Source organism: Kosakonia sp. MUSA4 (assembly GCF_013085925.1).
Lineage (GTDB): Bacteria > Pseudomonadota > Gammaproteobacteria > Enterobacterales > Enterobacteriaceae > Kosakonia > Kosakonia sacchari_B.
On sequence record NZ_CP025697.1, the window covers coordinates 3,064,623 to 3,121,641 of the forward strand.

At 54.9% G+C, this 57,019-nt stretch carries 57 protein-coding genes (2 of these 57 only partly in view); 16 read left to right on the top strand and 41 right to left on the bottom strand.

Translation table 11 applies throughout. The features are described from left to right. Both C0557_RS14515 and C0557_RS14520 read right to left on the bottom strand, forming a co-directional pair. Positions 1-773: the 5' portion of a cell wall metabolism sensor histidine kinase WalK gene (locus tag C0557_RS14515; RefSeq protein WP_208659053.1), read on the bottom strand. It extends 406 nt beyond the left edge of the window; 773 of the gene's 1,179 nt are visible here — the first part of the coding sequence; it begins with the start codon at positions 771-773; its stop codon lies off the left edge, out of view. After that, positions 770-1,465: a response regulator gene (locus C0557_RS14520; protein WP_208659055.1), complete on the bottom strand. Its 696-nt coding sequence runs from the start codon at positions 1,463-1,465 to the stop codon at positions 770-772. Before C0557_RS14520 ends, C0557_RS14515 begins: the two co-directional genes overlap by 4 nt. Positions 1,466-1,592: 127 nt before the next feature. Here C0557_RS14520 and C0557_RS14525 point away from each other — a divergent pair, with 127 nt between their 5' ends. Continuing rightward, entirely contained in the window at positions 1,593-2,381 is a 789-nt protein-coding gene (locus tag C0557_RS14525) for a MipA/OmpV family protein (RefSeq protein WP_208662958.1), read from the top strand. 106 nt (positions 2,382-2,487) lie between these two features. Here the strand turns inward: C0557_RS14525 and blc are convergent, their stop codons facing one another. The 4 genes from blc to yobA all read right to left on the bottom strand — a co-directional run bounded on the left by blc (position 2,488) and on the right by yobA (position 5,385). After that, positions 2,488-3,018, bottom strand: coding sequence for an outer membrane lipoprotein Blc (gene blc / locus C0557_RS14530; protein WP_074777637.1), 531 nt, complete (start codon positions 3,016-3,018; stop codon positions 2,488-2,490). A 762-nt stretch (positions 3,019-3,780) separates the two neighbouring features. After that, on the bottom strand, positions 3,781-4,119 hold the full coding sequence (locus C0557_RS14535) for a YebY family protein (protein ID WP_208659057.1): 339 nt from the start codon (positions 4,117-4,119) through the stop codon (positions 3,781-3,783). Positions 4,120-4,137: 18 nt separating this feature from the next. Next, on the bottom strand, positions 4,138-5,007 hold the full coding sequence (gene copD / locus C0557_RS14540; RefSeq protein ID WP_208659059.1) for a copper homeostasis membrane protein CopD: 870 nt from the start codon (positions 5,005-5,007) through the stop codon (positions 4,138-4,140). 3 nt (positions 5,008-5,010) lie between these two features. Further along, positions 5,011-5,385: a CopC domain-containing protein YobA gene (yobA, locus tag C0557_RS14545; RefSeq protein WP_074777643.1), complete on the bottom strand. Its 375-nt coding sequence runs from the start codon at positions 5,383-5,385 to the stop codon at positions 5,011-5,013. Between the two features lie 137 nt (positions 5,386-5,522). On the opposite strand from yobA, the gene C0557_RS14550 reads away from it, so the two are divergent. Then, entirely contained in the window at positions 5,523-5,753 is a 231-nt protein-coding gene (locus C0557_RS14550) for a DNA polymerase III subunit theta (RefSeq protein WP_007371603.1), read from the top strand. A gap of 11 nt (positions 5,754-5,764) precedes the next feature. After that, positions 5,765-6,427 (top strand): exodeoxyribonuclease X, encoded by a 663-nt coding sequence (exoX, locus tag C0557_RS14555; protein ID WP_208659061.1) that lies wholly within the window; start codon positions 5,765-5,767, stop codon positions 6,425-6,427. On the opposite strand, the gene ptrB is transcribed toward exoX, so the two are convergent. The 4 genes from ptrB to C0557_RS14575 form a co-directional block, all read right to left on the bottom strand. After that, positions 6,424-8,484: an oligopeptidase B gene (gene ptrB / locus C0557_RS14560; protein ID WP_074777647.1), complete on the bottom strand. Its 2,061-nt coding sequence runs from the start codon at positions 8,482-8,484 to the stop codon at positions 6,424-6,426. The two genes, exoX and ptrB, sit on opposite strands and share 4 nt — an antisense overlap. Before the next feature lie 83 nt (positions 8,485-8,567). Continuing rightward, entirely contained in the window at positions 8,568-9,224 is a 657-nt protein-coding gene (locus tag C0557_RS14565) for a tellurite resistance TerB family protein (RefSeq protein WP_208662960.1), read from the bottom strand. A gap of 90 nt (positions 9,225-9,314) precedes the next feature. Then, complete coding sequence (gene yebF / locus C0557_RS14570; RefSeq protein WP_208659063.1) at positions 9,315-9,665, bottom strand: protein YebF; 351 nt, start codon at positions 9,663-9,665, stop codon at positions 9,315-9,317. Between the two features lie 63 nt (positions 9,666-9,728). Further along, entirely contained in the window at positions 9,729-10,067 is a 339-nt protein-coding gene (locus tag C0557_RS14575) for a YebG family protein (protein WP_074777650.1), read from the bottom strand. A 132-nt stretch (positions 10,068-10,199) separates the two neighbouring features. Between C0557_RS14575 and purT the strand changes: the two genes are divergently transcribed. Continuing rightward, the gene (gene purT / locus C0557_RS14580) at positions 10,200-11,378 is read left to right on the top strand and encodes a formate-dependent phosphoribosylglycinamide formyltransferase (protein WP_208659065.1); all 1,179 of its coding nucleotides are present in this window, start codon (positions 10,200-10,202) and stop codon (positions 11,376-11,378) included. Between the two features lie 71 nt (positions 11,379-11,449). On the opposite strand, the gene kdgA is transcribed toward purT, so the two are convergent. From kdgA to zwf, 3 genes are all read right to left on the bottom strand, one after another. Next, positions 11,450-12,091, bottom strand: coding sequence for a bifunctional 4-hydroxy-2-oxoglutarate aldolase/2-dehydro-3-deoxy-phosphogluconate aldolase (gene kdgA / locus C0557_RS14585; RefSeq protein WP_064565642.1), 642 nt, complete (start codon positions 12,089-12,091; stop codon positions 11,450-11,452). A 37-nt stretch (positions 12,092-12,128) separates the two neighbouring features. Further along, positions 12,129-13,940 (bottom strand): phosphogluconate dehydratase, encoded by a 1,812-nt coding sequence (gene edd / locus C0557_RS14590; RefSeq protein ID WP_074777654.1) that lies wholly within the window; start codon positions 13,938-13,940, stop codon positions 12,129-12,131. A 232-nt stretch (positions 13,941-14,172) separates the two neighbouring features. Then, positions 14,173-15,648: a glucose-6-phosphate dehydrogenase gene (gene zwf, locus C0557_RS14595; RefSeq protein WP_074777655.1), complete on the bottom strand. Its 1,476-nt coding sequence runs from the start codon at positions 15,646-15,648 to the stop codon at positions 14,173-14,175. A 343-nt stretch (positions 15,649-15,991) separates the two neighbouring features. Between zwf and C0557_RS14600 the strand changes: the two genes are divergently transcribed. Beyond that, positions 15,992-16,861: a MurR/RpiR family transcriptional regulator gene (locus tag C0557_RS14600; protein ID WP_208659067.1), complete on the top strand. Its 870-nt coding sequence runs from the start codon at positions 15,992-15,994 to the stop codon at positions 16,859-16,861. A gap of 126 nt (positions 16,862-16,987) precedes the next feature. Next, entirely contained in the window at positions 16,988-18,430 is a 1,443-nt protein-coding gene (gene pyk / locus C0557_RS14605; protein ID WP_007371591.1) for a pyruvate kinase, read from the top strand. A gap of 46 nt (positions 18,431-18,476) precedes the next feature. On the opposite strand, the gene lpxM is transcribed toward pyk, so the two are convergent. From lpxM to znuA, 3 genes are all read right to left on the bottom strand, one after another. Beyond that, positions 18,477-19,448, bottom strand: coding sequence for a lauroyl-Kdo(2)-lipid IV(A) myristoyltransferase (gene lpxM, locus C0557_RS14610; RefSeq protein WP_208659069.1), 972 nt, complete (start codon positions 19,446-19,448; stop codon positions 18,477-18,479). Positions 19,449-19,578: 130 nt separating this feature from the next. Next, entirely contained in the window at positions 19,579-20,904 is a 1,326-nt protein-coding gene (mepM, locus tag C0557_RS14615; protein ID WP_208659071.1) for a murein DD-endopeptidase MepM, read from the bottom strand. Between the two features lie 15 nt (positions 20,905-20,919). Then, a complete protein-coding gene (gene znuA / locus C0557_RS14620) occupies positions 20,920-21,864 on the bottom strand; it encodes a zinc ABC transporter substrate-binding protein ZnuA (RefSeq protein ID WP_208659073.1) in 945 nt (314 codons plus the stop codon). A 78-nt stretch (positions 21,865-21,942) separates the two neighbouring features. Between znuA and znuC the strand changes: the two genes are divergently transcribed. Both znuC and znuB read left to right on the top strand, forming a co-directional pair. Beyond that, the gene (gene znuC / locus C0557_RS14625; RefSeq protein ID WP_035887496.1) at positions 21,943-22,698 is read left to right on the top strand and encodes a zinc ABC transporter ATP-binding protein ZnuC; all 756 of its coding nucleotides are present in this window, start codon (positions 21,943-21,945) and stop codon (positions 22,696-22,698) included. Then, a complete protein-coding gene (gene znuB, locus C0557_RS14630; RefSeq protein ID WP_208659075.1) occupies positions 22,695-23,480 on the top strand; it encodes a zinc ABC transporter permease subunit ZnuB in 786 nt (261 codons plus the stop codon). The genes znuC and znuB overlap by 4 nt, the downstream gene beginning before the upstream one ends. Positions 23,481-23,565: 85 nt before the next feature. Here znuB and ruvB read toward each other — a convergent pair whose 3' ends face one another. The 3 genes from ruvB to C0557_RS14645 form a co-directional block, all read right to left on the bottom strand. Then, entirely contained in the window at positions 23,566-24,576 is a 1,011-nt protein-coding gene (gene ruvB / locus C0557_RS14635) for a Holliday junction branch migration DNA helicase RuvB (RefSeq protein WP_074777662.1), read from the bottom strand. An 8-nt stretch (positions 24,577-24,584) separates the two neighbouring features. Then, positions 24,585-25,196 carry a Holliday junction branch migration protein RuvA gene (gene ruvA / locus C0557_RS14640; protein ID WP_208659077.1) on the bottom strand — a complete coding sequence of 204 codons (612 nt, stop codon included), beginning with the start codon at positions 25,194-25,196 and terminating at the stop codon, positions 24,585-24,587. Positions 25,197-25,295: 99 nt separating this feature from the next. Beyond that, a complete protein-coding gene (locus C0557_RS14645) occupies positions 25,296-26,177 on the bottom strand; it encodes an SDR family oxidoreductase (protein ID WP_208659079.1) in 882 nt (293 codons plus the stop codon). A gap of 95 nt (positions 26,178-26,272) precedes the next feature. On the opposite strand from C0557_RS14645, the gene C0557_RS14650 reads away from it, so the two are divergent. Next, positions 26,273-27,091 carry a helix-turn-helix transcriptional regulator gene (locus C0557_RS14650; RefSeq protein WP_208659081.1) on the top strand — a complete coding sequence of 273 codons (819 nt, stop codon included), beginning with the start codon at positions 26,273-26,275 and terminating at the stop codon, positions 27,089-27,091. A 25-nt stretch (positions 27,092-27,116) separates the two neighbouring features. Here C0557_RS14650 and ruvC read toward each other — a convergent pair whose 3' ends face one another. From ruvC to aspS, 4 genes are all read right to left on the bottom strand, one after another. After that, positions 27,117-27,638: a crossover junction endodeoxyribonuclease RuvC gene (ruvC, locus tag C0557_RS14655; RefSeq protein ID WP_007371581.1), complete on the bottom strand. Its 522-nt coding sequence runs from the start codon at positions 27,636-27,638 to the stop codon at positions 27,117-27,119. 37 nt (positions 27,639-27,675) lie between these two features. After that, entirely contained in the window at positions 27,676-28,416 is a 741-nt protein-coding gene (locus C0557_RS14660; protein WP_007371580.1) for a YebC/PmpR family DNA-binding transcriptional regulator, read from the bottom strand. A 145-nt stretch (positions 28,417-28,561) separates the two neighbouring features. Next, complete coding sequence (gene nudB / locus C0557_RS14665; RefSeq protein WP_074777669.1) at positions 28,562-29,005, bottom strand: dihydroneopterin triphosphate diphosphatase; 444 nt, start codon at positions 29,003-29,005, stop codon at positions 28,562-28,564. A gap of 1 nt (position 29,006) precedes the next feature. Continuing rightward, complete coding sequence (aspS, locus tag C0557_RS14670) at positions 29,007-30,785, bottom strand: aspartate--tRNA ligase (RefSeq protein WP_208659084.1); 1,779 nt, start codon at positions 30,783-30,785, stop codon at positions 29,007-29,009. Positions 30,786-31,052: 267 nt separating this feature from the next. On the opposite strand from aspS, the gene C0557_RS14675 reads away from it, so the two are divergent. From C0557_RS14675 to cmoB, 5 genes are read left to right on the top strand one after another with little or no spacing between them, the layout of a single operon-like run. After that, positions 31,053-31,619 (top strand): hydrolase, encoded by a 567-nt coding sequence (locus C0557_RS14675; protein ID WP_208659086.1) that lies wholly within the window; start codon positions 31,053-31,055, stop codon positions 31,617-31,619. Then, positions 31,616-32,434 (top strand): DUF72 domain-containing protein, encoded by an 819-nt coding sequence (locus tag C0557_RS14680; protein WP_208659088.1) that lies wholly within the window; start codon positions 31,616-31,618, stop codon positions 32,432-32,434. Before C0557_RS14675 ends, C0557_RS14680 begins: the two co-directional genes overlap by 4 nt. Positions 32,435-32,486: 52 nt before the next feature. Then, positions 32,487-32,882 carry an MAPEG family protein gene (locus C0557_RS14685; protein ID WP_074777676.1) on the top strand — a complete coding sequence of 132 codons (396 nt, stop codon included), beginning with the start codon at positions 32,487-32,489 and terminating at the stop codon, positions 32,880-32,882. Positions 32,883-32,921: 39 nt separating this feature from the next. Further along, positions 32,922-33,662: a carboxy-S-adenosyl-L-methionine synthase CmoA gene (gene cmoA / locus C0557_RS14690; protein ID WP_007371573.1), complete on the top strand. Its 741-nt coding sequence runs from the start codon at positions 32,922-32,924 to the stop codon at positions 33,660-33,662. Then, a complete protein-coding gene (gene cmoB / locus C0557_RS14695) occupies positions 33,659-34,630 on the top strand; it encodes a tRNA 5-methoxyuridine(34)/uridine 5-oxyacetic acid(34) synthase CmoB (protein ID WP_074777678.1) in 972 nt (323 codons plus the stop codon). Before cmoA ends, cmoB begins: the two co-directional genes overlap by 4 nt. A gap of 82 nt (positions 34,631-34,712) precedes the next feature. Here cmoB and cutC read toward each other — a convergent pair whose 3' ends face one another. Together cutC and C0557_RS14705 are read right to left on the bottom strand one after the other, a co-directional pair. Then, the gene (cutC, locus tag C0557_RS14700; protein ID WP_208659090.1) at positions 34,713-35,456 is read right to left on the bottom strand and encodes a copper homeostasis protein CutC; all 744 of its coding nucleotides are present in this window, start codon (positions 35,454-35,456) and stop codon (positions 34,713-34,715) included. 70 nt (positions 35,457-35,526) lie between these two features. After that, positions 35,527-36,087, bottom strand: coding sequence for a VOC family protein (locus tag C0557_RS14705; protein WP_072440771.1), 561 nt, complete (start codon positions 36,085-36,087; stop codon positions 35,527-35,529). 214 nt (positions 36,088-36,301) lie between these two features. Here C0557_RS14705 and argS point away from each other — a divergent pair, with 214 nt between their 5' ends. Continuing rightward, positions 36,302-38,035 (top strand): arginine--tRNA ligase, encoded by a 1,734-nt coding sequence (argS, locus tag C0557_RS14710; protein WP_208659092.1) that lies wholly within the window; start codon positions 36,302-36,304, stop codon positions 38,033-38,035. Positions 38,036-38,179: 144 nt separating this feature from the next. Here argS and C0557_RS14715 read toward each other — a convergent pair whose 3' ends face one another. The 6 genes from C0557_RS14715 to flhB all read right to left on the bottom strand — a co-directional run bounded on the left by C0557_RS14715 (position 38,180) and on the right by flhB (position 45,392). Then, on the bottom strand, positions 38,180-38,470 hold the full coding sequence (locus C0557_RS14715; protein WP_074777686.1) for a hypothetical protein: 291 nt from the start codon (positions 38,468-38,470) through the stop codon (positions 38,180-38,182). Positions 38,471-38,723: 253 nt separating this feature from the next. Then, positions 38,724-39,863, bottom strand: a complete 1,140-nt coding sequence (locus C0557_RS14720) for a glycoside hydrolase family 105 protein (RefSeq protein WP_208659094.1) — start codon at positions 39,861-39,863, stop codon at positions 38,724-38,726. A gap of 10 nt (positions 39,864-39,873) precedes the next feature. Next, positions 39,874-41,448: an MFS transporter gene (locus C0557_RS14725; RefSeq protein ID WP_208659096.1), complete on the bottom strand. Its 1,575-nt coding sequence runs from the start codon at positions 41,446-41,448 to the stop codon at positions 39,874-39,876. Positions 41,449-41,750: 302 nt separating this feature from the next. After that, the gene (locus C0557_RS14730) at positions 41,751-42,161 is read right to left on the bottom strand and encodes a flagellar protein FlhE (RefSeq protein ID WP_208659098.1); all 411 of its coding nucleotides are present in this window, start codon (positions 42,159-42,161) and stop codon (positions 41,751-41,753) included. Further along, positions 42,161-44,239, bottom strand: a complete 2,079-nt coding sequence (gene flhA, locus C0557_RS14735; RefSeq protein ID WP_208659100.1) for a flagellar biosynthesis protein FlhA — start codon at positions 44,237-44,239, stop codon at positions 42,161-42,163. Before flhA ends, C0557_RS14730 begins: the two co-directional genes overlap by 1 nt. Next, positions 44,232-45,392: a flagellar biosynthesis protein FlhB gene (flhB, locus tag C0557_RS14740; RefSeq protein WP_371813142.1), complete on the bottom strand. Its 1,161-nt coding sequence runs from the start codon at positions 45,390-45,392 to the stop codon at positions 44,232-44,234. The genes flhA and flhB overlap by 8 nt, the downstream gene beginning before the upstream one ends. Before the next feature lie 276 nt (positions 45,393-45,668). Between flhB and C0557_RS14745 the strand changes: the two genes are divergently transcribed. Then, complete coding sequence (locus C0557_RS14745) at positions 45,669-46,319, top strand: CPBP family intramembrane glutamic endopeptidase (RefSeq protein WP_208659102.1); 651 nt, start codon at positions 45,669-45,671, stop codon at positions 46,317-46,319. Between the two features lie 80 nt (positions 46,320-46,399). Here C0557_RS14745 and cheZ read toward each other — a convergent pair whose 3' ends face one another. The 10 genes from cheZ to C0557_RS14795 all read right to left on the bottom strand — a co-directional run. Next, positions 46,400-47,044, bottom strand: a complete 645-nt coding sequence (gene cheZ / locus C0557_RS14750; RefSeq protein WP_074777709.1) for a protein phosphatase CheZ — start codon at positions 47,042-47,044, stop codon at positions 46,400-46,402. Positions 47,045-47,054: 10 nt separating this feature from the next. Then, entirely contained in the window at positions 47,055-47,444 is a 390-nt protein-coding gene (cheY, locus tag C0557_RS14755; RefSeq protein ID WP_007371559.1) for a chemotaxis response regulator CheY, read from the bottom strand. A 17-nt stretch (positions 47,445-47,461) separates the two neighbouring features. Then, on the bottom strand, positions 47,462-48,511 hold the full coding sequence (locus tag C0557_RS14760; RefSeq protein WP_043953192.1) for a chemotaxis response regulator protein-glutamate methylesterase: 1,050 nt from the start codon (positions 48,509-48,511) through the stop codon (positions 47,462-47,464). Further along, positions 48,508-49,377 (bottom strand): protein-glutamate O-methyltransferase CheR, encoded by an 870-nt coding sequence (gene cheR / locus C0557_RS14765; protein WP_208659105.1) that lies wholly within the window; start codon positions 49,375-49,377, stop codon positions 48,508-48,510. Before cheR ends, C0557_RS14760 begins: the two co-directional genes overlap by 4 nt. Positions 49,378-49,401: 24 nt before the next feature. Next, positions 49,402-51,000 carry a methyl-accepting chemotaxis protein IV gene (tap, locus tag C0557_RS14770; RefSeq protein WP_208659107.1) on the bottom strand — a complete coding sequence of 533 codons (1,599 nt, stop codon included), beginning with the start codon at positions 50,998-51,000 and terminating at the stop codon, positions 49,402-49,404. Between the two features lie 42 nt (positions 51,001-51,042). Next, positions 51,043-52,707, bottom strand: coding sequence for a methyl-accepting chemotaxis protein II (gene tar, locus C0557_RS14775; protein ID WP_208659109.1), 1,665 nt, complete (start codon positions 52,705-52,707; stop codon positions 51,043-51,045). A gap of 86 nt (positions 52,708-52,793) precedes the next feature. Next, entirely contained in the window at positions 52,794-53,756 is a 963-nt protein-coding gene (locus C0557_RS14780) for a spore coat U domain-containing protein (RefSeq protein WP_208659111.1), read from the bottom strand. Next, positions 53,756-56,152, bottom strand: a complete 2,397-nt coding sequence (locus C0557_RS14785) for a fimbria/pilus outer membrane usher protein (RefSeq protein WP_208659113.1) — start codon at positions 56,150-56,152, stop codon at positions 53,756-53,758. The genes C0557_RS14780 and C0557_RS14785 overlap by 1 nt, the downstream gene beginning before the upstream one ends. Then, positions 56,128-56,892 (bottom strand): molecular chaperone, encoded by a 765-nt coding sequence (locus C0557_RS14790; protein WP_208659115.1) that lies wholly within the window; start codon positions 56,890-56,892, stop codon positions 56,128-56,130. The genes C0557_RS14785 and C0557_RS14790 overlap by 25 nt, the downstream gene beginning before the upstream one ends. 13 nt (positions 56,893-56,905) lie before the next feature. After that, positions 56,906-57,019 carry the 3' portion of a spore coat U domain-containing protein gene (locus tag C0557_RS14795; RefSeq protein WP_208659117.1) on the bottom strand. Its footprint extends 423 nt past the window's final position, so 114 of the gene's 537 nt are visible here — the last part of the coding sequence; its start codon lies beyond the right edge, outside the window; it ends in the stop codon at positions 56,906-56,908.

Genomic DNA, 57,019 nt, shown 5'->3' on the forward strand with positions numbered 1-57,019 from the left:
AGCGGTTTCAGCCATGCTGCGCGCTCATTTAACAGTTCCGCCAGAGACACCGGCTGGAGCGTAAGCGTAAGCTGCCCGGCATCAGCCAGTGATAACAGGTGGAGTTCATCCGTCAGCCGACTGAGATATTGCAACTGCTTCATCACCATTCCCAGTTGCGCTTCGCTGGGTTCAAACACCCCATCCAGCATGCCCTGCAAACGACCAATGGCGGCCGTCAGCGGCGAGCGCAGTTCATGCGCCATTGCCACATGCGACGCCCGAAGCTCGCGATCATATCTCGCCAGTTGGCGCGTCATGCTGTTGAAGTCGCTGGCGAATCGCACCATTTCCTCAGGCGCTTCTTTTACCAGCTCCGCCTGGCTGCCGAACTGGCCGTGCGTGACTTCATCGGCCGCATCCCGCAGTCGGCTGAATTGCAGCGCCAGCGGCCGCGCATAGCGAAGCCCCATAATGACAATAAAGGGAATCATCACCAGCACCAACACGGCGACCATTATCCAGTCCGCTGAGGCAATGGAGGGCGTGGAATAGCTCAGCCCCCACCATGTATCGACAATATCGTGGAAGCGCGACGGATTGAGCTGCGGGTTCTCTTTCAGGGCAAGAAACTCGGCGCGCACCGGGGCGGGCATATGGCGTAGCGCCCAGAAATTCTGCACGGCGTAACGCAACCACATACATAACGCGATGATAATGACAGAACCGATCGCCAGCGCGAGGATGCGCCCGCAAATCCAGCGCCAGAGCGATTGATGCACCGATTTTTTCATGGCTGGCGGAACCTGTAGCCGATCCCGCGCACATTGGCTAAAACGCCCGTTACGCCCGCACTTTCAAGTTTTTTGCGTAAATTATAAACGTGGGTATCGACGACCCTTTCCAGCGCTTCGCTTTCCGGCAGGCACTGCTCGAGCAGGAACTGGCGTGAAAAAGGTCGAGTGGGATGGCGCAGCAAGGTGGTTAAAATCGAAAACTCGGCTGGCGTCAGTTCGAGAAAACGCTCGCTGTTATCCGGCTGGATGACCGCCGCCGTAATGGCGGTGGTGTTCACTTCCAGATGGTGCCAGCGCAGGATCTCTTCACGCGTTTCTGTGCGGCCAGCGCGCCGCAGCACCGCCTGAACGCGCGCCACCACTTCGCCGGGATGGTAGGGTTTCACAACATAATCATCCGCACCGTAACGCAATGCGCCAATGCGATCGGGAGCATCTCCCATCGCCGTTACCATAATCACCGGCACATCGCTTTTACGCCGTAGAGCCGCCAGCACTTCCGTGCCATTCATTCCCGGCAACATCACGTCCAGCAGGATAAGATCGGGCTTCCAGCGTTGCGCCAGCTCAAGCCCGCTAAGGCCATCGACGGTCAACGATACATCATAATTTTCACGACGCAGGTAGGCTTCCAGCACGTTTGCCGCATCGACATCGTCTTCGATCACAAGAATTTTTCGGGACAGCATTTGCTCACCTTGACCGTTTCTTAACACTTTCCTGACCGTTTATTGATATGAGCCGGATATCTTCCGCACTCAGAAGATGGTAAAACCCTGCCGAAACAGCATGTTCCCCAATAAGCGAGATGTGATGATGATATCGATAAAAACCGCCTTGTACAGGAGCAGCCCATTACTGGCCGCCTTCGTATTTTCAGCCCATGCTGATGACGATGCTGCCGCGCAAAATGCGTTCACCGTTGGCATCGGGGGGCAATATGCCCCTCGCTACAGTGGCTCAGACAAACAACGCCTGCAAATGGTTCCTGTGATACAGGCACGCTGGAATGCGCTCTTTTTTGATTCGCAAAAAGGGCTGGGCTACGACTTACAGGCCGATAACGGACTCTATTTCGAACATACGCTCGGTTATGGGCTGGGACGTGCCGATAGCAACTCCGGCTGGCGCGATGGCGCAAACAATTTAAAAGGGATGGGTAACATTGATGCCACCCTCAATACGGCAATGGCTGTCGGCTGGAGCATTACCCCATGGTTTAACATCGAAGGCAAAGCCACCCTTCCCCTGACCGACGGCCAGGGCGTGCAATACCAGACATCGCTGGCGTTAATTCCGCTGCAAACCGCCAGCGATACGTTGGCTTTTCAGTCTGCCGCGCTGTTTGGCGATAGCCGTTACATGAACACCTTTTATGGCGTCAGCAGAGAGCAAAGTCTGCGTAGTGGATACGCTCGCTACGCGGCAGCGGCGGGTTTCTATGGGGTGAACAGTGACCTGACGTGGAATCATCAATTTGATGAACACTGGGGAGCAATGATCAGCGTCGGTTATAGCTGGTTGAGCGACCATGCTGCAGACAGCCCGCTGGTGCAGCGCCGTAACGAAGGGAATGGCGTGCTGGCCATTCTTTATACGTTCTAGACGGTTCAGACAGGCAAACCTGCCCGCTTTGCTCTGATGCCGCGATCATTATGGACATAAACCGCTCTCCGGCTTTTCTGCAACCTGCGGAGAGCGGGTTCCTGCGCTAGTCGCTTTGCACAACCCAATGGAGTTGATTGACCTGGAAACCCAGACGCTGCGCAATCGCGAGATAATTTTGCTTCACCGCGTCCGGAATGGTCGGCGTGCGTGAAAGGATCCACAGGTAATCGCGGTTTGGCCCACTCACCAGCGCGTAGTGATAGTCGTCATCGAGAGCAATAACGTTATAGCCGCCATAGAACGGGCCAAAGAACGAGACCTTCAGCGCGGCGGTTGTCGGTGACCCGGTAAACAGCGCTTTGCCTTCGCTCTCACGCCATTTTTGCTTTTGCGGATCGTAACCTCGGTTCAGCACGCTGATTGCCCCGTCGCGGCGCTGGCCATAGGTCGCGGTGACCTGCTCCAGGCCGCGCTCAAAGCGGTTTTCCAGCCGTGCGATTTCATACCATTTGCCAAGATAGCGGCTGGCATCAAAGCCGGTCACGGGCTGTACGCCTTTCGGCGGAGTGGGCGACTTACAAGCCACCAGCGTCAGCGCAATCGCTACGCCAGTCAAAACAGGCCAGAATTTCATGGGCGCTCCTTTTCTCTGCAGCATCAAGTGTGCGTGGATACCGGGCTTCTGTTGCGTCTGTTTTATCTCTTCTCGCTAATAAATCGCTTAAGAAAGCAACCGATAACCAATTGAAATAAAATAGTAATCAAAATAATTTTTGTCAAAATTTGGACAAGATTTTGTGATTGTACAGATTTTAACTCTACCCCGAGAGGCTGTTGTCCATCATAGAGGTACGCATAGACAATCCGTCATTGATCGGTTTGTGGCTGACTATGAGCAGGAGATTGAAAATCTGGGTATACACACGCCTTACCGGCTGAAAAATATCAGTATTTCCCCTCTTTTCCTGGGTTGTAAATCCGCAAAATCGGGAGAAATGTTACGTTGAAAGATTTTCGATAAACTGGGCAAAAAGGAATTTATTCTGGTATAAAGTTGAAAAGTCCGAACATGAAACTTCTGACCAGCATGGGTCGTTTTCGGGCTTTGTGCTGTAACTGCCTGTAAGAAGGGCAGATAAAAAAAGACCGAATACGATTCCTGTATTCGGTCCAGGGAAATGGCTCTTGGGAGAGAGCCGTGCGCTAAAAGTTGGCATTAATGCAGGCTAAGTCGCCTGGCACTTTAAGAATAGATGACGGCGTCAGCTTTTCCAGTCCGCGACAAAAGTGGTCAGAAAAATTCGCTAACCGTCACGTTAAAAAATGCAAAAACCGCAAGACTTGCTCGGACAGGCTTGCGGTTTTTTATTGAATATTAGTCAGTTAATGTTGCCAGTTAACAAAGTTTCTCTGCCCGGGCAATAAACGGTTCAAGGCTCATCTTTTCACCGGGTTTTGCGGGATCATTAACCTGAATAATGCCGATCGGCTGCCCACTGGCTTTGCCGCTGGCAACCTGCTTTTCCGCCACATCGTTCAGCGGGTATTGCACCAGCGTGCTGGGATTGATGGCATAAAGCGCATGTCCGGGACGGCAGGTCAGCATGATCTCTTCGCGATCAAATGCCCATTTGTCTTTGCCCATTTCAAAGCGGCTGACGGTGATCACCTGCGGTGCAGCGATCGCCACACCTGAACATGTCAGCATTAACAGCCCTAATAAGTTCTTTTTCATTCTTTCCGCCAGGTTCAGTCAAAAAGGTTCCCATGTCGCAAAAAGGCTCACTGCGGCAAGCACCAGCGCACCCAACCCCAATTCGACCCAGGTCAGGATGATAAATCGCTGCCGCGCAGCATCATGATGCCGATTCAGACGCGGCACCAGAACATACCGATTCACAAGGGCAATTACCACCATCAGGGCCACAAGCGCACATTTCAGCAACAGCATCCGCCCCCAGTCATTTTGCCATGGGCGCGCTACGCCTTCGATCAATAGCGTATTGACCACACCCGTTGCCAGCACGCCCGCAACCGCAAAATGGCCATAGTGGGAAAAACGCAGCATGGCCGAGATGGCCGCCGGGCGTGACTGCCCATGGGCCAGGCGCATGCAAAACAGTACCGGCAGCAATCCGCCGATCCACATCGCCGCGCAAAGCAGATGCAGCGCATGATTGCCACGCTGGAGAACGCCCATCGCCCCTTCGCGCATTGCAGCGTGTCCGACTCCCGCCGCCAGCAGAAACTGGATCGCCAGCAGCACGAAGATGCGCCGCTGTTGTTGAGGCTGAAGGAACAGGCTTATCAGCGTCAGGAGGGCAAAAATGATTTGCCACGCCCAGATCGTGCCAAAACCGGTCGCTGCTACCGCCAGCCAGGTCGACGGTTGCCAGACATCTCCCCATCCCTCCCCCATTAATCCGCCCTGGAAAGCGAACATCAGGATCGCGCTAAGGGCGCTCAGCCATAAACATCCACGCAGAAGAGGAAGAAAGCGGCGGGTCATCAGATGCTCCAGGCTGCGCGGAGCCAGCCACGCGCTGAACAGCGCGCAGCCAAAAGAGAGCATCAGGGTGGCGAAATGCACAAATCGCAACCCAACAAAAGCGGTCTCCAGCATTGGTTACTTCACAGAAAAGTGATACTGGCCGCTGGTTTTGTGCCCATCAACGGAAACCACGTGCCAGTTAACGGTATAATTGCCCGGCGTCAACGGTTGCTCCAGCGGAACGATCATTTGCGTTTTGTCATTCTCATTGCGCTTTACTGCGCCGGTCCGGATAATTTGTTGCTGCGCACCGGTTACCGAGATGCCGCTGAATTTCGGTTCAATACCTTCAGAGAAGTTCAGCGTTAGCGCCTGTGGCGCAGCGGTTACCGCCGCATCGGCGGCCGGGTATTGCCCCTTGAGATGCGCATGTGCCAGCACTGCAGGTGCCGTAAAAAGGCTGGCGATGAGCACCGCTGTTCGCCAGTGTGCATAAGAAGAGATGGACATAGAGTTCATTCCTTTTTGTTATACATTTAGGGAAAAGAATAACCCTGTACAATATTCGCGTCGAGTATCATTGTCGGTGCACTTGTCTTTCTGCGACAGGCTTAGTAACTTTTGCCGCGTGAACCCAGGAGAAAATCATGATTACCAATCTTGCGCAGCTTGAACAGGACGAGATGGACAAGGTCAATGTCGATCTTGCTGCCGCGGGCGTTGCCTTTAAAGAACGCTACAACATGCCGGTGATTGCGGAAGCCGTGGAGCGTGAACAGCCGGAGCACCTGCGTAACTGGTTTCGCGAGCGTTTAATCGCTCATCGTCTGGCTTCCGTTTCGCTTTCGCGTCTGCCTTATGAGCCTAAAGCTAAATAACGGAGCCGGTTATGTTACGTGTTATCGATACCGAAACCTGCGACCTGCAAGGCGGGGTGGTGGAAATAGCCTCCGTTGACGTGGTTGACGGAAAGATAGTCAATCCGATGAGCCATCTGGTCCGGCCCGATCGCCCTATCAGTCCGCAGGCGATGGCCATCCATCACATAACAGAAGCAATGGTGGCTCAGCAGCCGTGGATTGAAGAGATTGTGCCGCACTACTATGGCAGCAACTGGTACGTGGCGCATAACGCCAGTTTTGACCGCCGCGTGCTGCCAGAAATGCCGGGCGAATGGATCTGCACCATGAAGCTGGCGCGCCGTCTCTGGCCAGGAATTAAATACAGCAACATGGCGCTGTATAAATCCCGCAAACTGAGCGTACAGACGCCGCCGGGGCTGCATCATCACCGCGCGTTATACGACTGCTATATCACCGCTGCGTTGCTCATCGACATTATGCAGGTCTCCGGCTGGACACCGGATCAGATGGCGACCGTGACCGGCCGCCCGGCGCTGGTAACCACCTTCACATTCGGCAAATACCGCGGCAAAGCAGTGTCTGAGATTGCCGACCGCGATCCGGGTTATCTGCGCTGGCTGTTCAATAACCTGGAGCGCATGAGCCCGGAACTGCGACTGACGTTAAAGCACTATCTCGGCGACGATTAATGTACCCCGTGTCCGGGTAAGGTGCCCTGCGTCAGGGCAATCAGGAAAGCATACTCCAGCGCTACGCCTTCATAGGATTTAAAACGTCCGGATTTCCCTCCGTGTCCGGAATCCATATCGGTACAGAGCAGCAGCAGGTTATTGTCCGTTTTGTACTCGCGCAGTTTTGCCACCCACTTCGCCGGTTCCCAGTACTGCACCTGCGAATCATGCAGCCCGGTCGTTACCAGCATGTGCGGGTAATCGTGGGCCTCGACGTTGTCATAAGGGCTGTAGCCCTTGATGTAGTGATAGTAGGTTTCATCCTGCGGATTCCCCCACTCTTCAAACTCACCGGTGGTCAGCGGAATAGATTCATCCAGCATGGTGGTCACGACATCGACAAAGGGCACCTGGGCAATCACACCATGAAATAGCGAGGGACGCTGATTGATGACTGCGCCTATCAGCATACCGCCAGCGCTTCCCCCCATGCCGTAGCAGAAGAGCGGCGAACCATATCCCTGCGCCAGCAGCGAATCGGTGACATCAATAAAATCATTGAAGGTATTTTTCTTGTTGAGGAATTTTCCCTCTTCATACCACGATTGCCCCAGCTCACCGCCGCCGCGTACGTGGGCAATGGCAAACACAAAGCCCCGATCGAGCAGGCTCAGGCGGCTGCTGCTAAAGTCGGCATCCATGCTGGCGCCATAAGATCCATATCCGTAGACCAGCAGCGGATTTTCACCTTTGCGAAATAAGGTGTGGTTATAAACCAGCGAGACCGGGACTTCGACGCCATCTCTGGCGTGGATCCACAGGTGTTCACTGCGGTAGTGGCTGGCATCGAAACCCGCGACTTCAACCTGCTTCAGCACGCGCCGCTCGCCGGTATCCATATCCAGTTCAAAAAGCGTGTCCGGCGTGGTCATCGACGAGTAGCCGTAGCGTAAACGCGAGGTTTCTGGTTCCGGGTTATACGCCAACCAGGTGACATATGCCGGATCGTCAAACGCAATGCCCACCACTTCCCGCGTCTTACGGTTGATCTGCCGCAGGCTGGTTAAGCCGCGCTGCCGCTCCTCAACCACCAGCCAGTCGCTGAAGAGCGTAAACCCTTCCAGCATCACCTGTTCGCGCGCCGGGATCAGCACTTCCCAGCGCCTTTCATCGCGCACTTTGGTGCGATACAGGCCAAAGTTTTTGCCTTCGCGGTTAGAACGCAGGTAGAAAGTGTGCTGGAAATGGTCAAGGTTGTACTCATGCTCTTTGCGTCTTGGCAAAAAACAGAGCGGCTGCGCATCCGGTAGCTCTGCGTCGAGAAGCAGCACTTCACTGGTGGTCGCGCTGGAAAGGTGGATTGTAATGTAGTGCTGCGAGGTCGTTTTGCCTAAACCGACATAGAAGGTCTCATCCTGCTCTTCGTACACCAGCTCATCCTGCTGCGCCGGTTCTCCGACGGTGTGCCGCCACACCTGATACGGCAACAGCGTGGTTGCATGCTTGCGCACATAGTAGAGCGTTTCGGAGTCATTAACCCAGACAAAATCCGGTGAGACGTTATCCAGCACTTCCGGGTACCAGTTGCCGGTTTCAAGGTTACGAAAACGCAAACCATACTGGCGGCGCGATAAAAAATCTTCGGCTATCGCCATGATGGCGTTGTCTGGCGAAACTTCCAGGCCGCCGAGCGTATAGAATTCGCTGTGTGATGCGCGCTGGTTGGCATCCAGCAGCACCGTCCACTCATCCCACTCTGCGCTCAGCACCGACTGACGCTGGTAGATTGCATACTCATTACCGGGTTCGTAAATGTGCCGATAGCGATAACCATTTCTGACATAGGGCGCAGAAACTTCACGTTGCGGTATGCGTGAGATGATCTCCTGCAGCACCTCATCCTGTAACGCCTGTTGCGACGCCATCATTTTGCGGCCGTAATCATTTTCCTGATGCAGATAGTCAAGCACCTCTGGCTGCGAGCGGGTGTCGTCCCGCAGCCAGTAATAGTTATCAACGCGCGTATCGCCATGCGTGGTGATAGCGTGTGGGATCTGTTTTGCTTTCGGCGACATAGTATTGATCTTTTTTGTTTAACACTCTTGTAAGGTTGGCAAAACCCGCGCGTGATGCAAGCGAAACCACACTGTAATCAGAATCAAGCGGTAAGTTTTTGCTGCTTTATATCCTCTTCTATCTCCTCACGAACTGCCTGCGGGATCTGTAACGCATCTCCCAATGCATTCAGATAGCTACGTTCCATAAAGTGATCGATATCAATGACGGCGCAGCTGAGATACCAGAGTTCCAGCGCCTCTTCTTCATTCTGTACGCCCTGCGCCAGACGCGCGGGATCCAGCGGTTGTTCGATCGCCTGCGCAACCAGCCGCCGACCCTGTTCTTCCACCCCGGCGTCACGAAGCTGCTGCTCGATAGCGGCTCGTTCTTTATCGTCGATATGACCATCGCTCTTCGCCGCAAAAACCAGGGCCAGGATCAGGCGCTCCGTGCGCACATCCAGCGGAGATTGCTGCTGCCCGTACTGCGGTTCTCCCTGATGCGCGTTGCGGATACGGTCTTTGTATTTATTCCACAGCACCGTACCAGCGACCGCGCCGCCGCCAACCAGCAGTGCGCTGGTACCGTATTTAGCAAGAAATTTACGTGAGGATTTACTGGCAACAAGCAGCCCGGCAAGACCACCCAGAGCACCCGGCGCCAGCAGGTTATGTAATCTCTGCTCGCCCGAAGATGAGGGATCCGTATTATCTTTCGAACCCAGCAACGACTGTATTTGATTCAACCAACTCATAATGCCCTCGCTTATCAATGTGTGGTTGACCAGAGTAAGCGAGGGGGATGTCAGGAAGTGTCTGTCGCGGCAAAAGATGAGAAAATTATCGCGTTACGGCTGCGGCTGGTACTCTGCCGTACCCGCTTTGCAATCAACGGCCACGCGGTAGTGAATATCCATACTTTTACCGCGAACCGTGAGCGGTACCGTCCATTGATCACCCTTGCCGACGATCTCTTTCGGATTCACCCAGGCGACCGGATCGGCCTGCCCCAGTTTTTTCTGATCGTCTGCCCAGCGCACAATGCGATTTTGCAGATAGTCACGCTTAACGCTGGCCGCGATCCCATCGGCATCAAGGCCTTCACAAGAAGGAAACTTTACCGCTTTATCCGTTGCAGCGTGCGCCATGGTACTGCCTGCCAGCAAAAGCAGACCTGTAAAAACTCCTGCTATTTTCATGCTTATCTCCAGGTACTGACTTGTCCAGTCAAAAGCATGGTACAAATTGCTGGCAGTGCAAGATCAGGCCACTTTCGCGCGCTTCTGCGCGCTTTTAATATCCACTGCGTCTGTCGGTTCAGCATCATCAGAAGCAGCCGCTGCGGCAGGTTCTTCCGCTTCAGCGCCTGGCAATTTGCCGGATTTCAGAATACCGCTCAGCGCGTCTTTCTGTTCGGCAAGCCACAGCGCCATTTGGTCGCGCATCTCATCTTCCAGCGCTACCGGGCCGGTACCTAACCAGTCGCCCAGCACTTCCGCCAGATCGAGCATTTTATCGTAAGCATCAGCTTCCTTTTTGCTGGCAAAAGACATTTTTTCCTCACCTTCACGAATGACTACGTATTTAACTTCTACCGCCATGATGCAGCCTCATTCAACTGTGTATTTATACAGTATAATAGCGCGATGAAAAAAGCATCGCAAGGGATAAAAGACAGACGCAAACGTTTTCGTTTATACTGCGCCCAGTTTTTTTTCCAACGGTATGATGCTATGACTCTTTTAGGTACTGCGCTGCGCCCGGCAGCAACTCGCGTTATGTTACTCGGCTCTGGCGAACTGGGTAAGGAAGTAGCCATTGAATGTCAACGATTGGGCATTGAAGTGATTGCAGTTGATCGTTACGCCGATGCGCCGGCTATGCATGTGGCGCACCGTTCACATGTGATCAATATGCTTGATGGTGATGCGTTGAAGGCGCTGGTCGCACAAGAAAAACCGCATTTTATCGTGCCAGAAATCGAAGCTATCGCCACCGACACACTGCTGGAACTGGAAGCGCAAGGTCAGCATGTGGTGCCCTGCGCACGTGCCACAAAATTGACCATGAACCGTGAAGGCATTCGTCGCCTGGCGGCGGAAGAGTTGCAGTTACCGACATCCAGCTACCGCTTTGCCGACAGTGAAGCGGCTTTTCGCGATGCCGTCGCTGAGATTGGTTTGCCGTGTATTGTCAAACCCGTGATGAGCTCCTCCGGTAAAGGCCAGAGCTTTATTAAAAGCGCAGAGCAACTGACGAAAGCCTGGGAGTACGCCCAACAGGGTGGCCGCGCGGGTGCCGGACGGGTGATTGTCGAAGGCGTGGTTAACTTTGATTTTGAAATCACGCTTCTGACCATCAGCGCCGTTGATGGCGTCCATTTTTGCGCGCCGGTCGGCCACCGCCAGGAAGACGGTGATTATCGCGAATCCTGGCAGCCGCAGCAGATGTCGCCGCTGGCGCTGGAGCGCGCGCAGGCGATTGCCAGCAAAACCGTGCTGGCGCTGGGCGGCTATGGGCTGTTCGGCGTTGAGCTGTTCGTTTGCGGCGATGAAGTGATTTTCAGCGAAGTCTCGCCTCGCCCGCATGATACCGGGATGGTGACGCTGATTTCCCAGGATCTCTCGGAGTTCGCGCTGCATGTCCGTGCTTTCCTCGGTTTACCGATTGGCGACATCCGCCAGTACGGCCCGGCAGCTTCGGCCGTGATCCTGCCGCGTCTGAGCAGCCAGAATGTAACCTTCGATAACGTGCAAAATGCGCTCGCCGCCGGCGTGCAACTGCGTCTTTTTGGGAAACCTGAAATCGACGGCTCTCGCCGCATGGGCGTTGCGCTGGCCGTGGCTGAAAGTGTCGAAACGGCTGTAGAACGCGCGGTTGCCGCTGCGGCGGCAGTTCAGGTTAAGGGCTAAAAAAAAGCCCGGAGGCGCTCATCGCCTGCCGGGATTTTTTGCACAAGGCGGGTAAACACCCGCCCGCGAGATTACTGTTTCGCGCCTTCTACCGCTTCGCGCGCCAGTTTGGTGATGCGATCGTAATCACCCGCTTCCAGCGCATCTGCCGGAACCAGCCAGGAACCGCCGATGCACAGCACGCTTTTCAGCGCCAGGTAATCACGGTAGTTAGCCGGGGAGATCCCGCCAGTCGGGCAGAAACGAACCTGAGAGAACGGACCCGCAATCGCCTGCAACGCTTTAGTACCGCCGTTGGCTTCTGCCGGGAAGAATTTGAACTCTTTCAGACCGTAGTCCATGCCCAGCATCAATTCAGAAACGGTGCTGATGCCCGGGATCAGCGGGATAGTACCTTCGGTCGCAGCTTTCAGCAGCGGCTCGGTCAGACCCGGGCTGATAGCGAACTGCGCGCCAGCAGCGGTGACTTCCGCCAGCTGCTGCGGGTTCAGTACCGTACCGGCACCGATAATTGCGTCGGGCACTTCTTTTGCGATAGCGCGGATAGCATCCATCGCACAAGCCGTACGCAGGGTGACTTCCAGTACGCGAACGCCACCGGCGACCAGCGCTTTTGCCATCGGCACAGCGTGTTCCAGTTTGTTCACTACAATCACCGGCACTACCGGACCTGTTTTCAGAATTGCTTCTGCACTCGTTTTCCAGTTTTTCATCAGAGTTTTTCTCTCGCCAGAACTAAATCTTATCGTCTTAAAAAGTGATACAGGTTGCGCCCTGCTCCGCACCGGAGAGTTTCTCCCGCAGCGCGCCGAACAATTCGCGGCCTGTGCCCACGCGCATCGCGCTCAGGTCAGGAATATGCGGCTGACGTGCGGCAAGTTCGTTGTCATCAACCAGCAGCGTTAACTCGCCTGTCTGCCCGTTAACCCGGATAATATCGCCATCACGCACTTTCGCCAGCAATCCGCCATCGTATGCTTCTGGGGTAACGTGGATCGCCGACGGCACTTTACCTGATGCGCCTGACAGCCGTCCATCGGTAACTAGTGCGATTTTGAAACGGCGGTCCAATAATACACCAAGTGGCGGCATGAGTTTATGTAATTCTGGCATACCGTTCGCTTTTGGCCCTTGATGACGGACAACCACCACGCAATCACGGTCCAGCAGGCCTGCTTCGAAGGCCGGTAAAACATCATGCTGGCTTTCAAAAATCACCGCTGGCGCTTCAATAACCTGATTTTCGACCGGCACTGCTGAGGTTTTCATCACCGCACGCCCCAGATTGCCGCTCAGCACTTTGGTGCCGCCATGTTTCGAGAACGGCTGTTCGATGGTCGCAATAACATCAGCATCCAGCGATGCGGCCGCGCCGTCACGCCAGTCCAGCTCGCCATTATTGAGCCACGGCTCCTGGGTGTAGCGCGTCAGGCCAAAGCCCGCCACGGTGTGAACATCTTCATGTAACAGACCGCCTTTCAACAGTTCACGCATCAGCACCGGCACACCGCCAGCCGCCTGGAAGTGGTTAATGTCTGCCGGGCCGTTCGGGTAGAGACGCGCCAGCAGCGGAACCACATCAGAAAGATCGGAGAAATCATCCCAGTTGATGATGATCCCTGCGGCGCGCGCCATCGCCACCAGATGCATGGTGTGGTTGGTGGAGCCGCCCGTCGCCAGCAGCGAGACAATACCGTTCACTACGACTTTTTCATCAATCATTTTACCGAGCGGCATCCACTCGTTGCCATTGCCGGTCAGGCGAGTCACCTGGCGGGCTGCCGCTTCAGTCAGTACACGGCGCAGAGGCGCATCCGGATGGATAAACGATGAGCCAGGCAGTTGCATGCCCATAAACTCGATCACCATCTGGTTAGTGTTTGCCGTGCCGTAAAACGTACAGGTGCCTGGCGCATGATATGAGGCGGCTTCTGATTCGAGCAGCGCCATGCGATCGACTTTGCCTTCCGCATAAAGCTGGCGAATGCGTACTTTCTCTTTATTCGCCAGACCGCTCGCCATCGGACCAGACGGGATAAACACCGCCGGTAAATGACCAAATGACAGCGCCGCCATGGCCAACCCCGGGACAATTTTGTCACACACGCCGAGGTACAGCGCGCCGTCAAACATATTATGAGAAAGCCCTACCGCTGCCGACATCGCAATCACTTCGCGGCTCAGCAGGGAAAGTTCCATACCGTCCTGCCCCTGGGTTACGCCGTCGCACATTGCCGGAACGCCGCCCGCTACCTGACCTACCGCGTTCACCGAATGCAACGCTTTACGGATAATCTCCGGATAGACTTCGTAAGGCTGATGAGCGGAAAGCATGTCGTTGTAGGACGTGATAATGGCAATATTGTTGCGCAACATGCTTTTGAGGGAGGCTTTGTCGTCAGGCTGGCAGGCCGCAAAGCCGTGTGCCAGGTTGCCGCAGGCCAGTGTGGAACGGCGCACGGTGTTCGTTTTCGCCTGTTCGATACGGGCAAGATAGGCTGAACGGGTTTCGCGCGAACGTTCAATAATGCGATTTGTTACGCGTAACATTGTTGAGTTCATAAAGGCTCCTGAAATTTATCTGTCCGGGGAACCGCGTCAACAATGCCATAAGCCTTCGTTATCAGACTGTAAACACCAGAACGCCGCGCCCCAAAGGCAAAATCGCTTCAGCCAGTGTAATAAAAAAAGCCCCGCTGGTGAATCCAGTCGGGGCCTGAAAGGTGAAAAATTATTCTGATATCTGTGTTAGATCATGTTACCGGTAAAATGGAATGCCATTTGCGCAAGAAAATCACTCAAACTCGTTCCATGAACGACCGTCGCGGGTGATCATCGCCACCGATGCAACCGGTCCCCAGGTACCTGCCTGATACGGTTTCGGCGCATCGTTGTCTGCTGCCCACGCTTCGGTGATGGAATCGACCCATTTCCAGGCCTCTTCCACTTCGTCACGACGCACGAACAGGGCCTGAATACCACGCATGGTTTCCAACAGAAGGCGCTCGTAAGCATCAGCAAGATGCGTCTGATTAAAGGTTTCGGAGTAGCTCAGGTCGAGTTTGGTAATTTGCAGGTTGTGTTTATGATCCAGGCCTGGAACCTTGTTAAGCACCTGAATATCAACACCTTCATCCGGCTGCAGGCGAATGGTCAGTTTGTTCTGCGGCAGATCCTGCCAGGACTCTTTGAACAGGTTCAGCTCTGGCGTTTTAAAGTAAACCACAACTTCTGAACATTTGGTCGGCAGACGTTTACCGGTGCGCAGATAGAACGGCACGCCGGCCCAGCGCCAGTTATCGATATCGACACGGATAGCGACGAACGTTTCGGTATTGCTGGATTTGTTCGCCCCCTCTTCTTCCAGGTAACCGGGCACTTTTTTGCCTTGCGCAAACCCGGCGGTGTACTGACCACGCACGGTTTTTTCGCGCACGTTAGTGCGATCGATGCGGCGCAACGATTTCAGCACTTTCACCTTTTCATCACGAATACTGTCCGCGCTCAGATCGGACGGCGGCGACATGGCAATCATGCAGAGGATCTGCAACAGGTGGTTCTGGATCATATCGCGCATCTGCCCGGCCTGGTCAAAATAGCCCCAGCGGCCTTCGATACCGACCTCTTCCGCCACGGTGATTTCCACGTGATCGATGGTGCGGTTGTCCCAGTTGTTAACAAACAGGGAGTTAGCAAAACGCAACGCCAGCAGGTTAAGTACCGTCTCTTTACCCAGATAATGGTCGATGCGGTATACCTGGCACTCTTCGAAAAACTCGCCCACCTGATCGTTAATTTCCCGCGATGTCGCAAGCGATGTACCCAGCGGCTTTTCCATCACAACGCGCGCCGGTTTCGCGTTCAGTTTTGCTTCACCCAGCCCCTTACAGATGGCGCCAAAGGTGCTCGGCGGCATGGCAAAGTAGTTGATGGTCGTGCGATTTTTCTGGTCCAGCATCGCACCAAGACGTTTGAATGCGGAGGTTTCGTTGACATCCAGATTGCAAAAATCCAGACGACCACTCAGCTTATCCCACAGACTTTCGTCGATTTTTTCCTTCATGAAGGTTTCAAGCGCTTCACGAACAACCTTGGTATAGGCTTCCTTATCCCACTCGGCACGGCCGACCCCCAGGATACGTGTATCCGGATGGATCTGCCCCGCTTTTTCCAGTTGGTACAGTGAAGGCAGCAATTTCCGGCGTGCGAGGTCACCTTTCGCGCCGAAAATGACCAGGTCACACGCCTGGGCTGTTTGTACTACCGCCATGTCAATCTCCTCAGTTGGCTGTCCTGGAGCGTTAGCCAGGCCTTAGTTGTAATTTTATTACAGTACACTGTACTGCGTTTACGTAATTCCCGAAACTGTTACGCATTGTCAGGACGTGCGTTATTTTGTTGTGACAAAAAATCTGTTTTTTCGCCCTGAAAAAGCCGGATATTTGCCCAGGAAACAGACGATGAAATCTGACTCTGATCATGTAATGAAAAAAAACAACATCATTTCTCATCACCACTTACATTTCTGCTTCCCGCGGGGGTAATATCTGTTTAAAACGCATCACGATTCCATCTATCAGTGTAATCGTTTCACCATGAGCGCTTTATCACCCATGAATATGCTGGAAAAAATCCAGTCACGGCTGGAACACCTTAGCAAATCCGAACGGAAGGTCGCGGAAGTCATCCTCGCCGCTCCGGACCAGGCCATCCACTCCAGCATCGCTGCGCTGGCACAGGAAGCAGATGTCAGTGAACCGACGGTGAACCGTTTTTGCCGCAGCCTTGATACGCGTGGTTTCCCGGACTTCAAGTTGCATCTGGCGCAAAGTCTCGCCAATGGCACGCCCTATGTTAATCGAAATGTTGACGAAGATGACAGCGTAGAAGCCTATACCGGAAAAATCTTTGAATCGGCAATGGCCAGCCTCGATCACGTTCGACAGTCGCTGGATATGGCCGCCGTCAATCGCGCCGTCGATCTGTTGACCCAGGCGAAAAAAATCTCATTTTTCGGTCTCGGCTCGTCTGCCGCCGTTGCGCACGACGCCATGAACAAATTTTTCCGCTTCAACGTACCGGTGATTTACTCCGACGACATCGTGCTGCAACGCATGAGTTGTATGAATTGTAGCGATGATGACGTGGTTGTGCTGATTTCCCATACCGGAAGAACAAAAAACCTTGTTGAGCTTGCGCAACTGGCGCGTGAAAACGACGCCATGGTCATTGCCCTGACTTCAGCAGGGACGCCGCTTGCGCGCGAGGCAACGCTTGCCATCACGCTTGATGTACCGGAAGATACTGACATTTATATGCCCATGGTTTCCCGACTTGCGCAACTGACCGTCATTGACGTGCTGGCCACCGGTTTTACCTTGCGCCGCGGCGCAAAATTCAGGGATAACTTGAAGCGAGTCAAAGAAGCCCTGAAAGAATCGCGCTTTGATAAGGAGCTGCTTATCAAAAACGATAACCACTAATAGTTAATAACAAAGCAGTAACCTCTTACGCTGTTCGGTCAGGCGCATTGCCCTTCACAGCGGGGCGCTAAATGGCCGAATTCATGTTCACGCAACACCAAGTTGTTTCAGTCAACGGAGTATTACATGTCCAGAAGGCTTCGCAGGACCAAAATCGTAACCACTTTAGGCCCGGCCACTGACCGCGATAACAACCTTGAGAAGGTTATCGCTGCTGGCGCTAACGTGGTGCGTATGAACTTCTCACACGGAACACCTGAAGATCATAAATTACGTGCGGATAAGGTACGTGAGATTGCGGCAAAACTGGGACGTCATGTTGCTATCCTTGGCGATTTGCAGGGACCTAAAATTCGCGTGTCCACCTTCAAGGAAGGCAAAGTTTTCCTGAACGTTGGCGATAAATTCCTGCTTGATGCCAACCTGGGCAAAGGCGAAGGCGACAAGGAAAAAGTCGGCATCGACTATAAAGGCCTGCCAGCCGACGTGGTAACGGGCGATATCCTGCTGCTCGACGACGGTCGCGTACAGCTGAAAGTGCTGGAAGTTCAGGGCATGAAAGTGTTCACCGAAGTGACTGTCGGCGGACCGCTCTCCAACAACAAAGGCATCAACAAACTGGGCGGCGGTCTCTCTGCTGAAGCCCTGACAGAGAAAGACAAAGCGGATATCGTTACCGCGGCGCTGATCGGCGTCGATTATCTGGCTGTCTCTTTCCCGCGCTGCGGCGAAGATCTGAACTACGCCCGCCGCCTGGCGCGCGATGCAGGCTGCGACGCGAAGATTGTCGCGAAAGTCGAGCGTGCGGAAGCCGTTTGCGATCAGGACGCGATGGACGATGTGATCCTTGCGTCTGATGTCGTGATGGTGGCCCGTGGCGATCTCGGCGTTGAAATCGGCGATCCGGAACTGGTCGGTATTCAGAAAGCGCTGATCCGCCGTGCCCGTCAACTGAACCGAGCGGTAATCACCGCCACGCAGATGATGGAGTCGATGATCACCAACCCGATGCCAACCCGCGCGGAAGTCATGGATGTTGCTAACGCCGTGCTCGACGGTACAGATGCCGTGATGCTCTCTGCGGAAACCGCCGCCGGTCAGTATCCGTCTGAAACCGTAGCGGCAATGGCGCGCGTTTGTCTGGGTGCGGAAAAGATCCCAAGCATCAACGTTTCTAAACACCGACTGGATATTCAGTTCGATAACGTTGAAGAAGCGATCGCGATGTCGGCGATGTACGCGGCCAACCACCTGAAAGGTGTAACCGCTATCATCTCCATGACTGAATCCGGCCGCACCGCCCTGATGACCTCACGCATCAGTTCCGGCCTGCCGATTTTTGCCCTCTCCCGCCATGAGCGCACCCTGAACCTGACAGCGCTCTACCGTGGCGTAACGCCGGTCTATTTCGACAGCGTTAACGAAGGCGTTGCAGCCGCTAACGATGCCGTTAACCTGCTACGTGACAAAGGCTACCTGCTTTCCGGCGATCTGGTGATCGTGACGCAGGGTGACGTAATGAGCACCGTGGGCACCACCAATACCACACGTATTCTGACCGTCGAATAACCGGCGGCCAGAAAAGCGAAAGGCCTCTCGCTGGAGAGGCCTTTTTTTATCTCTTCGGGAACAGCTCTTTGCGCTTATAAGGCTCTGTTTCACCGGGTTTGCGCGTTTTCAGCAGCTTCAGGATCCAGGTGTACTGTTCCGGACGAGGCGTGACAAACACCTCCACCTCTTCATTCATGCGCCTGGCGATCGTGTTGTCATCCGCTGTCAGCAAATCATCCATAGGCGACCGCACCTGGATAATCAGACGATGCGTTCTGGCGTCATAGACCGGGAACAACGGTACAACACGTGCGCGGCAGACTTTCATCAGGCGGCCAATGGCCGGAAGCGTTGCTTTGTAGGTGGCAAAGAAATCGACAAACTCGCTGTGTTCCGCGCCGTGATCCTGGTCCGGCAGATAATAACCCCAGTAGCCCTGGCGTACCGACTGGATAAAAGGCTTAATGCCATCGTTGCGCGCATGCAAACGCCCACCAAAGCGACGACGCACGGTATTCCAGACATAATCAAAGACCTTGTTACCTTGATTATGGAACATGGCTGCCATCTGCTGCCCCTGCGAAGCCATCAGCATCGCCGGAATATCCACGCCCCAACCGTGCGGCACGAGGAAAATCACTTTCTCGTTGTTACGTTGCAATTCATCGATAATATCTTTGCCCTGCCAGTCGACGCGCGGCAACACCTTTTCCGGCCCACGGATCGCCAGTTCCGCCATCATGGCCATTGCCTGTGGCGCAGTAGCAAACATCTCATCAATGATGGCTTCTCTTTCGGCTTCGCTTTTTTCAGGAAAGCAGTAGAGCAAATTGATCTGTGCGCGACGACGCGCGCTTTTGCCATATTTCCCTGCCAGACGACCCAGTTTCCCCAGCAGAGGATCGCGTACCGAAGGCGGAACCAGCGCTACGCCAGCAAATGCCAGTACGCCCAGCCACGCGCCCCAGTTGCGCGGGTGACGGAATTCATTTTCGAACTCCGGAATATATTCACTGTTATTTTTTTTCGTTTCCATGCATCGTCCGCAGGCCAGAAATCAAGTCACTCAGGATAAGGAGATAGTGTAGCGAGGCGTTATCTTTCACACAAAAGAAAAAGCCGGCGCGCAGCTGGCACCGGCTTCGAACGCATATTTGTTAAGCGAATCAGTCAAAACGCAATTGCGGAATAACCTCTTTCACCTGCGACAGATAATCCGTGCGATCCGAACCGGTCAGCCCTTCGGTGCGCGGCAGTTTTGCCGTTAACGGGTTGACAGCCTGTTGGTTGATCCACATTTCATAGTGTAAATGCGGCCCGGTGGAGCGTCCGGTGTTACCCGACAAGGCGATGCGATCGCCGCGCTTCACTTTCTGACCCGGTTTTACCAGCAGTTTACGCAGATGCATGTAACGGGTTGTGTAAGTACGACCGTGGCGGATAGCAATGTAGTTCCCCGCTGCGCCACTGCGTTTCGCCACCACAACTTCACCATCGCCGACGGCAAGCACCGGCGTGCCCTGCGGCAGAGCAAAATCGACGCCTTTGTGCGGCGCAACGCGTCCGGTAACCGGGTTCAGACGGCGCGGATCAAAGTTTGACGAGACGCGGAACTGTTTCGCAGTCGGGAAGCGCATAAAACCTTTTGCCAGCCCGCTACCATTGCGATCGTAAAATTTGCCGTCTTCGGCGCGAATGGCGTAGTAATCTTTGCCGTCAGAACGCAGGCGAACGCCGACTAACTGGCTCTGTTCCTGCTTACCTTCCAGCATTTCGCGGGACATCAGCACGGAAAACTCATCGCCTTTTTTCAGCTTACGGAAATCCATCTGCCACTGCATCGCTTTGATCACCGCGCTGACTTCAGCACTGGTTAAACCGGCTTCACGGGCGCTGGCGACGAAGCTCGCGCCAACCGTACCTTTCATCACCGAATTCACCCAGTCGCCCTGCTGCATCTCGCTGCTCATTTTAAAACCGCCATCGACGCGGTCATACGTGCGGGTTTCGCGGCGGGACATCTCCCACGTCAGGCGTTGCAGATCGCCATCTGCGGTGAGCGTCCATGAAAGTTGTTGACCAATCTTCAGATTACGCAGTTCCTTATCAGCAGCGGCAAGCTGGCTGATATCACCCATATCAATGCCGTACTGGTTGAGGATACTGCTGAGCGTATCGCCGGTAGAAACCACATATTCGTGAACGCCAACTTCATTGGCGGTTTTATCATCCAGTTCATCTTGCGGGATATCATCCACATCATCAGAAGTGGTTTGATCGATAGGTTCGCTGGCTTCCGGCAACAACGAGCGGATTTCATTTTTCGGCAGCTCAATCGCTTTCACGATCGGGGCTGTGGCTTCGGGATGATAAACGTAAGGCCGCCAGACGGCGACCGTGAGTGTAAGAACTGTAAGCGACCCCAACATGACACGGTGGGGTCGAGGCAGACTATTAAATGCCAGAGCGACAGTGCGGGCTATCTGTTGCACGTATTCACTTCCTCGTTATTCTCCTTTCAGGCAGCTCGCATACTGGTGAGTGAGTTGGGCAAGGAACTGCGGATAGCTCTCTTTGCCTAACTTGATACTGATTCCAAGTGGATCCAACGTTCCCATTCGAACGGATGTCCCTCTGGCAACAGCTTCAACGACCGCTGGCCTGAACTGTGGCTCAGCAAAAACGCACGTGGCTTTTTGCTCAACCAACTGTGTTCTGATTTCATGTAAACGCTGCGCACCAGGCTGAATTTCGGGATTGACGGTAAAGTGCCCCAATGGGGTCAGCCCGTAGTGTCTTTCAAAGTAGCCGTAGGCGTCATGAAAAACGAAATACCCCTTCCCTTTCAGCGGTGCCAGCTCGTTACCAGCTTGCTTATCCGCCTGAGTTAATAATGCCTCAAAGGCCTGCAAGTTGGCGTCAAGCCTGGCTCGACTTTGCGGCATAACTTCCACTAATTTATCGTGGATTGCAACCGCCGACAGCCGCGCAATCTCTGGGGAAAGCCACAGATGCATGTTGTAATCGCCGTGATGGTGATGTTCGTCACTTTTTTCGCCATCGTGGTGATCATCACCATGCTCATGTTCGTCTTCATCAGCCCCTTTCATCAACAGCGGTTTTACACCGGCAAGCCCGGCCATCGACACCTGTTTCTGCTCAGAAATTTGTTGTACGGAACGCGCCATAAAGGCTTCCATCTCCGGGCCGACCCAAAAAACTAAGTCCGCGTTTTGTAAGCGTTTTACATCTGAAGGACGCAGTGAATAATCATGCTCGGATGCACCATCTGGCAGCAGCACTTCGGTAGTCGTCACCCCGTCGGCAATGGCAGCAGCGATAAATCCTAATGGTTTGAGTGAAGCCACCACAGCGGCATTAGCGGTTTGTGCTGTACCGGCGAAAAGAGCAGCAGATAGCGCTGCGCAAAGAAGCGTATTTTTATGTAACATAATGCAACTGTTCATCGTAATGAGTATGTGGGGTGTGATATTATAACATCCGACAACTTGTGCAACCTGTTAAATGCTATGACGAATCTTGTAACGCTCGAAAATGTCACCGTTGCTTTTGGTCAACGGCGCGTCCTGTCTGATATTTCACTCAATTTACGCGCAGGAAAAATTTTAACCTTACTCGGCCCCAATGGCGCGGGTAAATCTACGCTGGTGCGCGCAGTGCTGGGCCTGGTAGCACCGGATGCGGGGATGATCAAGCGTGAAAAGAACCTGCGTATCGGCTATGTACCGCAAAAATTGCATCTTGACGCCACCTTGCCGCTGACGGTAGGCCGTTTTATGCGTTTGCGCCCCGGCACCCGCAAAGACGACATAATTCCGGCGCTGAAACGCGTACAGGCTGCACATCTGGTGGATGCTCCGATGCAAAAGCTTTCCGGAGGCGAAACGCAGCGTGTTTTGCTGGCTCGCGCCCTGCTTAACAGCCCGCAGCTTTTAGTGCTGGATGAGCCAACCCAGGGCGTAGACGTTAATGGCCAGGTCGCTCTCTACAACCTGATAGATCAGCTGCGTAAAGAGCTCAACTGTGCAGTATTGATGGTTTCCCACGATCTGCATCTGGTGATGGCGAAAACGGATGAAGTCCTGTGCCTTAATCACCATATTTGCTGCTCAGGTACGCCAGAAGTGGTTTCCATGCATCCGGAATTTATCTCTATGTTCGGGCATCGCGGTGCGGAACAGCTTGGCATTTATCGCCATAACCATAACCACCGTCACGATCTGCAGGGCCGCATTGTTCTGCGCCAGGGTAATGGACACTCATGATTGAATTGTTACTACCCGGCTGGCTGGCCGGGATTATGCTTGCCTGCGCTGCCGGGCCGCTGGGTTCATTTGTCGTCTGGCGACGGATGTCCTATTTTGGCGACACGCTGGCGCACGCTTCTTTACTCGGCGTTGCCTTTGGTCTCCTGCTGGATGTGAATCCGTTCTACGCTGTTATTGCCGTGACGTTACTGTTGGCTGCTGGTCTGGTGTGGCTGGAGAAACGCCCGCAACTGGCGATCGATACCCTGCTCGGCATTATGGCGCACAGTGCGCTGTCTCTCGGTCTGGTCGTGGTCAGCCTGATGTCGAACATTCGCGTCGATTTGATGGCTTATCTGTTTGGCGATCTGCTGGCGGTGACGCCGGACGATCTGATAGTTATTGCCACTGGTGTAGTGGTGGTGCTGGCGATCCTGCTCTGGCAGTGGCGCAACTTACTGTCGATGACCATCAGCCCGGAGCTGGCATTTGTTGACGGCGTGAAGCTGCAACGCGTCAAGCTGCTACTGATGCTGGTTACCGCCCTGACCATTGGCGTCGCCATGAAATTTGTCGGCGCGCTGATCATCACTTCACTGTTGATTATCCCGGCGGCGACAGCACGTCGATTCGCGCGAACGCCAGAACAAATGGCGGCGATTGCCGTAGGCGTCGGGATGATTGCGGTGACCGGCGGTCTGACCTTCTCCGCCTTCTACGATACGCCAGCAGGCCCGTCTGTCGTGCTGTGCGCGGCGCTGCTGTTTATCTTCAGTATGACGAAGAAACCCGTTAACTAACTATTATCGGGCGCAGTCGGCTGAGATCATCCGCTGCTGCCACTGATATAAAAGGCCGGAAGCAGACGCTTTCCGGCCTTTTTGTTTATGGCATTTCCGGGGGCGTGATACCAAAGTGGTTCCAGGCCCGTACTGTCGCCATGCGACCGCGCGGTGTCCTCTGTAAAAAACCTTGCTGAATCAAATACGGTTCCAGCACATCCTCAATGGTTTCCCGCTCCTCACCGATAGCCGCCGCGAGGTTATCCAGCCCGACGGGACCGCCGAAGAATTTATCAATCACTGCCAGCAGAAGTTTGCGGTCCATATAGTCGAACCCTTCCGCATCGACATTCAGCATATCCAGCGCTTTCGCCGCGATTTCAGCCGTGATATCGCCATCATGTTTCACTTCGGCAAAATCGCGCACGCGGCGCAGCAGGCGGTTGGCGATACGCGGCGTACCGCGAGAACGACGCGCTACTTCCAGCGCGCCCTCTTCACTCATCTCCAGCCCCATATAGCGGGCACTGCGACCGACAATATGTTGCAAATCGGCCACCTGGTAAAACTCCAGTCGCTGCACAATGCCAAAACGGTCACGCAGCGGCGAAGTCAGTGACCCCGCGCGCGTTGTCGCGCCAATCAACGTAAAAGGCGGAAGATCGATCTTAATGGAACGCGCCGCCGGACCTTCGCCGATCATGATATCGAGCTGGTAATCTTCCATCGCCGGATAAAGCACTTCTTCCACCACCGGCGAAAGACGGTGAATTTCATCGATGAACAGTACGTCATGCGGTTCGAGGTTGGTGAGCATCGCCGCCAAATCACCCGCTTTTTCCAGCACCGGGCCGGAAGTGGTACGTAAATTAACGCCCAATTCGTTGGCGACAATATTCGCCAGCGTGGTTTTGCCAAGGCCAGGAGGACCAAAAATCAGCAGATGATCGAGTGCGTCGCCGCGCAGTTTTGCCGCCTGGATAAAAATCTCCATCTGCGAACGAACCTGCGGCTGGCCGATATATTCATCGAGCATTTTCGGGCGGATAGCGCGATCCACAACCTCTTCCACATCAGTACTGGCAGGGGCTACCAGACGGTCTGCTTCAATCATCCTCTACCTCACAACGCCGCGCGCAGCGCTTCACGGATCAGGGTTTCACTGTTGGCATCCGGGCGGGCAATCTTGCTAACCATCCGGCTGGCTTCCTGAGGTTTATATCCCAGCGACACCAGCGCAGCAACCGCTTCCTGCTCTGCGTCATCCGCTGCCGGGCTGGCCGGAGAGGTAAGAACCAGATCGGCCGCCGGGGCGAAGAGATCGCCATGCAAACCTTTAAAGCGGTCTTTCATTTCAACAATCAGGCGCTCGGCGGTTTTTTTACCGATACCCGGCAATTTGACCAGCGCAGCCGGATCTTCCCGTTCGACGGCGTTAACGAATTGCTGTGCTGACATGCCGGACAAAATCGCCAGCGCCAGTTTTGGCCCGACGCCATTCGTTTTAATCAGCTCGCGGAACAGCGTGCGTTCCTGCTTATTGTTAAAACCGTACAGCAGCTGCGCATCTTCGCGCACCACAAACTGAGTGAAAACCGTCGCCTCTTTACCGGCATCCGGTAATTCATAAAAACAGGTCATCGGCATGTGCACTTCATAACCCACGCCTCCCACTTCCAGCAGAACCAACGGGGGTTGTTTTTCTACAATGATGCCTCTGAGTCTGCCTATCACGTGACGCTCCTGCGCTATGGGCTAAGGTGTAATGCTGTATCATAAAAAAAGGCTGGATAGATATCCAGCCGAATATAGAAAGAAAAGCGCGAGCGCGGTTCAGGAATTGGCGTAATACGCCTCATCGCTCAGATCGTCTAACAGCGTACGCTGTGTTGGCTGCCAGCCCAGCATCTGGCGCGTCTGTTCGCTTGATGCTGACATCTCCCCGGCCGCAAAATTAGCGAACCAGCCAAAATGTGCGGCTTCACGCGGTTCGGCAGGTAAACCAAGCATTTTGCCGATGGCAATGGCGATATCGCGCATGGCAATCGCCCCCTCCGCGACCGCGTGGTAAACCGGCTGTGTCACGCCACTTTCCAGCGCCAGCCGGTAGACTTTCGCTGCATCAATCCGGTGTACCGCCGCCCAGCAATTGTTCGCTCCGGCAGGCCAGGCGGCAACGCCGGTTTGTTTTGCCAGCGCGATCAGAATGGGTACAAAGCCGTGATCGCCGACGCCGTGCACGGTAGGCGCCAGACGGATACTCGCCGCGCGTACCCCTTTTTCAGCCAGCGCCTGCGCCGCCTGTTCGGAACGACGAAGATAGTCTGGCTCTTCACCCGGCTTGTCTGCTTCCGTTGCCGGGTGCCCCTGCGCCAGTCTTGCCAGCCCCGACGTCACCAATAGCGGGCGATCGGAGCCGAGTAACGCCTTTCCCAGTACTTCAATTGCGCGTTGATCCTGCGCACAATTCTGCGCAAAACGCGAAAAATCATGATTAAACGCGGTATGAATCACGGCATCGGCTTTTGCCGCCGCCGCAAAAAGAACGTCGTGATCGTCCAGCGTCCCGTGAACCACTTGCCCGCCAGCGGCAAGCAGTGCCTGCGCCTTGTCTGCATTTCGCGCCAGGCCACTTACCTGGTGCCCGGCGGCCAGTAACTCAGCCGCCACTGTTGCGCCGACCCATCCGGTCGCGCCAGTCAGAAAAACATGCATGCGTGTGCCTCCTGATATTGACTCGCGCCGTTATCCTTATAAATATCCGTGATAGAGAAAAGTAGTGACTTTATCGTGGTATAAGGACTAACAGGATGCAGAGCGTTACTCAGCCAAAAGATCTGGGCAGTTACCTGAAATCCCGCCGCGCGCAGTTGGATCCCAACGCGCTGGGATTTCACACCGCACGCCGACGCACACCGGGGCTGCGGCGGGAAGAAGTCGCACATCTGGCCTGTATTAGCGCCACCTGGTATACCTGGCTTGAACAAGGACGCGGCGGTACGCCATCGGCAGAAGTGCTGGACAGAATTTGCCAGGCGCTGCGCCTTTCCGAACGGGAACGGGAGCATGTTTTTCATCTGGCCCTCGGGCGCGCGCCTGGCATACATTACGCAGCGACCGGCACAGTGACCGAACGGCTGCAAAAGGTGCTGGACTGTATGCCCTTCAGCCCGGCGCTGATCCGCAATGCCACCTGGGATGTGCTGGCATGGAACAAAGCCGCCACCGTGGTTTTATCCGATTACCCTTCGTTGCCCGCGCAGGAGCGCAATATTCTGCGCCGCATTTTCCTTAATCCGCAGGCTCGCGCTGCCCAGAACGACTGGTACGCGCTGGCGCGCTATCTGGTGGCGGCGTTCCGTGCCGATGCGACCCGTGCAGGTGCATCGGCGGAGATCCGTCCTCTGGTAGAGGAGCTGAGTTCAGCCTCTCCTGAATTTGCCGAGCTATGGCGAAGCAATGATATTGGCGGGATGGGAGAAGGCACCAAAATTCTGTTGCACGGCAATGTCGGCAAGTTGTCGCTGGAATATTCGAGTTTTTCTGTTGAAGGACAACCCGATTTGACGATGGTGGTTTATAACCCATCGGAGGAAGAGGATGCGCAGAAAATCCGCTCGCTGTTATAAAAAAAGCGCCGTTAACTGGCGCTTGTTAGCGTAATCTTCCGCGAGCAAGATTAAGCCGCGTACTGCTCACCTGTAAGGCATTCTGACTGACATGGCAATGCGTAATGGCAATCGCCAGCGCATCAGCGGCATCCGCCTGCGGATTGGCCGGAAGCTTCAGCAAGGTTCGCACCATGTGCTGCACCTGGCTTTTTTCCGCGCTGCCAATACCGACAACCGTCTGTTTGACCTGACGGGCAGCATACTCAAAAACGGGGAGATCCTGATTGACGGCAGCAACGATCGCCACGCCGCGCGCCTGCCCAAGTTTCAACGCTGAATCGGCATTTTTCGCCATAAACACCTGTTCGATGGCGAAAAAATCCGGCTGAAACTGGGTGATGATTTCCGTCACGCCTGCGTAAATGAGCTTGAGGCGCGACGGTAAATCCTCGACCTTCGTACGAATGCAGCCGCTGCCGAGGTAGGTCAGTTGCCTTCCTGTCTGGCGGATCACACCGTAACCGGTGACGCGCGAACCCGGGTCAATACCGAGAATAATCGCCATTATGCGCCTCCGGCCTGGGGTGATTTAGTCAGCGACATTACAGCGTCGCCGCAACCTCATCGGAGATCTCACCGTTATGGTAGACTTCCTGCACGTCGTCGCAATCTTCCAGCATATCGATCAGACGCAGCAGTTTCGGCGCAGTTTCTGCATCCATATCTGCTTTGGTAGACGGGATCATCGACACTTCAGCGTTGTCCGCTTTCAGGCCAGCCGCTTCCAGCGCATCGCGCACGGCACCCATCTCTTCCCACGCGGTGTAGACGTCGATAGCGCCATCATCAAAGGTCACCACGTCTTCAGCACCGGCTTCCAGCGCCGCTTCCATGATGGTGTCTTCGTCGCCCGCTTCAAAGGAGATCACGCCTTTTTTGCTGAACAGATAAGCTACGGAACCGTCAGTCCCCAGGTTACCGCCGCATTTGCTGAAAGCATGACGCACTTCGGCAACGGTACGGTTGCGGTTGTCACTCAGACATTCAACCATTACCGCGGTGCCGCCAGGGCCGTAACCTTCATAAATGATGGTTTCCATGTTCGCATCGTCATCGCCGCCCACGCCGCGCGCGATAGCACGGTTTAAGGTGTCGCGGGTCATGTTGTTGGACAACGCTTTATCCACCGCCGCGCGCAGACGCGGGTTGGAACCGATATCGCCGCCGCCCAGACGGGCAGCTGTAACCAGCTCGCGAATGATTTTGGTAAAGATCTTACCGCGCTTGGCATCCTGTGCTGCTTTGCGGTGTTTGGTGTTGGCCCATTTACTGTGACCTGCCATAAAAAACTCTCCAATAAAGCCATTTCCCTTCGCCTTTCAGCTTCAGGTGAGTTGGCAGCTCCATCCGCACCAGTCACTTACCGGGGTAAGCTTCTGGCAACGTCCGGCTTTGCCGCCTTCCTGAGAACTAAAATTCCGGGGAAATTTAGTCGGCGTTAATAACAAATTCTTCAATCGCCTGCCGGTTGCTCCACGATTTGGTTAATGCCGCCGCTGCGGGGGCATTAAGCCAGCGGTACGTCAGATGTTCGGTAAAAACAATCGGACGTTCATGGGGCAGCGCAAGACAAAACCAGGATTCGGTATTGTGCGTTACGCCCGGCGCATAGCGATGACGTAAATGACTAAAGATTTCATACTCCACCGTGCGCTGACAGTCGACTAAGGTCAGTTGCTCACAGACAACATCGATTTCGACCTCTTCCTTTACTTCACGCAGGGCGGCTTGCGTTGCGTTCTCCCCCGCTTCCAGGCTGCCGGTTACCGACTGCCAGAAATCGGGGTCGTCGCGTCGCTGCAACATCAGCACCCGTTTCGTGTCCTGCGCGTAAATCACCACCAGCACGGAAACGGGATGCTTGAATGGCATCTTATTTATTCTCCGGGGTCTCTTTTTTGACCACCGCAATGCCCAGTTCCGCCAGCGCGGCCGGGTTAGCAAAACTCGGCGCTTCGGTCAGCAGACAGGCTGCCGCCGTGGTTTTCGGGAAGGCAATAACGTCACGGATGTTATCGGTGCCGGTCAGCAGCATGGTCAGACGATCCAGGCCGAATGCCAGACCTGCATGCGGCGGCGTACCGTATTTCAGCGCATCCAGCAGGAAGCCGAACTTCTCGCGCTGTTCGTGCTCGTTAATCCCCAGGATGCTGAACACCGTCTGCTGCATTTCGCCGCTGTGGATACGAACAGAACCGCCGCCCACTTCGTAACCGTTGATCACCATGTCGTAGGCGTTAGCCACCGCATCTTCCGGCGCCGCTTTCAGCTCGGCAGCGGTCATGTCTTTCGGCGAGGTGAACGGATGGTGCATCGCCGTCAGGCCGCCTTCACCGTCATCTTCAAACATCGGGAAGTCGATAACCCACAGCGGCGCCCACTTCGCTTCGTCAGTCAGGTTCAGATCTTTGCCGAGCTTCAGACGCAGCGCGCCCAGTGCATCGGCAACCACTTTCTTGTGGTCCGCGCCGAAGAAGATCATGTCGCCGTCCTGCGCGCCCGTGCGCTCAAGGATCGCGCTGACAATTTCAGCATTCAGGAACTTGGCCACCGGGCTGGTGATGCCTTCCAGGCCTTTCGCCGCTTCATTGACCTTGATATACGCCAGGCCTTTCGCGCCGTAGATTTCAATAAATTTGCCGTAGTCGTCAATTTGTTTACGGCTAAGTTGTGCGCCACCTGGCACACGCAGCGCGGCAACGCGACCTTTTGCATCATTTGCCGGGCCGGAGAAGACTTTAAATTCGACCGCTTTCAGCAGGTCCGCCACGTCCACCAGTTCCATCGGGTTACGCAGATCCGGTTTATCAGAACCATAGCGGCGCTCGGCTTCAGCAAAGGTCATGATCGGGAAATCGCCCAGATCAACACCTTTAATTTCCAGCCACAGCTGACGCACTAACGCTTCCATCACTTCACGCACCTGCGGCGCGGTCATGAAAGAGGTTTCCACATCAATCTGGGTAAATTCCGGCTGACGGTCAGCACGCAAGTCTTCGTCACGGAAGCATTTGACGATCTGATAATAGCGGTCAAAACCGGACATCATCAGCAGCTGTTTGAACAGCTGTGGGGACTGCGGCAACGCGTAGAATTTGCCTTTATGTACGCGTGAAGGTACGAGGTAGTCGCGTGCGCCTTCCGGCGTGGCTTTCGTCAGCATCGGCGTTTCGATATCGAGGAAGCCGTGATCGTCCATAAAGCGACGCACGAAGCTGGTGATTTTCGCACGGGTTTTCAGGCGCTGAGCCATTTCCGGACGACGCAGATCGAGGTAGCGATATTTCAGACGCGCTTCTTCGGTGTTGACGTGGTTGGAGTCCAGCGGCAGCACGTCGGAACGGTTGATGATGTTCAGTTCGGTGGCGAACACTTCAACTTCACCGGTAGCCATATCTTTGTTGACGTTTTTCGCGTCACGGGCGCGAACGGTACCGGTAATCTGAATACAGAACTCATTACGCAGTTCAGAGGCGAGCTGGAACGCATCCTGACGGTCCGGGTCGAAAAACACCTGCACGATGCCTTCACGATCGCGCATATCAATAAAGATAAGGCTACCGAGGTCACGACGACGGTTGACCCACCCACAAAGCGTTACTTGCTGTCCGACATGGGACTGATTGAGCTGCCCGCAATATACTGTACGCATGAGATATCCCTTAAATTAGCTGCGCGCGACCTGTCACCTGCGCGGCAGGCATTCTGGTGGCAGCTATTTTCGTATGTCACTACTGGATGAAAAAAGGGGGCTATTATACTGGAAATTCTGACCAACGATAAGCCCGCTACTGACTGTACGCACGTTTGCTGCGCGCTTATTGCGCATTCTCACAAAATTTAACAAAATTTGTAAACCGCGCTGGCGTGCAGAACGCGTAAGGTATCCACCGACGTCATTCATTTTTCAGGAGTTATTATGCTGAAGCTCAATGCTGAGAAAACCGCTCTGGTGGTGATCGATTTACAGGAAGGGATTCTGCCTTTCGCCGGTGGTCCTCACACGGCACAGGACGTGGTAAAACGCGCCGCTGCGCTGGCGGAAAAATTTCGTGCAAACGGTGCGCCTGTTGTGCTGGTGCGCGTGGGCTGGTCAGCTGATTTCGCCGAAGCGCTAAAACAACCGGTTGACGCCGCGACAGGCGGTCATGCGTTGCCGGACAACTGGTGGACTTACCCGCAGGCGCTGGGGAAAAAAGAGAGCGACATCGAAGTCACCAAACATCAGTGGGGCGCCTTTTACGGCACCGATCTGGAGCTACAACTGCGCCGTCGCGGTATCGACACCATTGTGCTGTGCGGCATTTCCACCAATATCGGGGTGGAATCAACCGCTCGTAATGCCTGGGAACTTGGCTTCTCGCTGGTGCTGGCTGAAGATGCTTGCAGCGCGGCGAATGCCGAACAGCATCAGGGCAGCATGAAAAATATCTTCCCGCGGATCAGCCGCGTGCGCAGCACGGACGAGATCCTCAGCGCGTTATGATGTATGTCGGCCTGCCGCAATGGGCGCACCCGAAATGGGTGCGTCTTGGCATTGACAGCCTTGAGGCGTATGCCCGCCACTTCAACTGTGTCGAAGGCAACACCACGCTGTATGCGCTGCCCAAAGCGGAGGTCGTCGCGCGCTGGTACGCGCAGACCAACGATGATTTTCGTTTCTGTTTTAAATTTCCGGCCACCATTTCGCACCAGGCGGCGCTACGGAATTGCAACGACCTGACAGCGGAATTTTTCAGCCGCATGTCGCCGTTAGCAGGGCGAATAGGCCAGTACTGGTTACAGCTTCCGGCCGTTTTCTCCCCGCGGGACTTGCCTGCGCTGTGGGCATTTCTCGATGTGCTTCCCGGGGAATTTACCTACGGCGTCGAAGTGCGCCACCCACTTTTTTTCGCCAAAGGCGAAGAGGAGAAAGCCCTTAATCAGGGTTTGCATGCCCGCGGCGTCAACCGCGTGATCCTCGACAGCCGTCCGGTGCACAGCGCAATTGCGCACAGTGAAGCCGTGATTGAAGCCCAGCGCAAAAAACCGAAAGTACCGGTACATGCGCTGGTCACCGCCCATCATCCGATGGTGCGTTTCATCGGTAGCGACAATATGGCGCAGAATCGGCAGCTTTTCGCCGTCTGGCTGGAAAAGTTGCCGCTATGGGAGCAAACCACCACACCGTATCTTTTCCTGCATACCCCGGATATCGCCCAGGCACCCGAACTGGTGGAGACGCTGTGGCAGGATCTTTACGCCGCCGTCCCTACGATTGGCGCGGCACCTTCCCTGCCGCAGCAATCTTCTCTTTTTTGAGTGAAGCACCTATCATTGAGAAGCCATCGCCATCATCGTAAAGGGAGTTAGTATGGTTAGCGCGCTCTACGCCGTGCTGGGTGCATTATTGCTGCTGAAGTTTTCTTTTGATGTTATCCGGCTGCGTTCACAGTATCGCGTCAGTTATGGCGACGGCGGGTTCAGTGAACTGCAAAGCGCGATACGCATTCATGGTAATGCCGTGGAATATATTCCTGTCGCGCTGCTGTTATTGCTGTTCATGGAGATGGACGGCGCGGAAATCTGGATGGTGCATATCTGCGGGCTGATGTTGATTGTCGGCCGCCTGATGCATTATTACGGATACCACCATCGGCTGGTTCGCTGGCGTCGTTCTGGTATGGGCGCAACCTTTTGTTCGCTGTTGCTGATGGTGCTGGCCAATCTGTGGTATATGCCCTGGGAGTTGGTTTTCTCCCTGCATTAGCGCACAATACGCCCCTTTGTTTTCCCGGATATTTACACTATGTCTCACCGCGACACGCTTTTTTCTGCGCCTATCGCCAGCCTGGGCGACTGGACTTTCGATGAACGGGTAGCCGAAGTCTTCCCGGATATGATCCAGCGTTCCGTACCGGGTTACTCCAATATTATTTCGATGATCGGCATGCTGGCAGAGCGCTTCGTGCAGCCCGCCACGCAGGTTTACGATCTCGGTTGTTCACTCGGTGCCGCCACGCTGTCGGTACGCCGCAACATTCATCAGGATGGCTGCAAAATTATCGCCGTGGATAACTCGCCGGCGATGGTCGAACGCTGCCGTCGCCATATTGACGCCTACAAAGCGCCGACGCCCGTTGAGGTGATCGAAGGCGATATTCGCGATATTCAGATCGAAAATGCCTCGATGGTGGTGCTCAACTTTACGCTGCAATTTCTCGAGCCGGACGATCGCCTGAAGCTGCTGCAAAAGGTCTACCAGGGGCTGAATCCGGGCGGCGCGCTGGTGTTGTCGGAAAAATTCAGTTTTGAAGACAGCACTGTCGGCGAACTGCTGTTCAATATGCATCACGACTTTAAACGCGCCAACGGTTACAGCGAGCTGGAGATCAGCCAGAAACGCAGCATGCTGGAAAACGTCATGCTGACAGATTCCGTCGAGGCGCATAAAGCGCGCCTGCATACCGCCGGGTTTGAACACAGCGAATTGTGGTTCCAGTGCTTTAACTTCGGCTCGCTGGTCGCACTGAAGGCGGAGAAGGCATGATCGAGTTTGGCCGTTTTTATCAGCAAATTGCCGTTGGCCCGTTAGCACACTGGCTCGACACGCTGCCGCCGCAAATTTCCGCCTGGCAGCGCGAAGCCCTGCACGGGCAGTTTAAACAGTGGAACAATGCGGTCGAATTTCTGCCGCAGCTTACGCCAGCAAAGCTGGATCTGCTCAATGGCGTGACGGCGCAAAGTGATGAGCCGCTGAGCGCCGGTCAGCTCAAGGGCATGGAAACGCTGCTGCGTAACCTGATGCCGTGGCGCAAAGGGCCGTTTTCTCTGTATGGCATTGATATTGATACCGAATGGCGATCAGACTGGAAGTGGGATCGCGTGCTGCCGCACCTGTCAGACTTACGCGGACGTACCATTCTCGATGTCGGCTGCGGTAGCGGTTATCACCTGTGGCGCATGATTGGCGCCGGAGCGTCGCTGGCTATCGGGATCGATCCGACGCAACTCTTTTTATGTCAGTTCGAAGCAGTCCGTAAGCTGCTGGGTGACGATCGCCGCGCGCACCTGTTGCCGCTGGGAATTGAGCAACTTCCGGCGCTGAACGCGTTCGACACCGTATTTTCGATGGGCGTACTTTATCACCGCCGTTCGCCACTGGAACATCTGTGGCAACTGAAAGATCAACTGGTGAAAGAGGGCGAGCTGGTGCTGGAAACGCTGGTGGTTGAAGGCGATGAGCATACGGTTCTGGTTCCGGGCGATCGCTACGCGCAAATGCGCAACGTCTACTTTATTCCCTCTGCGCTGGCGCTGAAAAACTGGCTTGAGAAGTGCGGTTTTGTCGATGTGCGTATCGCCGATATGTGCGTTACCAGCACTGAGGAGCAACGCCGGACACCGTGGATGGTGACCGAATCGCTGGCGGATTTCCTCGATCCGCATGACAGCACGAAAACTGTCGAAGGCTATCCGGCGCCGCTGCGCGCCGTACTGATTGCCCGCAAACCATAAGACAAAAAAAGGCCCCTGTTAATGGCAGGGGCCTGGTACAAGCAAGCATCATATTGGGCGACATGATGCGCGGTAAAAACTGTTACGGGCGGTGAAGCGCCATGATCTGCTTCATCTTCGCCACTGCCGCGCCGTCAACACCGTAGCGGGCATATTCATCCGCCTGGGCATCCGACGACATCGATAATCCACTGTTGCGATAACGCATCGGTGACGCTGACCAGCGTCCTGCCGAGCTGTGCACCTCTTTGACGCCCGCCTCCAGAAATATTTCCAGGTTTTGCGGACGCACACCAGCACCGGCCATAATGATTGGAGCGCCAGAGCGGGCATTAAGTTCCCTAATTAATGAAAGTCCTTTTTCCGCCGACGCCTGCTGACCGGAAGTGAGAACACGAACAACGCCTAATTCTGCCAGCGCATCGCAGGCCTGATGCGGGTTGGCGCACATATCGAAGGCGCGATGAAAGGTCACCGCCATCCCCTGCGCCGCCGACATAATTTCCTGCATGCGCGGCATATCGACCTGCCCGTCTTCGTTCAGTACACCCGTTACCAGACCGGGAAAACCGAGTTCGCGCAGCAGCTGGATATCTTCCAGCATGGCGGCAAATTCATCGGCGCGGTAGCAAAAATCGCCGCCGCGCGGGCGAACAATCGGATGCACCGGAATCGTCACTCGCTGGCGGATGCTTTTCAGCGCACCGGCGGAAGGCGTTAACCCGCCCTCTTTCGGCGCCGCACAAAACTCGATGCGATCTGCCCCCTGCTGCTGGGCGATCACCGCGTCATCAACGCCGTAACAACAGATTTCCAGTAAGGCCATAGCTCCTCCCTTTATTCATCATGGCACGCTTATATAATTGCGGATCTGCGCGCCCTCACACCTGCGAGCGTCACTGCTCGCTGGCGACAATCTCTTCAATGGTCCACGGATGAAATTTCACCGTCACTTTGCCGTCGGTTACCGCAAGCGTTGGGTTTGGCAAACGTTCGCGTTCCCCTTTTGGTGAACTGGTTTTCACGGCGATACCCGGCTGGCTTAACCCTTCATCAGCCAGCAGCGCCAGCGCGCGGGCATTCAGGGTTTCCGGCGCGCCAGGCAGGACAATTTCGATATGCTCCCAGCCTTCGTGCGGATAGCGTTTCTCGCCCGGCCACGGCAGTTCAATCACCGTAAATGCCCAGTGCTCCACATGCAGTGGCTGATGCAATTTAAACAAGCAGATCGGGCGACCGTTGATGATATTTTCCGACAGCAGTTCACCGCACTGTTCAAACCCGCGCCGCCAGCGATCCGCCGTGGCGTTCTGGTGGCAGCGCAGAGAAATATGGTCGGCATGCAGTGGCGCAATCGCCAGCCCTAATCGCGTGGTTAGCGCCTGCAAATCGTCGCGAAAACGCGGCAGATCCGCGACAATATCCTGCAATTCTTCAATTTCTTGCCAGTTGTTCATAAGCCGTGCCCGTATGTCATCGCAAAGCGCATAATCTACCTTGTTATGCGCCGCTAACCAACTGCCTGGCTTTCTGCGCGCCGGTAGATGATTTTCTGCACAGACCGCGCGCGACGCGGTGCTGACGCCAACGGGCAATTGCAGTATACTCCCGCCTTTAATGAACACCCGGACGCGCCCCGCTTGTGTCGCGTCCTAAACGTAAGGTATCCCGGTGAATATTCAGGCTCTTCTCTCAGAAAAAGTCAGTCAGGCCATGATTGCGGCAGGTGCGCCCGCCGATTGCGAACCGCAGGTTCGTCAGTCAGCAAAAGTCCAGTTTGGCGACTATCAGGCTAACGGTGTAATGGCAGTTGCTAAAAAACTGGGCATGGCGCCGCGACAACTGGCTGAGCAGGTTCTGTCTCATCTCTCACTCGACGGGATTGCCAACAAAGTTGAAATCGCCGGGCCCGGTTTTATCAATATCTTCCTCGCACCAGAATTTCTCGCGGCGGAAGTTAACCAGGCGCTGAAATCGGAACGCCTTGGCGTGACACAGCCGCAGCCACAGACCATTGTGATTGACTACTCTGCGCCAAACGTGGCGAAAGAGATGCACGTTGGTCATCTGCGCTCAACCATTATTGGCGATGCCTCCGTACGTACGCTGGAATTCCTCGGCCACAACGTTATTCGCGCGAACCACGTTGGCGACTGGGGCACGCAGTTCGGCATGCTGATTGCGTATCTTGAGCTGAAGCAGCAGGAAAATGCCGGTGAAATGGCGCTGGCCGATCTGGAAGCTTTCTACCGCGAAGCGAAAAAACATTACGACGAAGATGCCGCCTTCGCTGAACGTGCGCGCGCCTATGTCGTAAAACTGCAGGGCGGCGACGAATACTGCCGTGAAATGTGGCGCAAGCTGGTTGACATCACCATGAGTCAGAACCAGCAAACCTATGAGCGCTTAAACGTTACCCTGACGCGCAAAGATGTGATGGGTGAAAGCCTCTACAACCCGATGCTGCCTGGCATCGTTGCCGACCTGAAAGCGAAAGGCCTGGCGGTAGAAAGCGAAGGCGCTACCGTGGTGTTCCTTGATGAGTACAAAAACAAGGAAGGCGAACCGATGGGCGTCATCATCCAGAAGAAGGATGGCGGCTACCTCTACACCACGACCGATATCGCCTGCGCCAAATACCGTTATGAAACGCTGCATGCCGATCGCGTGCTCTACTACATTGATTCCCGTCAGCACCAGCATCTGATGCAGGCGTGGACCATCGTGCGTAAAGCCGGTTATGTTCCGGATTCCGTGCCGCTGGAACACCATATGTTCGGCATGATGCTGGGCAAAGATGGCAAACCGTTTAAAACCCGTGCCGGCGGTACGGTGAAACTTGCCGATCTACTGGATGAAGCGCTGGAGCGCGCCCGTCGTCTGGTTGCCGAGAAAAATCCGGAGATGCCGGCAGACGAGCTGGAAAAACTGGCCAACGCTGTAGGCATCGGCGCGGTGAAATACGCGGATCTGTCGAAGAACCGTACCACCGACTACGTTTTCGACTGGGATAACATGCTGGCGTTTGAAGGCAACACCGCGCCATATATGCAGTATGCCTATACGCGCGTACTCTCCGTGTTCCGCAAAGCGGGTCTTGAAGAGAGCGTGCTTGAAAATGCACCGGTTACCATCGGCGAAGAGCGCGAATCGCAACTGGCAGCTCGCCTGCTGCAATTTGAAGAGACGCTGAATGTTGTGGCTCGTGAAGGGACGCCGCACGTGATGTGCGCCTATCTGTACGATCTGGCCGGTCTGTTTTCCGGTTTCTATGAGCACTGCCCGATTCTCTCTGCCGGGAATGAAGAGGTGCGCAACAGCCGTCTGAAACTGGCGCTGCTGACGGCGAAAACGCTGAAGCTGGGGCTGGATACGCTGGGAATTGAGACCATCGACAGAATGTAAAAAAATTGTCCGCCTCACCGGAGGCGGACTGTTTGTTACAATCTGGCTAAGATTGAACAGACGCGCATACTCAATAAATGACAGAGTCAACAATAACAGGATGTTTATTTCAAAGAGCAATCACTATCATGACGATAATATGGTTCAGATCTCACTAATCGAGTGGATAGCTAATTCATTGTCAAATGACTCATATATAACGACCTTGACCAGGGTAACCTCTACTGACTGGGAATGAATAAAAGTGCGTTGAGCAATATAAGCGTACAAATGGCCGGCAACCAGTTGACTACCAATATACATTAGCGGCAAATATTTCGCGCCAACGATCCCTTCAAACGCTGTTACAAACCGGGATACCTGATCTTTCGTCATTCCCTTTTCATTGATGTTCACCGCAGGGTCAATAACATAGCCACCCACTATTTCACCCATTCTCACCTCCTTGTTTGCGTATTAGATAAATCTCAAACACAAATTAAAAGTAGACGATACAGAATCCATACAGTGTGTTCTTAATCACATTTTTATTAATACCGAATAAATAATTTAATTATTCATACGATAAATGTTTTTATTAATTACATTCAGATTAATTATTTTTAATATAATAAAAACTGTTCGGATTATTCCAGATAAAAACCGCTCACGATAAACAGGAGCGGTTTTTATTTTACGCATAGCGAACTCAGAAATATTTACGCAAATATTCCGTCAGGCAGAGCATGGCCATCGCCTGGCCATACGGCATAGAGGTGAGTGGGATCTGACGGTAGAACTCCAGATTACTGCCCATGCCGGTGCCGAACGAAACCTGCAACAGCTCCCCTTCCGGCGAAATATTGCCAACGATCGCTTTCACCGCGTTTTCTGCCACCTCAGAATAATCAGCACTGATATAGCGTTTACGCAGCGCTTTCAGAATACCGTAGGCAAACCCAGCGGTAGCCGACGCCTCCAGATAGGAATCGGCATCGTCCAGCAGTGTATGCCACAGCCCGCTCTCATGCTGGCACTGCGCCAGCGCGGCGATTTGCGCATTCAGCACCTGCACCAGATAGCGGCGCACCGCGTTATTTTCCGGCAGATCCACCAGCTCAAGAAAATCCGGGATCACGATGGTCAGCCAGCTATTGCCGCGCGCCCAGCGCGCTTTGGCAAAGTTATGTTGTCCCTCGTAGTTCCAGCCGTGGAACCACAACCCGCTTTCCCGATCCATCAGATTTTGCACATGCAGCAGAAACTGATAGACCGCCTCTTCCACATAGTCCGGGCGGTTGAGCAGCTTACCGATCTTCGCCAGCGGCAGTACCGTCATCATCAGGGTGTCATCCCACATTTGCTGATGATTCTCTTCTGCCAGCGTAATGTGCTGCATACCGCCGTGATCGGTACGCGGCATCTCGTTCATCGCCCACTCCGCCCAACTCTCCAGCCACGGCAGGTACGTTGGATTGCGCGTCTCTTCATAGCGGTACGCCAGCGTCAGGAACGGCGCCATGGTATTGACGTTTTTGGTGGTTGCGCCTTCTGCAAAACGGTCGGCGAACCAGCTATCAATCACTTCGCGAATGGTTTCGTCCCCGGTCTGGCGGTAATACTGATACATCCCGTACAGCCCGACGCCGTGCGTCCACTCCCAGCCAGCCCAGCCTTTGGTGTCAATCACGCGGCCATCATCCAGACGGAGTAAAAACTCGCCAGTGGTATCGTGAATGTTGACCAGATTGTGGGTAATCTTGCGAATCAACGCCTTCAGTTCATCACGAGCGATAAAACGCTCCGGCTGACGCAGTAACGGGCTGTGTTTGACAGGCCAAACCTTCATATTCTTAACCTCAGTTGTAAGTCGATTTCAGAGACGCGTCTTTCAGGGAGGGGGCGGCAGGTTTATTGCGATTCAGATAGCCGATATTGTTATTGCCCCACAGGGATTCGTACGGCATTCCCGCCAGCATCTCGACCGTTTCCCGCGCCTGCGGGGTAATGCATTCCGGCATCGCACGGCCGCTCTGGCGCATTTTTGCCGTCTCTTCACGCAGCACGCTGTGCGTTTTCAGGTTCAGCCTGAAGCGCAGGGAAACGAGGAAACCGCAGCACAGCACCGCGATAGTGCCAAAGCACATGATCATCAGAATGGTGTGGCTTACTTCCGGTGCCTGGATTTTCTGGCCGGAGACAAAACCGGATGCCTGCATCACGATCCCCACCAGCATCACTGCACCCGCCTGCGAGGCTTTACGCGTCAGCGTCATGATGCCAGCGAAAATCCCTTCACGACGCTGGCCGGTGACCACTTCGTCAATGTCAGCGATATAGGTGTAGATGTTCCACGGCACATAGTTGATACCGCCACGGCCCAGCCCTGCAACGGCAGAAACCAGCAGCAACAGCGAGTACACGTCGCTCAAACCGGTGTAATAAAGCACGGCGTAAGACGCGGCGCTCAGACCGAACAGCGTCACCACCATGCGGTAAGACGGCGCAGGCCCAAAGCGAATACACAGCGGGATCATGGCGATAACCGCGATGAACTGGAAGATCGCCATGGTGCCCATCAGGCTGGATGCCACCGAGGCTTCCTGCATCAGCACGAACACCACGTAGTAAGTGAATACGGCGTTGAACACATCCTGCGCGATATAGCCGCCGAGATACATGCCCAGGTGCTGGCGGAAGATTTTGATGCGCAGCGTTGAACTCAGTTCAACAAACAGGCGGCTCAGGCTCTGGCCGAGAGTCAGGTGTTTCTTCTCCGCTTCCGCGCGCAGCGCCGCTTCCGTCCACTCTTCACGCGGGCGTTCCCAGGTGAAGCACCAGACAAACGTCAGCATCATGGCGCACATCACCGAGAACACCAGGCTGGCATAGAAGAAAGAGATCGGGTTGTCTTTGCCGAAATGCGTCAGCAGGATCCCCGGCAGGAATGACGCCAGAATCGCTGACATTTGCGCCATCGAGATGCGCGCACCGGAGAATTTGGTTTTCTGTTTGAAGTCATCGGTCATTTCCGGCACCAGAGTTTCATAGGGCACCAGAATCATGGTGTAGACCACATCAAACAGCAGATAGGTCAGCAGGTAATACCAAAAGCTCATGTCCCCTACCCACATAATTGAGTAGCTGAACACACAAGGAATACCCAGCAGGATAAAGAATTTACGACGGCCAAAGCGTTTGCCCAGCCAGGTCGTACCGAAGTTATCGGTCAAAAAGCCCATCAGCGGACTCACGACAGCATCCAGCACCCTTGCGGCAGCAAAGATAAATGTCGCTTCGATCGGTGTCAGACCACAAAAGGTTGTGTAGAAATAGAGTAACCATGCTGCGGTCAACGCGGTCGTGCCCGCTCCCAGAAAATCGCCAGAACCGTAGGCGAGATAATTAACCAGTCCAATTTTACGTGTTTTCATTGCCGTCAACCCTGTTCATTATTGGGGACCTTTGACGATCCGGCTTAGTCAAAGGAATTTCTTACACGGCTAAAGTAAGAGGATGTGCAACAGGAAACCTTTCTGTTTCTGCCAGCAAAAAGGCGTAACTGGCAAAAATGCAAAGAGTGTCGATACGCGCATCACTGATTTATAAAACAGCGTTTCTAATGCTTCAAAAGGCGTGGTCAAAAATGAGTGACAGATAGCAAAATCCCGCTCTGATGGCGGGATCGAAGGCTAAAAAAACAGCTAAGCGATTGAGTTTATTGCCAGCGAAGCGGCTAGCTTTTGGCAGGCTGACGGTAATTCACAATGACCTGGTTACTGCGGACATTCAGCGGCGGCCACAAACGCCCGCCGCCCGGCACTTCCCAGACAAAACGTAACTGTTCGGCAGCGGGTACATCCGCCAAACCGCGCGTTGAACCGCTCTGGCCATCGAGCGCCACGCAGCGCGTCTGCGAACAGAGACGCACCAGCAATCCCGCTGGCGTCGGGCCGTTCAGCTCATAGCGCCAGGAGACTTCCGTTATTAACCCATCAACCGGCTGCGTTGGCCCTAATGGTCGTGACGACGCCGCTACGCCCCGGTTATCCAGCCGGATGCCAATACTGCTGGCTTGCCAGGCGCCTTCGCCCGCCGCGCTGGCGAACAACGGCAGTGCTGCGATCAGCAGAGCGAGATAACGCATTATTTACCCCCGATGGTTGCTGTCATGCGGATATGGCGATTGTCGGACATCTCCATATTCGACATCACCACCAGCTGCGGCAGACTGCGGCGCAGGAAACGCGCCAGCAACGGACGCAGGGCATGGTTGACCAGCAGCACCGGCGGCGCACCGAGCATCTCCTGACGCGCCAGCGCTTCCTGAGTCTGCTCCAGTAAACGGTCGGCCAGACCCGGCTCCAGGCCGCCGCCGCCCTGCAGTGCTTGCAGCAGCAGACGTTCCAGCGGCGTATCAAGGCCAATCACCTGCACTTCATCATTACCCGGGAACCACTGCTGCGTAATCGCACGGCCGAGCGCTACGCGCACCACCGCGGTGAGTTCGTGCGGGTCGGTTTGCAGCGGCGCATGCTCGGCCAGCGTTTCGAGAATGGTGCGCATATCGCGAATCGGCACTTTCTCCGCCAGCAGGTTTTGCAACACTTTGTGCAGCGTGGTCAGCGTCACCACACCCGGCACTAAATCTTCGGTCAGCTTCGGCATCTCCTGGCTTACGCGATCAAGCAGTTGCTGCGCTTCCTGACGGCCAAACAGTTCCGCCGAGAATTGACCAATCAGGTGGTTGAGGTGCGTTGCTACCACGGTACTCGCTTCCACCACGGTAAAGCCCTGGATTTGCGCCTGCTCTTTCAGCGCGCTTTCGATCCAGATTGCGGCCAGACCAAAAGCCGGATCGACAGTCTGTTCGCCCGGCAGCGAACCGGCTGCCGTACCAGGGTTAATTGCCAGCCAGCGGCCCGGATAGGCTTCGCCGCTGCCAATTTCCACCCCTTTCATCAAAATACGGTAGCGCGCGGGGGGCAGATCCATGTTGTCGCGAATATGCACCACCGGCGGCAGGAAGCCCATGTCCTGGGCAAATTTCTTACGGATACTGCGGATACGTCCCAGCAACTCGCCGTCCTGCTGGAAATCCACCATCGGGATCAGGCGGTAACCCACTTCCATCCCGAGGGAGTCTTCCAGTTGTACATCATTCCAGGTCGCTTCCACGGCTTGCGTGTTTTCTGGTACTTTCACCGGTGCCGCTTCGACAGGTGCCGCCTGTTGGCGTCCGCGCAGCCACCAGGCCAGCCCGAGCAGCGCGGCGGTAAACAGCAGGAAGACAAAGTTCGGCATGCCAGGCACCATCCCCAGCAGACCGAGCACACCGGCGCTCAGCAACATAACGCGCGGGTTTGAGAAGAGTTGCCCAACCATCTGCTGGCCGACATCTTCATCGGTGCTGACGCGTGTGACGATAACGCCCGCAGCGGTTGAAATGACCAGCGCCGGAATCTGCGCGACCAGGCCATCACCGATGGTCAACAGGGTATAGCTCTCCGCCGCATCGCCCATCGACAGGCCATGTTGCAGTACACCCACCAGCAGACCGCCGATGATGTTGATCACCATGATCAGAATACCGGCGATGGCATCACCACGAACGAACTTACTCGCACCGTCCATCGAACCGTAGAAATCGGCTTCCTGCGTTACTTCCGAACGGCGGCGTTTCGCCTCATCTTCGCCGATGATCCCGGCGTTAAGGTCGGCATCAATCGCCATCTGCTTACCGGGCATCCCGTCGAGCACAAAACGCGCGCCCACTTCCGCGATACGTCCGGCACCTTTGGTGATAACCATAAAGTTGATGATCACGAGGATGACGAACACCACGATACCAATGGCAAAGTTGCCGCCGACCAGGAAGTGGCCGAACGCTTCAACCACGCGGCCTGCGGCGGCGGCACCGGTGTGCCCGTCCATCAGAATGATACGCGTGGAGGCCACGTTGAGCGCCAGGCGCAGCAACGTGGTAAACAGCAGAATGGTCGGGAAAGCGGCGAATTCGAGCGTACGCTGGGTGAACATCGCCACCAGCAGCACCATAATCGACAGCGCGATATTAAAAGTAAACAGCAGGTCGAGGACAAACGCCGGCAGCGGCAGCACCATCATCGACAAAATAAGCAAAATGAGCACAGGCCCGGCAAGCACTTGCCATTGGGTCGATTTCAGATTGCTGGGCAGACGCAGCATTGCTACCAGATTAGCCATCAGTGTCCTTCTCGTTCATAAAATCCAGCGCTTCAGGCACCGGAAGATTCTCAGGTTTAACAGGTCGTTGTCCGCCTGACAGTCGCCAGCGTTTCAACTGCCATACCCACGCCAGCACTTCGGCTACCGCCGCATAAAGCTGGCCTGGGATCTGCTGTCCAATTTCCGCATGGCGGAAAAGCGCACGCGCCAGTGGCGGCGCTTCCAGAATCGGTACGCGATTTTCCGTACCCAACTCGCGAATACGCAGCGCTACCAAACCGGAGCCTTTCGCCACCACTTTCGGCGCGCTCATTTTATTTTCGTCATATTGCAGCGCGACGGCATAGTGCGTCGGGTTGGTGACAATCACATCGGCTTTCGGTACATCGGCCATCATGCGGCGACGAGCGGCGGCTCGCTGCATCTGGCGGATACGACTTTTGATATGCGGGTCGCCTTCGCTCTGCTTAAATTCGTCACGAATGTCCTGGCGCGACATGCGTAATTTTTTCAAATGGCTGTAGATCTGCCAGAAAACGTCGAAACCGACCATCGGGATGATGCTCAGCGACACCAGCAGCGCACACAACCCGGCCAGATTAAGGGCGCTGGCCATGGCTGTTAACGGCGATTCGCTCATCAGGCGCATCATATCCGGCCAGTGATGCCAGACGAATATCCCGGCGACGCTGCCCATCAGCAGGGCTTTCATTAACGCTTTAAGCAGTTCAGCGCCTACCTGAGAAGAAAACAGACGACCAAGACCGCTCAGCGGATTGAGCTTGGAAAAATTAAACGCCAGCGACTTGGTGCTGAAAACCAGCCCCCCCAGCATCACCGGTGCAATCAGCGCGATAATCACCACGCCGGTCAACAGCGGCAGCATCCCCATCAACGCCGTTTTCAGCATCATGATAACCTGCCCGACAAACAGCCCTGGATCGTTGATGATTTTATGATCGAAGCGCAGCCCGGAAGCGAGCGCCATCGATAACCGTCGACCAAACATCTCGCCGCCAAACCACAGAATGCAGACACCCACCAGCATCACCAGCAGTGATGTCAGCTCTTTCGATCGGGGGATTTGCCCTTCTTCACGCGCCTTTTCTAGTCGGTGCGCTGTGGGGGCTTCTGTTTTGTCTTCGTTGTCTTCAGAGGCCACGGCCTGCATCCACGGATTACGGATTTGACAACATATTGCCAGAGTCAAGGGTATCTAATGGGCAGAGTAAGGCATAAAAACAGGGGGTTTTCGCCATTTGAATGCCCTTCAGGGTTCATCCACGTGCCTGAAACGAGGACAAAACAGCAATGCCCTGTAAAAAATCCTGCCTAAACGTCATTTTTTGTTGACCTGTCCTGATTGTTAACGACTAAACAGAATTGCAGACAATCTCCTTTATAATGGTTGGCTTCGCGTATGACCCTGCACGGACGTGACTTTTTTATGCCAACACAATCGGACCGAACATCGCATACTGCGGTGTGCATCGCGGCGTTTGCTATCTATTACAGCCTGTTCTATTTCGCTATCTACATTCCGGGTTTTATGCGTCTTTATCAAAATGGCCTCGACGGTCCGTTTCTGCATGGCGCGCTGTTGCTCCCCTGCTCGCTACTGCTGTGGCGTTATTACGGACGTCACTATGACGAGCTACTGCCTTTCGGCACGCTGGCGTGGCGAAACCTTGCCGCACCGTTGCTGGCGCTGGTGGCGATGCTGGTAATGGAAAAACTCTTCCAGCAGCCTGAGCCGTGGCTGGATTCCCTGGAAGGGTATACGGGGTTAACCCGTTGGGCGTGGATATTCACCGCCTGTTTGATAGCCCCGGTGAGTGAAGAGATTATTTTTCGCGGCTTTTTGCTCAATGCGAGCCTGGGATGGGGAAAAGTGCCGCAACAAGTCGGTATTGTGCTGACTTCATTACTGTTTGCCGCCATTCATATGCAATATCAGGCGCCGATCACGTTTATTCAGTTGTTTATTTTTTCTGCGCTATTGTGTGTCGTCCGGCTCGGGACAGGCGGGCTGCTGATACCGATAGTGCTACATGCGCTGTCGAATCTCTTCGCAATGGGCGATATCTTCCTGCAATAAAAAAGGAAGGTTTCCCTTCCCTTTTTCGCTGGTGCGCTAACTTCCCCTTCAGGCTGTCTGGAGGGGAATATGCCGACAAATCAGAAGCCGAGGCTGTCCAGCAGGTCGTCCACCTGATCCTGGCTTGCCACCACGCCCGCTTTGGTGGCGTCGAGCTGAGGACCATTGAGCAGGCTGTCGTTTTCGCGTTTCGGGCGCGAAGACTGCTCCGGGATGTTTTCCAGCAGCACCATCAGCAGCTGACGTTCGATCTCCTGGATAACGTCCATCATGCGCTTGATCACCTGACCGGTCAGATCCTGGAAATCCTGCGCCATCATGATGTCCAGCAACTGGGCGTTGGTGAAGCTGGTATGACCCGGAATTTCACCGAGGAACTTGCGGGTATCGGTCACCAGTTCACGGGCGTCTGCCAGTTCAATCGGGTTCTCGAACCACTCGTCCCAGCGTTTGCTCAGCGCTTTCGAGCTTTTTTCCATCTCATCCTGGTGAGGCTGAGAGGCTTCCACACTGTTCAGCGCGCGCTCTGCGGCCTGCGCCGTCATCTGTACCACATAATCCAGGCGATCGCGCGCATCCGGAATCGCTTCCGCGGCTTCGGCAATCGCTTGATCCAGGCCCAACTCGCGCAGACTATCGCGCAGCATGCGCGTCAGACTACCGATGCGGGCAATAATGTCGCTGGGAGAATGATCTTCAGAAGGTTTTATTGAAGGTTGCAACATAGTCCGGTCCTCACATGCCAAGTTTCTCGAAGATCTTACCGAGCTTCTCTTCCAGGGTGGCTGCGGTGAACGGTTTCACCACGTAGCCGCTCGCACCAGCCTGCGCCGCCGCAATGATGTTCTCTTTTTTCGCTTCAGCCGTCACCATCAGCACCGGCATGGAAGCCATGTTGCTGTCGGCACGGATAGTCTTCAGCAATTCCAGACCATCCATATTCGGCATGTTCCAGTCGGAGATGACAAAACCAAAACCACCGGTCTGCAATTTGTTCAGCGCATCAACACCGTCTTCCGCCTCTTCGACGTTGTTGAATCCCAGCTCTTTCAGCAGGTTGCGCACAATGCGACGCATGGTGGAAAAGTCATCCACAACCAAAAACTTAAGCTCTTTATCCGCCATAAAAAATTACTCCTGGTTCAAATACGTATTGCCTGTCCGGCACTGATTTTCGCCAGCATCTGCTGGCTTACCTGGCTAAGATCGACCACTTCGCTGACGCCACCCATATTGATGGCCTCACGCGGCATGCCGAACACCACACAACTTGCTTCGTTTTGCGCGATGGTCCAGGCTCCCGCCTGGTGCATTGCTAACATTCCCGCCGCGCCATCGTTACCCATCCCCGTAAGAATCACACCTACGGCGTTGCGCCCCGCATGTTTCGCGACCGAATGAAACAGCACATCCACCGACGGACGGTGCCGGTTAACCGGCGGTCCATCGTGGATCTTAATCTGATAGTTTGCCCCGCTACGCGCGAGCTCCATATGTTTATCGCCCGGAGCAATATACGCGTGTCCCGGCAGAACGCGCTCACCATCTTCCGCTTCCTTGACGCTGATCTGGCAGAGCTTGTTCAAACGCTCAGCAAATGAGCGGGTAAAGCCCGGCGGCATATGCTGAGTGATTAGAATACCCGGACTTGAGAGCGGCAATGGCTGGAGTACATGACGAATTGCCTCTGTTCCTCCGGTTGACGCGCCAATGACCAGCAATTTTTCCGAGCTGAGCAGCGGGCCAGCCTTCAGCAGCGCGGGCGCTTCCATCGGTTTATGCGCAGCAATACGCGCACGCGAAGCGGTGCGCACTTTCTCAGCAATCATTTCGCTGTAGGCCAGCATGCCTTCACGAATGCCGATTTGCGGTTTGGTGACGAAATCAATCGCCCCCAGCTCCAGCGCTCGCAGCGTCACTTCCGAGCCTTTACCGGTCAGCGAGGAGACCATCACCACCGGCATTGGCCGCAGACGCATTAATTTCTCAAGGAAATCCAGCCCATCCATGCGCGGCATTTCTACATCCAGCGTTAAGACATCCGGGTTGAATTTTTTGATTAAATCCCGGGCGACCAACGGGTCTGGCGCCGTCGCCACCATCTCCATATCGCTGTGGCTATTGATAATTTCTGTCATGATCTGGCGCATCAATGCGGAATCATCGACGGACAACACCCTGATTTTACTCATGCTTTATCCTTACTCAGCGCATAAACAGTCTGCCCACGGAGGCTGAACTCGCGCACGAGGTTGCTGAAGTTCTCCGAATGCCCGGCAAACAGTAATCCGTCCGGCTTAAGCAGCGGAGCAAAACGATGCAGAATGTCCTGTTGCGTCGTTTTATCAAAATAAATCATTACGTTACGGCAAAAAATTGCGTCAAAAGGCCCCGGAACGTTGTACTGCTTATCCAGCAGGTTCACGGTGGTGAATTCGACGTAATTCGCCAGTTCTTGCCGTACACGTACCAGCCCGGCATGCGGGCCGGTTCCACGCATAAAATAGCGTTGCATCTGCTGTGGCGAGAGGGTCTTCAACTCGTCCTGGCGATAAATACCGCTGCGTGCTTTTTCCAGCACTTCCGTGTCGATATCGCTGGCAAACACTTTCCAGCGACCCGGCGCCATACCCAGCGAATCGGCAAGGGTAATCGCCAGCGAGTAAGGTTCTTCTCCGGTAGAGGCCGCAGCACTCCATACGCGGTATTCACCCGAGCGCTTACGCGCATGCTCAGCCAGTACCGGAAAGTGATGCGCTTCCCGGAAAAATGCGGTGAGATTGGTGGTCAGCGAGTTGATAAACGCTTGCCACTCGGCGCTGTTCTGGTTCGCTTCCAGCATGCTCAGATAGCGACCAAAATCATCCAACCCTAGCGTGCGTAAACGGCGAACAAGGCGGTTGTACACCATGTCGCGTTTATGATCTGCAAGAACGATCCCCGCGCGCTGGTAGATCAATTGACATATCCGACGGAAATGCGCATCGGACAGCGCCAGGCGCTGTGTCATCTGTTGCAGTATTGATGACGTTTGCCCTGTGGGCAGTGATGATGTCATAGCGCCTTCTCAACCAGGTTAATTTCAGGATGCAGCAGGCACGGCTTTGGGCGGTGCCACTTCGGGTAATGCAATGTGCTCTTCAATCTTAAATACAGCCACTAACGAGGTCAGATTATCCGCCTGGTTTGCCAGTTGATCGGTCGCGGAAGCGGCCTCTTCTACCAGCGCCGCGTTCTGCTGTGTGACCTGATCCATCTGGCTGACCGCCAGCGCAACCTGCTCAATGCCACGACGCTGTTCATCCGACGCGGAGGCGATCTCGCCCATAATGTCGTTGACCTGCGTCACCGAGCGGACGATTTCCGTCATCGTCTGCGCGGCGGTATCCACCAGCGCAGAACCCTGTTGAACACGGGATACCGACTCTTCAATCAGACCTTTAATCTCTTTTGCCGCCTGGGCGCTGCGGCTGGCCAGGTTACGTACTTCCCCTGCCACCACGGCAAATCCCCGGCCCTGCTCACCCGCACGCGCCGCTTCCACTGCGGCGTTCAGCGCGAGGATATTGGTCTGAAACGCGATGCCATCAATCACGCTGATGATATCGCCAATTTTTTGCGAGCTGCCGGCAATCTCCTGCATGGTACTCGCCACGCTGGTGGTTTGCTGCCCGCCTTTTCTCGCGGTTTCCGCCGCGCTCTGCGCCAGGCCGGAAGCCTGACGCGCGTTATCGGCGTTCTGCCCGACCGTCGCAGTCAGCTGCTCCATGCTGGCTGCGGTTTGTGCCAGCGAAGCGGCCTGCTGTTCAGTGCGCGCCGATAAGTCGTTGTTGCCTGAAGCAATCTCCGAAATACCGGTATGCATAGCGTAACTGCCCTGACGAACATCGCTGACCGTAGTACGCAGCGCTGCCTGCATTTTTTTCAGGCTGGCGAAGATCGCCGAAATTTCATTACGTCCGTTAACAGCAATCGGCTTCGCCAGATTGCCTGCCGCGATGCTGTCAAAGTGGCTGCTGATGATCGCCAACGGCTGAACAATCATCTTGCGCGACCAGAACAGCGCGATGCTGGTAATCAGCGCCGCAAGGATCACCACCGCAATAAAAATGGCCGCCGAACGGTGATAGTTGCTTTCGCTGTCCTGCCGTGCCTGCTCGGCAAACTCATTTATGTGCTTTTCCCACGCGTTAAAATTCGCGTCAAACTGGTCCTGCGACTCCTTCACCGGCGCGGTCATAAAATCTGATAGCTGGTTATTTTCAAGCCAGGTGGCCTGATGCTCCAGATCGCTGCGCCATGCGGTATACGTCGCTTTCGTCCCGTCCTGCAATTTCTGCCCCGCAGGCGTCATTGCGGCAATGCCCAGAAACTCTTTCTCTTTCTCATCTGCCAGTTTCAGGCTGGCTTTTGCCTGCGTCATCAGAGCTTTAATATCATCCGGCGGATAACTTAATGCCGTGAGCGTACCCGCTTTATTCAGCAATGTGCTCGCTTCAAGCAACGTGGCACGAATTTGCATCAGAGCGCTGCGTTGATGGTTGCTGTTCGCCACTTCCTGTAAATGCGATGTGCTCTGTTTAAAAGCCCAAAAGGACAATCCGTTACTGCCGACCTGCAAAATGCCACACACAATCAAAATCAAAAAAAGTGTTGTCGAGATACGAATACGATTAAACATTAACGCCCCATCTGGCGGAAAAATGTCCGCGGTTAAGAACTGCTAAAATGTTTCCCAGTTATCTTCTTGTCCGGTTGCAAGTTGGCGACTCCGCGCCGGGGTCTTAGCGCTGCCTGCTGCCGGAGTTAAGGCACGCTGCGCCGGTTTGCCGGATACAGAAGAAAGGCGGAAAGCAGATACCGCCATCGTCAATCGACTGGCTTGTTCTTCTAAGGCAGCTGCTGCGGCTGCCGATTGTTGTACCAGTGACGCATTCTGTTGCGTGACGCGATCCATCTCGGATACCGCCAGCGCAACCTGATCGATGCCACGGCTCTGTTCATCCGATGCCGAGGCGATCTCACCCATGATGTCGTTAACACGCGTGACGGCGTTAACAATGTCCGACATGGTTTCACCCGCGCTCTCCACAAGCACAGAGCCGGTATCCACGCGGGAAACGGAATCTTCAATTAAGGTTTTAATCTCTTTCGCCGCCTGGGCACTACGGCTGGCCAGATTGCGGACTTCTCCTGCCACCACGGCAAATCCCCGGCCCTGCTCGCCCGCGCGTGCGGCTTCTACTGCCGCGTTCAGCGCCAGGATATTGGTCTGGAAGGCAATACCGTCAATCACACCAATAATGTCAGCGATTTTCTGCGAACTGGTGGCGATGTCGTGCATGGTTTTCACCACGCCATCGACGACTTTACCGCCGCGCTCGGCGGTTTCCGACGCACTTTGCGCCAGCAGCGAAGCCTGACGGGCGTTGTCGGCGTTCTGCTTAACGGTAGCCGTCAGCTCTTCCATGCTGGCAGCAGTCTGCTCCAGCGCCGAGGCTTGTTCTTCGGTGCGCGACGAGAGATCGTTATTTCCGGCTGCAATTTCGCTGGTGCCGGAGTAAATGGCATCCGAACCCTGGCGTACGTTGGTAACGGTATCGATTAACGCGTTCTGCATATGATCGACGCTTTGCGCCAGTTCCGTCATTTCGCTGCGACCGGCAATCGTCAGCGTATGCGTCAGGTTACCGCCCGCGATTTCGCGGATATGCGCGATGATCGATGACAATGGCGACAGCAGAATACGGCGGATCCCGTACCAGACGCCGGTCAGTACAATCACTAACGCCAGCGCCAGAATCGCCATCTGCCATTTCGCAAAGGTGTAATCGCTGACGCTCTGCTCCCAGGCATTACGGTAGAGGCTGTCGCTCAGTGCGGCATATTTTGCCATCGCGTCACCGAGGGCGTTTTGCATCCCCTGAGTCGGTTGCGCCATAAAGCCGTTGATATTGCCGCTCTCCAGAAACTGAACCAGCTCCGTCAGCGCAGCATTATAGGTACGGTATTTCTCATCCAGCGTCTGGCGCGCCGCATCCATTTCCGGCAGCGATGGCATGTTATGAAAGGCATCGTAATGTTTTGCCGCTTCCGCCAGAGAGGCTTTCGCGCTGTTCAACAGGTCGGTTTTGGCGCTGCTTTGCTGGTTGCTCGGGTCGAGCAACATACGCGCCGACGAGCGGCTCAGGTTGATACGCGTTTGCAGCATTAATTCCCAGGCTTTACCCAGCTCAGTTTGTTGCATACGCAGGTCATTAGAGGCAGCAAAACTCTGCTGGTTTTGCTTAAGGGACGAGAAAAAAAGCCCCCCTGATACGAGCTGCAACAGGGCAAACACTGCCAGCACACTCATCAGCAGAGTAACGACGCGGATACGGTTCAACATGCAACACCTTTTCGATATGTTCCTAATGGTGTTATCGGCATGCGGTCAGGGAACTTTACATTTGCGAAAGGGAATTAAATAGTAACTTAAAATGCAATGTCCACGGTCAGGGTATCACTGTATGTTCCCTGCGGCGGCGTGGTCTGCGTTGTAAGTACCTGAGCCGTATAGTTATACGTACGCAGCAGGCCGTCGGAACTGACTTGCGACGAAACCCCGCTTGACCAGCGTTCACTGCCTGCACTGCCCCAGCGATTGCTGGTTCCCGCTTTGTAAATCTCATAACTCAGGCGATTCGCGCCGCTGGCCATATTGCGCACGTTATTGACGGCATAGCCGCCATTATTGATACCGACGGTGTAAGCCATTCCTTTGGTGCAGGTGATGGCGATGGATTGTGAGACGGTCGGGAAGTTTCGCACCAGCGGCGCGCTGCCAAAATTCACATTCGGCGCATTGATGGTGGTGCAGTCATTGGTGACGGTTCCGCTCAGTTGCAGGCTGGTGAGCGCAGTCCCGGTCTGCGACGAGGAACATAACCCGAGAATGCCAACGGAGCAGACATTGTAGGCCACGCTGAAATTGAGCGTGACCTGGTAAGGCCCGGCGGTCACATTCTGCCCAGGTACTGTCAGAAAATAGAGCGGCAATGTGTACGTCCGCGTTCCCAGCAACGCAAGCAGAACACTTCCGCTCCAGGTGTAACTGTTTCCGCTGATGATCGCTTCGCTGTTATTGGCGCAATTCGCCTGGCCGCAGACGCGAACCGGAATGATGTCGGCGATCGACGCATCATCACTGCGCTTCATCGCGCCCCGGTTCGAGGCCGTCGCGGATGCGCCGGTTAAAGTCAGTGTTATCGAATCGTTGGTCAGTAAGTTAAGTGCGGCATCACAGGTGACAATCAGGTTGGCGCTGGCAGTCTGCGCAGTGCTATTAAGTGCAAAGGAGGTCACCGGGCCGAATGCGCCATTGGTGGTACTGACCGTGCAGGCGGACCAGGCCTGGCCGGAACAAAGCAGCAGCAACAGCAGGATCAGACGGCGCATTAAGGGTTCCTCCGGCAGGTAAGCGGCCCGTAGGTCTGTAATTTATGTTCAGGGTTAGCCAACAGAGTAAAACGCACATCGCAGGATTGCCCGTCCGGCATCCGCACATGCAGCGCGTTGACATTGTCGAGATTTTCCAGCCAGGCGATACCGTCGTAGCCCACTATCGTCGCCGGTTTACCGGCGCGTTCAACCAGGCTTGCCAGCGGCACCTCCACGCCATTTTCATCGTGCAAAATGACGCTGGCGCCGCGCTCCTGCTGCATCGGAAATTCAATCAAATAACCACTATGGCGGCGCAGAGCAATCTTGCGCTCTGTCTCTTTCAGACGCGTATCCGCCGGTAAATTCAGCGTATCAATGCTGTAACTGGCGGGATAGTAAGCTGAGACGCCGCTGACCAGCAGATAGCCATTTTCATCGGTTTCGCCGACCGGCTGATTTTCATAGTTCACCGGCACACCTGCATGCCCGCCGGTACTGATCACCGCGAAGGCATCGTTAATGTGGTTAGCGGCAAACACCTGCCCATCCATCAGCACCAGGGCCCCGAGGGCTTCTCCCCACCAGGTCATCATACCGGTTTCGCCGTAACCACCGCCTTGCAGTTCAATAGCGTTATTACGCCAGCTCAGTGTTCCCTGCTGATAAGTATTTGCCTGCGACTGGTGAGCCAGCGCCATATTCCAGCCAAAGCCGCCATCGGTTGGCATCGCGCGGCTGTAGTTAATGCGCTGTGTGGATCCGGCATCGGGGGTTTTTTCCATACTGATGGCGGCGCTGTCGCGTTCGCCAATGGGGATCTGCAATGAAAGACCGAATGTCCAGTCGCCGCGTTGGTTATCCCGGCTTGCCGCCAGGTAGAGGCTATTGCTGCCCCACAAATTGTGGCTCCAGGAGAGGTTAAACAGCTCGGTTCTTTTGTTATCAAAACTCTGTATACCAATCCAGGCCGCACCGATGTTACCGAACTCGCCCAGATTAAACGTCAGCGAATATTGCGCCGAGTTGCGGCTAAGGCTGGCGATCGGCGTCCGATCTTCATCCTGCTGGCGGTAATGGGAATAAAGGTTACGCTGATCGTAGAGCGCCAGATTGCTGAAGCCCCGATCGCGCTGGCTGTGCTGGGTGGCAATGCTGAACATACTGGTGTTGTACTGATAGCCCCAGCTGTACTGGTTGCCGCTGTCACCCAACATGCGGCTCTGCGACCATGAACCATTGACCACCCCCAGCCGCCCAAGTTTCAGCACCGCGCCCGCGCCGCCCAGCACCATCGACTGCGCCGCCTCGCCATGCCCTTCCAGCGTCAGATAATCGGTCAGGCCATAGCGGTATGAACCGCTTCCCACCAGCCGCCCGTAATCAAAGTTATCCATCCCATAATTACGGCGCAGCGAGCCGACGGTGATCGCACCATCACTGAGGCCCGGTTTCAGCAAATCACTGGCAACATAGAACGGCAAAGTGGTGCTCACCTGCCGCCCTAAGGCATCGGTGGTTACCAGCACGGCATTACCCGCCCCGTTGATATAGGGCATATTGGTCAGCGTGAAGGGGCCTGGCTGCAACTGCGTGTTACCCGCACGGTAACCATTGATAAACACATCAACAGAAGTCGGGACCGCCGCTTCGCCAGAAAATGCAGGCAGCGGCCAGGTGACAAGATCCGGGCGTAGCGAGAAGTCGCGCCCATAACTGATACCGCCGATCCGTACGCTGCTGCTCCAGCTTAAGGCGTCGGAAATCACATCGCCAACACTCCATTGCGTAGCGTTGTCTTCATCCGAGAACGTGAGCGTGGTGTCATAGCGCACATACCCTTGCTGCTGAATATCACCGGAAAGCGTTCTGCGCATTGAGCCGGTTGAAGAGAAGACGCCGCTACCGTTGAAGTAACGAAGCTCATGCCATAACGCCGCCTGCCCGCCAATATGTTCTGCAGTACTGGTATAGGCATCGTAATTAAGCAAGGCGCCCTGGCTATATTTCGGTTCGCTGCGCGCGACGCCGCCGGCAAACGCGGTATCGCGTTCCGGCACCCATCCGCGGGGAACAGACAGCAGCAGGCGCTGGCCTTCGCTATCGTATTCAGTGCGAACACCCGGCAGTGTCGAAAGATTTACTTCGCCCTGAGGCAGATGCTCCGCCAGGATCCCGGCATGGAGCAGATCCGCGCTGGAGAGATAAAAATCATTGCGCCGCTGCGTCACCGGCACCACCAAGTGCGTGTCGTAATGGTTGATCACCAGGCTTAAATGAAACAGCTGATGTTGATCGAGCTGGCGCGTATCCGGCGGCGGCGGTAACACATCATCCCCCTGCTGCGCCCATGCATTGCTCCCCAGCAGCATGACTGTCACCGGCAATATCAGTGGCCTGCGGACGACTGCCATTCGCTATCCCGGGCATTGATCGTGGCATTCAGCGAAGCGGGATTCGTCAGACCCACAGGCAACGTCCAGCTTCGCGCCGTATGCGGTAGCACATAACCCAGCAAACCATCCGCTACGCGCCGGGTTTGCCCGCCCTGGCTCATGGAAACCTGCGATAATCGCACGTGTACATTACCATTGTTGCGTACTTCCAGCGCTGGCTGACCGTTCTCGCGCGTCACGCGCCAGCTTAAATCGTTTTTATCTACCAGCGTATGGTGGGCGCTGTTGGTGTAAGTGGTAATGCCCTGACCATAAACAAATAGCGGGATGGAGTAACGCATCTGAATTTTCACCCCCATTTGCGGCGTGCCGTTGTCTGCGGACTCCGGGATCTCATCAACAATAATGCGATACGCCTGCTCGACACCGGGCGGGACCTGTATCTGCTTGATCAAGCGAATTAGCTGCTTACTGCCCTTTTCAATGCGCACAATCGGTGGGCTGGCGGCGATATCATTTTGTTGCTGGTAGCGCTCAAGGCCCGCTTCCTGGCGCCAGCGAACAATACGCACCTGCATAGTGGTGGAGGTATTTCCCTGATTCTGGATCCAAAGCTCGGTGGCGGGAGTTGTGGCCCCCAGCCACGGATCGATTGGCCAGAGCAAAATAGTGGCGGCAGCCTGTGTGTTTGCTGGTGCACAAGTGAAAATACCAGCCAGCAACAACGCGGCTACGCGGCCAGACAAATGGCGTTTCATCGACTTCTCCCTTTTACCATGACAAGGTCACGGTCAATTGATCTGAATAAGTTCCGGCCGGGCTAAAACCGGTTAATTGCGCAGCGCCAAAAATAGAAAGTGAGATAGCATCACCGCTGGTGTAAGC

Bases quoted from the DNA above. Each gene is read 5' to 3' on its own strand.
- C0557_RS14520 (WP_208659055.1), bottom strand. From the start codon at position 1,465: ATGCTGTCCCGAAAAATTCTTGTGATCGAAGACGATGTCGATGCGGCA.
- C0557_RS14525 (WP_208662958.1), top strand. From the start codon at position 1,593: ATGATATCGATAAAAACCGCCTTGTACAGGAGCAGCCCATTACTGGCC.
- blc (WP_074777637.1), bottom strand. From the start codon at position 3,018: ATGAAATTCTGGCCTGTTTTGACTGGCGTAGCGATTGCGCTGACGCTG.
- C0557_RS14535 (WP_208659057.1), bottom strand. From the start codon at position 4,119: ATGAAAAAGAACTTATTAGGGCTGTTAATGCTGACATGTTCAGGTGTG.
- copD (WP_208659059.1), bottom strand. From the start codon at position 5,007: ATGCTGGAGACCGCTTTTGTTGGGTTGCGATTTGTGCATTTCGCCACC.
- yobA (WP_074777643.1), bottom strand. From the start codon at position 5,385: ATGTCCATCTCTTCTTATGCACACTGGCGAACAGCGGTGCTCATCGCC.
- C0557_RS14550 (WP_007371603.1), top strand. From the start codon at position 5,523: ATGATTACCAATCTTGCGCAGCTTGAACAGGACGAGATGGACAAGGTC.
- exoX (WP_208659061.1), top strand. From the start codon at position 5,765: ATGTTACGTGTTATCGATACCGAAACCTGCGACCTGCAAGGCGGGGTG.
- ptrB (WP_074777647.1), bottom strand. From the start codon at position 8,484: ATGTCGCCGAAAGCAAAACAGATCCCACACGCTATCACCACGCATGGC.
- yebF (WP_208659063.1), bottom strand. From the start codon at position 9,665: ATGAAAATAGCAGGAGTTTTTACAGGTCTGCTTTTGCTGGCAGGCAGT.
- C0557_RS14575 (WP_074777650.1), bottom strand. From the start codon at position 10,067: ATGGCGGTAGAAGTTAAATACGTAGTCATTCGTGAAGGTGAGGAAAAA.
- purT (WP_208659065.1), top strand. From the start codon at position 10,200: ATGACTCTTTTAGGTACTGCGCTGCGCCCGGCAGCAACTCGCGTTATG.
- kdgA (WP_064565642.1), bottom strand. From the start codon at position 12,091: ATGAAAAACTGGAAAACGAGTGCAGAAGCAATTCTGAAAACAGGTCCG.
- edd (WP_074777654.1), bottom strand. From the start codon at position 13,940: ATGAACTCAACAATGTTACGCGTAACAAATCGCATTATTGAACGTTCG.
- zwf (WP_074777655.1), bottom strand. From the start codon at position 15,648: ATGGCGGTAGTACAAACAGCCCAGGCGTGTGACCTGGTCATTTTCGGC.
- C0557_RS14600 (WP_208659067.1), top strand. From the start codon at position 15,992: ATGAATATGCTGGAAAAAATCCAGTCACGGCTGGAACACCTTAGCAAA.
- pyk (WP_007371591.1), top strand. From the start codon at position 16,988: ATGTCCAGAAGGCTTCGCAGGACCAAAATCGTAACCACTTTAGGCCCG.
- lpxM (WP_208659069.1), bottom strand. From the start codon at position 19,448: ATGGAAACGAAAAAAAATAACAGTGAATATATTCCGGAGTTCGAAAAT.
- znuA (WP_208659073.1), bottom strand. From the start codon at position 21,864: ATGTTACATAAAAATACGCTTCTTTGCGCAGCGCTATCTGCTGCTCTT.
- znuC (WP_035887496.1), top strand. From the start codon at position 21,943: ATGACGAATCTTGTAACGCTCGAAAATGTCACCGTTGCTTTTGGTCAA.
- znuB (WP_208659075.1), top strand. From the start codon at position 22,695: ATGATTGAATTGTTACTACCCGGCTGGCTGGCCGGGATTATGCTTGCC.
- ruvB (WP_074777662.1), bottom strand. From the start codon at position 24,576: ATGATTGAAGCAGACCGTCTGGTAGCCCCTGCCAGTACTGATGTGGAA.
- C0557_RS14645 (WP_208659079.1), bottom strand. From the start codon at position 26,177: ATGCATGTTTTTCTGACTGGCGCGACCGGATGGGTCGGCGCAACAGTG.
- C0557_RS14650 (WP_208659081.1), top strand. From the start codon at position 26,273: ATGCAGAGCGTTACTCAGCCAAAAGATCTGGGCAGTTACCTGAAATCC.
- ruvC (WP_007371581.1), bottom strand. From the start codon at position 27,638: ATGGCGATTATTCTCGGTATTGACCCGGGTTCGCGCGTCACCGGTTAC.
- C0557_RS14660 (WP_007371580.1), bottom strand. From the start codon at position 28,416: ATGGCAGGTCACAGTAAATGGGCCAACACCAAACACCGCAAAGCAGCA.
- nudB (WP_074777669.1), bottom strand. From the start codon at position 29,005: ATGCCATTCAAGCATCCCGTTTCCGTGCTGGTGGTGATTTACGCGCAG.
- aspS (WP_208659084.1), bottom strand. From the start codon at position 30,785: ATGCGTACAGTATATTGCGGGCAGCTCAATCAGTCCCATGTCGGACAG.
- C0557_RS14675 (WP_208659086.1), top strand. From the start codon at position 31,053: ATGCTGAAGCTCAATGCTGAGAAAACCGCTCTGGTGGTGATCGATTTA.
- C0557_RS14680 (WP_208659088.1), top strand. From the start codon at position 31,616: ATGATGTATGTCGGCCTGCCGCAATGGGCGCACCCGAAATGGGTGCGT.
- C0557_RS14685 (WP_074777676.1), top strand. From the start codon at position 32,487: ATGGTTAGCGCGCTCTACGCCGTGCTGGGTGCATTATTGCTGCTGAAG.
- cmoA (WP_007371573.1), top strand. From the start codon at position 32,922: ATGTCTCACCGCGACACGCTTTTTTCTGCGCCTATCGCCAGCCTGGGC.
- cmoB (WP_074777678.1), top strand. From the start codon at position 33,659: ATGATCGAGTTTGGCCGTTTTTATCAGCAAATTGCCGTTGGCCCGTTA.
- cutC (WP_208659090.1), bottom strand. From the start codon at position 35,456: ATGGCCTTACTGGAAATCTGTTGTTACGGCGTTGATGACGCGGTGATC.
- C0557_RS14705 (WP_072440771.1), bottom strand. From the start codon at position 36,087: ATGAACAACTGGCAAGAAATTGAAGAATTGCAGGATATTGTCGCGGAT.
- C0557_RS14715 (WP_074777686.1), bottom strand. From the start codon at position 38,470: ATGGGTGAAATAGTGGGTGGCTATGTTATTGACCCTGCGGTGAACATC.
- C0557_RS14720 (WP_208659094.1), bottom strand. From the start codon at position 39,863: ATGAAGGTTTGGCCTGTCAAACACAGCCCGTTACTGCGTCAGCCGGAG.
- C0557_RS14725 (WP_208659096.1), bottom strand. From the start codon at position 41,448: ATGAAAACACGTAAAATTGGACTGGTTAATTATCTCGCCTACGGTTCT.
- C0557_RS14730 (WP_208659098.1), bottom strand. From the start codon at position 42,161: ATGCGTTATCTCGCTCTGCTGATCGCAGCACTGCCGTTGTTCGCCAGC.
- flhA (WP_208659100.1), bottom strand. From the start codon at position 44,239: ATGGCTAATCTGGTAGCAATGCTGCGTCTGCCCAGCAATCTGAAATCG.
- flhB (WP_371813142.1), bottom strand. From the start codon at position 45,392: ATGCAGGCCGTGGCCTCTGAAGACAACGAAGACAAAACAGAAGCCCCC.
- C0557_RS14745 (WP_208659102.1), top strand. From the start codon at position 45,669: ATGCCAACACAATCGGACCGAACATCGCATACTGCGGTGTGCATCGCG.
- cheZ (WP_074777709.1), bottom strand. From the start codon at position 47,044: ATGTTGCAACCTTCAATAAAACCTTCTGAAGATCATTCTCCCAGCGAC.
- cheY (WP_007371559.1), bottom strand. From the start codon at position 47,444: ATGGCGGATAAAGAGCTTAAGTTTTTGGTTGTGGATGACTTTTCCACC.
- C0557_RS14760 (WP_043953192.1), bottom strand. From the start codon at position 48,511: ATGAGTAAAATCAGGGTGTTGTCCGTCGATGATTCCGCATTGATGCGC.
- cheR (WP_208659105.1), bottom strand. From the start codon at position 49,377: ATGACATCATCACTGCCCACAGGGCAAACGTCATCAATACTGCAACAG.
- tap (WP_208659107.1), bottom strand. From the start codon at position 51,000: ATGTTTAATCGTATTCGTATCTCGACAACACTTTTTTTGATTTTGATT.
- tar (WP_208659109.1), bottom strand. From the start codon at position 52,707: ATGTTGAACCGTATCCGCGTCGTTACTCTGCTGATGAGTGTGCTGGCA.
- C0557_RS14780 (WP_208659111.1), bottom strand. From the start codon at position 53,756: ATGCGCCGTCTGATCCTGCTGTTGCTGCTGCTTTGTTCCGGCCAGGCC.
- C0557_RS14785 (WP_208659113.1), bottom strand. From the start codon at position 56,152: ATGGCAGTCGTCCGCAGGCCACTGATATTGCCGGTGACAGTCATGCTG.
- C0557_RS14790 (WP_208659115.1), bottom strand. From the start codon at position 56,892: ATGAAACGCCATTTGTCTGGCCGCGTAGCCGCGTTGTTGCTGGCTGGT.